At 75.0% G+C, this 55,775-nt stretch carries 48 protein-coding genes and 1 pseudogene (1 of these 49 running past the window's edge); 20 read left to right on the top strand and 29 right to left on the bottom strand.

Annotated elements, in window-relative coordinates:
• Positions 1–1,579 carry the 3' portion of an ATP-binding cassette domain-containing protein gene (locus ACFY60_RS22025; RefSeq protein WP_388613424.1) on the top strand. The gene continues 416 nt to the left of window position 1, outside the view, so 1,579 of the gene's 1,995 nt are visible here — the last part of the coding sequence; its start codon lies beyond the left edge, outside the window; it ends in the stop codon at positions 1,577–1,579.
• A 50-nt stretch (positions 1,580–1,629) separates the two neighbouring features.
• Here the strand turns inward: ACFY60_RS22025 and ACFY60_RS22020 are convergent, their stop codons facing one another.
• The 3 genes from ACFY60_RS22020 to ACFY60_RS22010 form a co-directional block, all read right to left on the bottom strand.
• Positions 1,630–1,950 (bottom strand): hypothetical protein, encoded by a 321-nt coding sequence (locus ACFY60_RS22020; protein WP_388613426.1) that lies wholly within the window; start codon positions 1,948–1,950, stop codon positions 1,630–1,632.
• Positions 1,951–2,021: 71 nt separating this feature from the next.
• The gene (locus tag ACFY60_RS22015) at positions 2,022–2,564 is read right to left on the bottom strand and encodes a GNAT family N-acetyltransferase (protein ID WP_388613428.1); all 543 of its coding nucleotides are present in this window, start codon (positions 2,562–2,564) and stop codon (positions 2,022–2,024) included.
• A 55-nt stretch (positions 2,565–2,619) separates the two neighbouring features.
• On the bottom strand, positions 2,620–2,901 hold the full coding sequence (locus ACFY60_RS22010; RefSeq protein ID WP_388613430.1) for a hypothetical protein: 282 nt from the start codon (positions 2,899–2,901) through the stop codon (positions 2,620–2,622).
• 221 nt (positions 2,902–3,122) lie between these two features.
• Between ACFY60_RS22010 and ACFY60_RS22005 the strand changes: the two genes are divergently transcribed.
• Complete coding sequence (locus tag ACFY60_RS22005; RefSeq protein WP_345283087.1) at positions 3,123–3,560, top strand: OsmC family protein; 438 nt, start codon at positions 3,123–3,125, stop codon at positions 3,558–3,560.
• Positions 3,561–3,714: 154 nt separating this feature from the next.
• Complete coding sequence (locus ACFY60_RS22000) at positions 3,715–4,080, top strand: hypothetical protein (protein ID WP_388613432.1); 366 nt, start codon at positions 3,715–3,717, stop codon at positions 4,078–4,080.
• On the opposite strand, the gene ACFY60_RS21995 is transcribed toward ACFY60_RS22000, so the two are convergent.
• Positions 4,071–4,475, bottom strand: a complete 405-nt coding sequence (locus ACFY60_RS21995) for a DUF4440 domain-containing protein (protein WP_388613434.1) — start codon at positions 4,473–4,475, stop codon at positions 4,071–4,073. The genes ACFY60_RS22000 and ACFY60_RS21995 overlap by 10 nt on opposite strands.
• A gap of 160 nt (positions 4,476–4,635) precedes the next feature.
• Entirely contained in the window at positions 4,636–5,007 is a 372-nt protein-coding gene (locus ACFY60_RS21990; protein WP_388613435.1) for a cupin domain-containing protein, read from the bottom strand.
• A gap of 257 nt (positions 5,008–5,264) precedes the next feature.
• Here ACFY60_RS21990 and ACFY60_RS21985 point away from each other — a divergent pair, with 257 nt between their 5' ends.
• From ACFY60_RS21985 to ACFY60_RS21975, 3 genes are all read left to right on the top strand, one after another.
• Entirely contained in the window at positions 5,265–5,711 is a 447-nt protein-coding gene (locus ACFY60_RS21985; RefSeq protein WP_388613437.1) for an SPW repeat protein, read from the top strand.
• Between the two features lie 256 nt (positions 5,712–5,967).
• Positions 5,968–7,257 carry an ATP-binding protein gene (locus ACFY60_RS21980; protein WP_388613438.1) on the top strand — a complete coding sequence of 430 codons (1,290 nt, stop codon included), beginning with the start codon at positions 5,968–5,970 and terminating at the stop codon, positions 7,255–7,257.
• 73 nt (positions 7,258–7,330) lie between these two features.
• A complete protein-coding gene (locus ACFY60_RS21975; protein ID WP_388613440.1) occupies positions 7,331–7,930 on the top strand; it encodes a YdeI family protein in 600 nt (199 codons plus the stop codon).
• A 19-nt stretch (positions 7,931–7,949) separates the two neighbouring features.
• Here the strand turns inward: ACFY60_RS21975 and ACFY60_RS21970 are convergent, their stop codons facing one another.
• Entirely contained in the window at positions 7,950–8,477 is a 528-nt protein-coding gene (locus ACFY60_RS21970; RefSeq protein WP_388613441.1) for a GNAT family N-acetyltransferase, read from the bottom strand.
• Positions 8,478–8,657: 180 nt separating this feature from the next.
• On the opposite strand from ACFY60_RS21970, the gene ACFY60_RS21965 reads away from it, so the two are divergent.
• Positions 8,658–9,323 carry an NADPH-dependent F420 reductase gene (locus ACFY60_RS21965; protein ID WP_388613442.1) on the top strand — a complete coding sequence of 222 codons (666 nt, stop codon included), beginning with the start codon at positions 8,658–8,660 and terminating at the stop codon, positions 9,321–9,323.
• A 63-nt stretch (positions 9,324–9,386) separates the two neighbouring features.
• Here the strand turns inward: ACFY60_RS21965 and ACFY60_RS21960 are convergent, their stop codons facing one another.
• On the bottom strand, positions 9,387–11,579 hold the full coding sequence (locus ACFY60_RS21960) for a hypothetical protein (RefSeq protein ID WP_388613444.1): 2,193 nt from the start codon (positions 11,577–11,579) through the stop codon (positions 9,387–9,389).
• A gap of 175 nt (positions 11,580–11,754) precedes the next feature.
• Between ACFY60_RS21960 and ACFY60_RS21955 the strand changes: the two genes are divergently transcribed.
• Positions 11,755–13,272, top strand: a complete 1,518-nt coding sequence (locus tag ACFY60_RS21955; RefSeq protein ID WP_388613446.1) for a PP2C family protein-serine/threonine phosphatase — start codon at positions 11,755–11,757, stop codon at positions 13,270–13,272.
• A gap of 192 nt (positions 13,273–13,464) precedes the next feature.
• Here the strand turns inward: ACFY60_RS21955 and ACFY60_RS21950 are convergent, their stop codons facing one another.
• Positions 13,465–14,955, bottom strand: coding sequence for a hypothetical protein (locus ACFY60_RS21950; RefSeq protein WP_388613447.1), 1,491 nt, complete (start codon positions 14,953–14,955; stop codon positions 13,465–13,467).
• 234 nt (positions 14,956–15,189) lie between these two features.
• On the opposite strand from ACFY60_RS21950, the gene ACFY60_RS21945 reads away from it, so the two are divergent.
• The 3 genes from ACFY60_RS21945 (at position 15,190) to ACFY60_RS21935 (ending at position 20,905) form a co-directional block, all read left to right on the top strand.
• Positions 15,190–16,329 carry an aminoglycoside phosphotransferase family protein gene (locus ACFY60_RS21945; protein WP_388613449.1) on the top strand — a complete coding sequence of 380 codons (1,140 nt, stop codon included), beginning with the start codon at positions 15,190–15,192 and terminating at the stop codon, positions 16,327–16,329.
• A gap of 329 nt (positions 16,330–16,658) precedes the next feature.
• Positions 16,659–18,542: an N-acetylmuramoyl-L-alanine amidase gene (locus tag ACFY60_RS21940; protein WP_388613511.1), complete on the top strand. Its 1,884-nt coding sequence runs from the start codon at positions 16,659–16,661 to the stop codon at positions 18,540–18,542.
• A 161-nt stretch (positions 18,543–18,703) separates the two neighbouring features.
• The gene (locus ACFY60_RS21935) at positions 18,704–20,905 is read left to right on the top strand and encodes a germacradienol/geosmin synthase (RefSeq protein ID WP_388613451.1); all 2,202 of its coding nucleotides are present in this window, start codon (positions 18,704–18,706) and stop codon (positions 20,903–20,905) included.
• A gap of 61 nt (positions 20,906–20,966) precedes the next feature.
• On the opposite strand, the gene ACFY60_RS21930 is transcribed toward ACFY60_RS21935, so the two are convergent.
• The 7 genes from ACFY60_RS21930 to ACFY60_RS21900 form a co-directional block, all read right to left on the bottom strand.
• On the bottom strand, positions 20,967–21,332 hold the full coding sequence (locus ACFY60_RS21930) for an RNA-binding S4 domain-containing protein (RefSeq protein ID WP_309054114.1): 366 nt from the start codon (positions 21,330–21,332) through the stop codon (positions 20,967–20,969).
• Between the two features lie 17 nt (positions 21,333–21,349).
• Positions 21,350–21,850 carry a hypothetical protein gene (locus ACFY60_RS21925; RefSeq protein ID WP_309054113.1) on the bottom strand — a complete coding sequence of 167 codons (501 nt, stop codon included), beginning with the start codon at positions 21,848–21,850 and terminating at the stop codon, positions 21,350–21,352.
• Between the two features lie 169 nt (positions 21,851–22,019).
• On the bottom strand, positions 22,020–23,675 hold the full coding sequence (locus ACFY60_RS21920; protein ID WP_388613453.1) for an AAA family ATPase: 1,656 nt from the start codon (positions 23,673–23,675) through the stop codon (positions 22,020–22,022).
• Between the two features lie 110 nt (positions 23,676–23,785).
• Positions 23,786–24,265, bottom strand: coding sequence for an ACT domain-containing protein (locus ACFY60_RS21915; protein ID WP_388613455.1), 480 nt, complete (start codon positions 24,263–24,265; stop codon positions 23,786–23,788).
• Positions 24,262–24,390, bottom strand: coding sequence for a hypothetical protein (locus tag ACFY60_RS21910; RefSeq protein WP_388613456.1), 129 nt, complete (start codon positions 24,388–24,390; stop codon positions 24,262–24,264). Before ACFY60_RS21910 ends, ACFY60_RS21915 begins: the two co-directional genes overlap by 4 nt.
• A 125-nt stretch (positions 24,391–24,515) precedes the next feature.
• Positions 24,516–25,454, bottom strand: coding sequence for a poly-gamma-glutamate hydrolase family protein (locus ACFY60_RS21905; RefSeq protein WP_388613457.1), 939 nt, complete (start codon positions 25,452–25,454; stop codon positions 24,516–24,518).
• Between the two features lie 136 nt (positions 25,455–25,590).
• Positions 25,591–27,150, bottom strand: a complete 1,560-nt coding sequence (locus ACFY60_RS21900) for an alpha/beta fold hydrolase (protein ID WP_388613459.1) — start codon at positions 27,148–27,150, stop codon at positions 25,591–25,593.
• A gap of 104 nt (positions 27,151–27,254) precedes the next feature.
• Here ACFY60_RS21900 and ACFY60_RS21895 point away from each other — a divergent pair, with 104 nt between their 5' ends.
• Positions 27,255–28,073 (top strand): pentapeptide repeat-containing protein, encoded by an 819-nt coding sequence (locus ACFY60_RS21895; RefSeq protein ID WP_388613461.1) that lies wholly within the window; start codon positions 27,255–27,257, stop codon positions 28,071–28,073.
• 45 nt (positions 28,074–28,118) lie between these two features.
• On the opposite strand, the gene ACFY60_RS21890 is transcribed toward ACFY60_RS21895, so the two are convergent.
• From ACFY60_RS21890 to ACFY60_RS21870, 5 genes are all read right to left on the bottom strand, one after another.
• Complete coding sequence (locus tag ACFY60_RS21890; protein WP_388613462.1) at positions 28,119–28,940, bottom strand: GNAT family N-acetyltransferase; 822 nt, start codon at positions 28,938–28,940, stop codon at positions 28,119–28,121.
• 69 nt (positions 28,941–29,009) lie between these two features.
• Positions 29,010–30,218: a cytochrome P450 gene (locus ACFY60_RS21885; protein WP_388613464.1), complete on the bottom strand. Its 1,209-nt coding sequence runs from the start codon at positions 30,216–30,218 to the stop codon at positions 29,010–29,012.
• The gene (locus ACFY60_RS21880; protein ID WP_388613466.1) at positions 30,215–30,784 is read right to left on the bottom strand and encodes a cupin domain-containing protein; all 570 of its coding nucleotides are present in this window, start codon (positions 30,782–30,784) and stop codon (positions 30,215–30,217) included. The genes ACFY60_RS21885 and ACFY60_RS21880 overlap by 4 nt, the downstream gene beginning before the upstream one ends.
• Before the next feature lie 16 nt (positions 30,785–30,800).
• Positions 30,801–32,021, bottom strand: a complete 1,221-nt coding sequence (locus tag ACFY60_RS21875) for a cytochrome P450 (RefSeq protein ID WP_388613468.1) — start codon at positions 32,019–32,021, stop codon at positions 30,801–30,803.
• Positions 32,022–32,353: 332 nt separating this feature from the next.
• Positions 32,354–33,784, bottom strand: coding sequence for a family 2B encapsulin nanocompartment shell protein (locus ACFY60_RS21870; RefSeq protein WP_388613469.1), 1,431 nt, complete (start codon positions 33,782–33,784; stop codon positions 32,354–32,356).
• 305 nt (positions 33,785–34,089) lie between these two features.
• On the opposite strand from ACFY60_RS21870, the gene paaK reads away from it, so the two are divergent.
• Entirely contained in the window at positions 34,090–35,373 is a 1,284-nt protein-coding gene (gene paaK, locus ACFY60_RS21865; RefSeq protein WP_388613471.1) for a phenylacetate--CoA ligase PaaK, read from the top strand.
• A gap of 13 nt (positions 35,374–35,386) precedes the next feature.
• Here paaK and ACFY60_RS21860 read toward each other — a convergent pair whose 3' ends face one another.
• Together ACFY60_RS21860 and ACFY60_RS21855 are read right to left on the bottom strand one after the other, a co-directional pair.
• On the bottom strand, positions 35,387–36,904 hold the full coding sequence (locus ACFY60_RS21860) for a fatty acyl-CoA synthetase (RefSeq protein ID WP_388613472.1): 1,518 nt from the start codon (positions 36,902–36,904) through the stop codon (positions 35,387–35,389).
• A gap of 163 nt (positions 36,905–37,067) precedes the next feature.
• Positions 37,068–38,165, bottom strand: a complete 1,098-nt coding sequence (locus tag ACFY60_RS21855) for a calcium:proton antiporter (RefSeq protein ID WP_388613474.1) — start codon at positions 38,163–38,165, stop codon at positions 37,068–37,070.
• Positions 38,166–38,364: 199 nt separating this feature from the next.
• Between ACFY60_RS21855 and ACFY60_RS21850 the strand changes: the two genes are divergently transcribed.
• The gene (locus tag ACFY60_RS21850; RefSeq protein ID WP_388613476.1) at positions 38,365–40,152 is read left to right on the top strand and encodes a serine hydrolase; all 1,788 of its coding nucleotides are present in this window, start codon (positions 38,365–38,367) and stop codon (positions 40,150–40,152) included.
• 192 nt (positions 40,153–40,344) lie between these two features.
• On the top strand, positions 40,345–42,357 hold the full coding sequence (locus ACFY60_RS21845; protein ID WP_388613477.1) for an exo-alpha-sialidase: 2,013 nt from the start codon (positions 40,345–40,347) through the stop codon (positions 42,355–42,357).
• Positions 42,358–42,370: 13 nt separating this feature from the next.
• On the opposite strand, the gene ACFY60_RS21840 is transcribed toward ACFY60_RS21845, so the two are convergent.
• The 5 genes from ACFY60_RS21840 to ACFY60_RS21820 all read right to left on the bottom strand — a co-directional run bounded on the left by ACFY60_RS21840 (position 42,371) and on the right by ACFY60_RS21820 (position 49,904).
• Positions 42,371–43,279 carry a LysR family transcriptional regulator gene (locus ACFY60_RS21840; protein WP_388613479.1) on the bottom strand — a complete coding sequence of 303 codons (909 nt, stop codon included), beginning with the start codon at positions 43,277–43,279 and terminating at the stop codon, positions 42,371–42,373.
• Between the two features lie 61 nt (positions 43,280–43,340).
• The gene (locus ACFY60_RS21835) at positions 43,341–44,540 is read right to left on the bottom strand and encodes a glycine C-acetyltransferase (RefSeq protein ID WP_388613481.1); all 1,200 of its coding nucleotides are present in this window, start codon (positions 44,538–44,540) and stop codon (positions 43,341–43,343) included.
• Positions 44,541–44,543: 3 nt separating this feature from the next.
• Positions 44,544–45,578 carry an L-threonine 3-dehydrogenase gene (gene tdh, locus ACFY60_RS21830; protein WP_388613513.1) on the bottom strand — a complete coding sequence of 345 codons (1,035 nt, stop codon included), beginning with the start codon at positions 45,576–45,578 and terminating at the stop codon, positions 44,544–44,546.
• A 165-nt stretch (positions 45,579–45,743) separates the two neighbouring features.
• Positions 45,744–47,315, bottom strand: a complete 1,572-nt coding sequence (locus ACFY60_RS21825) for a phytoene desaturase family protein (RefSeq protein ID WP_388613482.1) — start codon at positions 47,313–47,315, stop codon at positions 45,744–45,746.
• Between the two features lie 351 nt (positions 47,316–47,666).
• Complete coding sequence (locus ACFY60_RS21820; RefSeq protein WP_388613484.1) at positions 47,667–49,904, bottom strand: tetratricopeptide repeat protein; 2,238 nt, start codon at positions 49,902–49,904, stop codon at positions 47,667–47,669.
• 244 nt (positions 49,905–50,148) lie between these two features.
• Between ACFY60_RS21820 and ACFY60_RS21815 the strand changes: the two genes are divergently transcribed.
• From ACFY60_RS21815 to modA, 4 genes are all read left to right on the top strand, one after another.
• A complete protein-coding gene (locus ACFY60_RS21815) occupies positions 50,149–50,631 on the top strand; it encodes a GreA/GreB family elongation factor (protein WP_388613485.1) in 483 nt (160 codons plus the stop codon).
• A gap of 6 nt (positions 50,632–50,637) precedes the next feature.
• A complete protein-coding gene (locus ACFY60_RS21810; protein WP_388613487.1) occupies positions 50,638–51,489 on the top strand; it encodes a hypothetical protein in 852 nt (283 codons plus the stop codon).
• A 348-nt stretch (positions 51,490–51,837) separates the two neighbouring features.
• Positions 51,838–51,966, top strand: coding sequence for a hypothetical protein (locus ACFY60_RS21805; protein ID WP_388613489.1), 129 nt, complete (start codon positions 51,838–51,840; stop codon positions 51,964–51,966).
• A 97-nt stretch (positions 51,967–52,063) separates the two neighbouring features.
• Complete coding sequence (modA, locus tag ACFY60_RS21800) at positions 52,064–52,855, top strand: molybdate ABC transporter substrate-binding protein (RefSeq protein WP_388613490.1); 792 nt, start codon at positions 52,064–52,066, stop codon at positions 52,853–52,855.
• Between the two features lie 80 nt (positions 52,856–52,935).
• Here modA and ACFY60_RS21795 read toward each other — a convergent pair whose 3' ends face one another.
• Positions 52,936–53,139 carry a hypothetical protein gene (locus tag ACFY60_RS21795; protein WP_345283182.1) on the bottom strand — a complete coding sequence of 68 codons (204 nt, stop codon included), beginning with the start codon at positions 53,137–53,139 and terminating at the stop codon, positions 52,936–52,938.
• Positions 53,140–53,328: 189 nt separating this feature from the next.
• Between ACFY60_RS21795 and ACFY60_RS21790 the strand changes: the two genes are divergently transcribed.
• Positions 53,329–54,216 (top strand): siderophore-interacting protein, encoded by an 888-nt coding sequence (locus ACFY60_RS21790; protein WP_388613492.1) that lies wholly within the window; start codon positions 53,329–53,331, stop codon positions 54,214–54,216.
• A gap of 20 nt (positions 54,217–54,236) precedes the next feature.
• Here the strand turns inward: ACFY60_RS21790 and ACFY60_RS21785 are convergent.
• Positions 54,237–55,775 (bottom strand): annotated as a pseudogene (locus ACFY60_RS21785) (AfsR family transcriptional regulator); the annotation flags it as partial.

Below are 55,775 nucleotides of genomic sequence, written 5' to 3'. Positions count from 1 at the left end.
CATCCTGGAGCCCAAGGCGCAGCGCGTGGCGACCGAGCGGTACCTGGAGCTGGTGGCGCGGGTGGAGCTGGAGGCCATCGAGGACGACGCCTTCCACAAGCTGATGGACTCGGCCCAGTGGGGCGCCGACTCCGCCCGTCGGATGGTCGGTTACTGCACCTCCGTGGTGACCTCGGCGATCTCCCTCGTCGCGGCGGCCGGTGTGCTCACCGTCCTGCACCCCGTCCTCCTGCCGCTCCTGATGCTCATGGCGCTGCCGAACGCGTGGGGTTCGCTCACGATGGCCCGGCACCGGTACATCAGCTGGCACCGCTTCGTCCAGCACGTGCGGGCGGCCAAGCTGATCAGCCAGCTCCTCATCAACCAGCAGGCCGCGGCGGAGATCCGCGTCCACGGTGTGGCGCCGTTCCTGCTGCGGCACTTCCGGCGGATGGCGGAGACCAGCGAACGGGAGCAGACCCGGCTCTCGTGGACCGGCGCCCGTACCCATGTGGTCGCGGACGCGGCGCGCGGCGCGGCGACCCTGGCCACGTACGGCGCCCTGGGGCTGCTGCTGTGGGACGGGCGGATGGGGCTCGCCGTGGCCGGCACGGCGGTCCTCGCGATCCGCAGCGGGGCGGCGAGCATCACCGACCTCGTGCTGCGTGTCACCGACGTGCAGGAGGAGGCGCTGTTCGTCGCCGATCTGCAGACGCTGTGCGAGGAGGCCGCGCGGCGCGCCATCCCCACCGGAGGACGGGACCTGCCGGAGACGGTGGACGAGATCAGGTTCGAGAAGGTGTGCTTCACCTATCCCGGAGCGGACACACCGTCGCTGCACGAGGTGGATCTCGTCATCCCCCGTGGCCGGACCGTGGCCGTGGTCGGCAGGAACGGCTCGGGCAAGTCGACGCTCGTCCGCCTGCTGAGCGGGGTCCGGCTCCCCGACTCGGGCCGGGTGCTGTGGGGCGGGGTGAGCACCGCGGAGGCCGACCGGGCCCAGATCTTCGACCGGGTGGCGATGGTCGCCCAGGACTTCTACCGCTGGCCCTTCACCGCCCGGGTCAACATCGGCATCGGCCGCAGCGGCGTCCCCATGGACGACGCGAGCATCACGGCCGCGGCGGCCTACGCCGGTGCCGACGAGGTGGTCGGGAAGCTGCCGCGCGGTCTGGACAGCCTGCTCGCCCGGGGTTACAAGGGCGGACAGGAGATCTCCGGCGGCCAGTGGCAGAAGATCGGCCTCGCCCGCGCCCGCCACCGCGGGGGCGCCCTGTTGATCGTGGACGAGCCCACGAGCGCGCTCGACCCGGCCGCCGAACAGCGCGTGTTCGACCAGATCCACCGGCTGGCCGGCTCCGGCCGGACGACGGTCCTGATCACCCACCGTCTGCACAGCGTCCGGAACGCCGATCTCGTCTACGTCCTCGACGGTGGCCGCGTGGTCGAGCACGGCACCTTCGACGCGCTCATGGATCCGGTCACCGGGACCGGTGTGTTCCGTGAGATGTACGAGCTGCAGGCCCGCCAGTTCCTGCGGTCCGGCGTACCGGCGCAGGCCTCGCCCTTCGACGCGGCCGGCGAGGAGCGGTCGCCGTGACGCCACCCGTCGGGGCCGCCTCATGGGGCGGCCCCGGCGGGAAGGGGGCCTCAGCCCCCGGAGGGCGCAGTGTCCGCCACGAGGCGGGCGAGGTCCCGCAGACGACGCCAGTACGCGGGGTCGTCCGCCGCGGCGAGCTCCGGCAGGACGCGGTCCAGTCTGTCGACGCAGCGCAGGAGGATGCCGTGACCGCGGGCGTCGAGGGAGCCGCCGTTCTTGAGCCAGGTGTGCGCGCAGCCGGCGGTGTCGGCGTCGAGCGTCACCATGTCGATGCCGGCCCGGTCCGCGCCGCGCAGGCCGCGCGGGTACGGCGCGCGCATGTGGTCCTCGTACAGGCGGCCGACGGTGTCGAGCGGATGATGCGCGGTCAACGCGTTCCCTTCGTGGTGGGCAGGTGTCGTCGGAGCGGGGAGAAGGAACGGCGGGAGGAGACGGGAGGGGCTCAGGCCCGCGCCGCCGGCTGCCACTCCTCCGCGAGGAGCCCGAGCAGCACCTCGTCCGCGAACTCGCCCAGCACCCATGCCGAGGAGCGCAGGACGCCTTCGCGGACGAACCCGTTGTTCTCGGCGGCCCGCAGCATCGCGGTGTTGTCCGCGAGGGTGTCGATCTGCAGCCGGTGCAGGCCGCGCACGACGAAACCGTAGTGGCACAGCACCGCGACCACGTCGGTGCCGTACCCGGACCCCCGGGCGGACGGCAGGAGGCCCAGACCGATGTGGGCGGCGCGGTGGTGGGTGTCGATGCCCCACAGCGTCGCGGTGCCGATCAGCGAACCGCCGTCCAGTTCGACCACCGAGAAGGCGACGCGTCCCTGTTCGGTGTCGTCCACCACGAGTCGCGGGTCCCTGGATCCGGGAGTGATCGGCCGCCACGGCGAGCCTTCGGCCCGCGAGCCGGTCACCACGTCGTCGTAGAGCTCGGTCCGCAGGACCGGGATGTCCTCCTCGTGCCGGGCGCGGAGCCCGACCTTCGTGCCTCGAAGCATGGGGTCTTCCTATCCGGCCGGTCCGGGCGGCCGCAAACAAATATCCGCCGGGCGGTCAGGAGTTCGCGCCGGACCGCGCGCCGCCCCTCCGGCGGACGGGGCGCGCGCGGCGGGCCCGCTCGACCGCCCGGCCGCCGCAGGAGCGCAGCTGGGCACGGCAGATGTGGGCGCGCCGGCCTCCGGAGGTGATGAGCGCGTTGACCGTGACGGTGGGGTCGCCGCCCACCGATCGGGCCAGCAGCGCGCCGACGACCAGCGGGGCCAGCGCGACGGCGAGGGCGGAGCCGGTGGCGGTGACGTGCCGCAGGGGGCGGGGGCGCGGGGTGTCGGCGTTCATGATCCCAGTTCAGCAGGGGCGTCCCCAGGGCGGCATCGGTCGGCGTACTCAGGGGCGTGGCCGCGGGTACTCAGACGGTACGGGTGTCGGCGGGTACGGGTGGGGGATCGCGGCGGCGGCGCGTCCGTTTGGCGCGGACGGGGGCGGTGGGGTTGCGTGGGCGGGACGGGCCGTACCGTACGAGCGCGACCGCCCACCGACGACGAAGGAGCACCGCCGCCATGGCCGACTACCGGATCGAGACCGTCCGCACCGGGTACCGGAACTGGACCGCCCGCAACGACCGGGGCGCGGAGGTGCGGATGGCCGCGGCGGACGACGCCGACGCGCAGCCGTCGTTCACCCCGGTCGAGTTGCTGCTCGCCGCGATGGGCGGCTGTGGCGGTCTGGTGATCGACCGGACGGCGCGGGCCGTGGACCACGACGACCTGCGCATCGTGGTGGAGTCGGTCTCCGGACCGGAGGACGACGGCCGGATCGGACGCATCCGCGTCAGCTACGAGTTCGACCTCCCCGACACCAACCCGCGCGCCGCGGAGGTGTTCGCGCGGGGTGTGCGCCTGACGCACGAGAAGTTCTGCACGGTGAGCCGCACCGTCGAACACGGCGCCCGCGTCGAGGCCGTCCTCCCGGACGGCTCGACCGGCTTCGAGGGCTGACCCCGCCGCACACCGGGGCTGTCCGCCCGGGCCGGGGCGCGCGGGCCCTGCGGCATCGCGCGAGGGGACACCGGTGCTCGCAGACGGACCCCGGGCACGCGATGACACCCCCTAGACTCTGGCCGTCCGGAGGAACGGGGGAAGGCGGCGGGCCGTGCGGTGGAGCGTCGACGGGGTGCTGGGGGCGCTCGTCGTCATGGTGGGCGTCGGGCTCGTGGCGGCCGGGGTGCTGTGGAAGGGGCGCGGGGTGCGGCCGTTCGCCGCGTCGCGGGCGCGGGCGGCGGAGCACCGCGCGTACATGCGGGCGCTGCTGCGGGCGGCGGACCAGGCGATCGCGGCGGCCCGCGGGGCGGCGGGGGACGGTGAGCCGGCGCTCGTGACGGTGGACGCCGTGGAGCGGCTCGTCCGGGAGCGGTACGGCTACGCGGAGGTGGAGCGCCGGCACGCGGCGGCGGCGCTCCGGCGCCGGTACGAGCGGGGCCGGTGCGCCGTCGACTGCGTGACCGACGCCTACGGGTGAGGCCGCGCCTCGGGGACGGGTGTTCCCTGGTGGTAGTACATGCGCAGGGGCCCGGCGAGCGGGTTCTCGGGGTCGCGGCGCCAGAGGGAGCTGCGGCGCACGCGGAGGCCGTCGAGCGTGGTCTCGTACCGGAGGTGGACGACGCCGGGCGCGAGCAGGGTGCCGGTGAAGCCGGTCGCCTGGATATGGGGACCGTCCTCGGTGGCGCCCGTCATTTCCGGGAGGGAGGCGATCATCTCCTCGTACGTCCACCGGCGCCCGGAGGCACCGACCTCGGTGAACTCCGGGTCCAGAAATGCGGCGGCCTCGGCCCGGGAGGCGCGGACGGCGGGCTCCAGGAGGGCGCGTTCCCCCGCGAGGGCCTCGGCGATGTCGGGGTGCTGGGCGTCGTTCACCGCGTCACCCCCATGAGGGCGGCGCGGTGCACGGCGACGGTCCGTCGTTCATGGATCATGACGGCATTGTGCCTTGCGGCGGCGTCCACGGGCACGGGAATTCCGCCCGGAGCCCGGCCGCCGTGGGGGCACGGGGCCGGTCCCGGCCCCCTGCCGGGGGTCAGCCCGATTCGCGTACCGCGTAGTCCCCGAAGCCGACCCAGTCCAGGGCCACGCAGGGCTCGTCGCCCACGACCCAGGCATCGTGGCCGGGCGCGACCTGCATGAGGTCACCGGGTCCGATCTCGCTCTCCTCGCCGTCGTTCATGACGACCTTGAGCCGGCCGCTGACGATGTAGCCGAAGTGCGCCGCCTCGCAGCTGTCGGTGCCGGCGATCGGCTTGACGTGCTGGGACCACCGCCAGCCGGGTTCGAACGTCGCGCGGCCGATGGGGCCGCGGTCCGTGGTGAGCAGGTCGAGCCTGCCCTTGCCGTCCTCGAAGGGACGGGTCTCGTCCGCGCTGTCGAAGCTCTTTCTCACGATGCCGGTCATCGTCGTCCGCCTCCCGGCGGTGGGACGTGGGCCCCCGAGTCCTCTTCCAGGCTACGCCCGGACGCACCGCCCGGTTCCGGTGGCGACCCGGCCGACGCGGCGGGACGGAACCGCTCCCCGTACCCGCTCCGCTCCCGGCTTCTCCGCACCTTCCGAGGGATAGACCTACACATAAAGGGCATATAAGAGCACAATGAAAGCGCGGCACCCGCCGCACATTCGGTCGGACGAGCAAGACGCCGAAGGAGGCGAGTCGTATGGCCGACGTCTCTCACCGTCCCGGTGATATCCGGGGGCACCCCGACGCTCCGGAGATGCGGGACCGTTACGCCCGCATGCTGCAGACCCGAGGGGTCGCCGCCGTCGAGGAACTCGTGATCCTCGCCGGAATCTGGGCCGCGGTCTCCGCGTGGACGGTTCACTTCGCGGCCGCCCGTCCCGAACTCGCCATCACCAACCTGGTCGTCGGCATCGCCCTCGCGGTGCTCGGCCTGTGCATGTCGATGGCCCCGGAACGGTCCGCGGACCTGAACTTCGTCGTGCTGCTCATGGGCGCGTGGCTGATCGTCGCGCCATGGGTGGTGTCGAGGAACCCCGACACGGGCCCGATCCTCAGCAATGTCATCACGGGCGCGTGCGTCTGCCTCTTCGCCCTCACGGCCGGCGGCCTGCTGATGACCAAGAGAAAGGCTGCGACGCACTGACCGGATCACCGACCGGTCCACGCATCCCTCACCGAACGGCGGCGCCTTCCAGGTGCCGCCGTTCCCGTGCGGGATCCCGCTCCTCCCCGCCCCGACGATGCCCCCGGCAGCCCGCCCCCCTGCGTGCACGGCCCGCTCCGGCCAGTGACGGATCGGCGCGTTCGGCGGGCCGCGCTTGTGCAGGATGGCGCAGGACCGCTCCACCGGGCCGCCCCTAGCCTCGCCGCAACGGCACGAACGAGGGGCGGTACCACCGGTGAACTGGCACATCCACGACTACCGCGAGAGCGATCTCGCCGCGGTCGTCCACCTGATCGACACCACGGCCGAACTCGGCCAGGAGTCCGTCTTCTCCCTCGCCGAGTGCATCGGCGCCCTCACCACCCGCCAGCCGGCCGTGGTCGCCGTCCACCAGGGCACGCCCATCGGCGCGGCACTCGCCTGCGTGGCCGGTGAGCGCGCCTGGGTCATGCGGGTCGCGATCTCGCCGGCGTGGCGTGGCCGGGGACTGGCGAGCGCGCTCCTCGTGGAGCTGGAGCGCCGTCTCGTGGCCGCCCGGGTGGGACGGATCGCGTACGTCCTGCCGGAGGAGGAACTGCTCGGCGAGGGACTGCTCAACGCCGGGTACACGCGCCAGCCCGCGGTGGCGTACTTCGAGAAGATCGAGCCGCTGCACGGCCCGGCCGCCGGTCTCCTCGACGACCTCGGCGGCCGGCTGCTCCCCGGCGACCTGTGGGCCAAAGTGGCCGGTATGGAACGGGAGAAGGACCTCATCGAGCGGCGGGTCGTGCTGCCGCTCGCCGAGCCGGAGCGGGCGACCCGGCACGGGGTGCGGCCGCCGCGCGCGGTCTGTCTCTTCGGTCCGCCCGGCACCGGCAAGACCACGTTCGCACGCGGGATCGCGTCCCGGCTCGGCTGGCCCTTCGTGGAGATCCTGCCGTCCCGGCTCGCCGACGAGGGCAACCTCGCCGCAGCACTGCGCTCGGCCTTCGCCCGGATCGCCGAACTGGAGCGGGTCCTCGTCTTCATCGACGAGGTGGAGGAGATCGCCCCGGTCCGCTCGGAGCCCGCCCAGCCGGGTGGCATGCACGGGGTGACCAACGAACTCCTCAAGCTGATCCCCGGGTTCAGGGAGCGCGACGAGCGGTTGCTGGTCTGCGCCACCAACTCCATCCGCTCCCTCGACCCGGCCTTCCTCCGGCCCGGCCGCTTCGACTACCTCATTCCGATCGGTACGCCGGACAAGGCGGCCCGCGCCGCGATCTGGGCCCGCTACACCGACGGCCGCCCGGAGGTCGACATCGACGAACTCGTCCTCGCCAGCGAGCTGTTCACGCCCGCGGACATCGAGCACGCGGCGCGCATCGCCGCCCAGGCCTCCTTCGAGCGGGACCTGGTGGCGGTCGGCGGCCGGGAGGCCGACGCTCCGGCGCCGGGGGCGAGCACGGCCGACTACCTGGAGGCCATCGCCCAGTGCCGGCCGACGGTCACGCCGGACATGGTCGAGCAGTTCGCCTCGGACATCACCACGCACGCCCGCGTCTGAGGCCCGTCCCGCGCCCGCCACCGGGGCCCTGACACCATGGAGGGGACACGGGCCCTCGGGGGGCGCGGAAGGGATGGTTCGGGTGGAAACGTTCGGTACGGACGAAGGGCTCGCCGTCCTGGCCTTCGACGGCGGCGGTACGGAGCTGGAGGCCTGGCTGGAGGAGCACCACGGGGACACGCCCGGCATCTGGCTGCTGCTCGGCCGCAAGGACGCGGGCGTGCCCTCGCCGACCGCCGAGGAGATCCTCGACGCCACGCTGGCGTACGGCTGGATCACCGGCAAGCGCAAGGCCCGCGACTCCCGCACCTATCTTCAGAAGATCACCCCGCGCCGGAAGCGGAGCCTGTGGTCCCAGGTCAACGTGCGGCAGGTGGAGGCACTGACGGCGGCGGGGCGGATGCGCGAGCCGGGCCTCGCCGAGGTGCGGGCGGCGCAGGCGGACGGACGCTGGGAGAACGCCTACCCCTCTCAGCGGGACGCCACCGTGCCGGACGACCTCGCGGCGGCCCTTGCCGCGGACCCGCGCGCCTCGGCGGCGTTCGACGCCCTCGGCAGGACCGACCGCTACCTGGTGATCCTCGGCCTGTGGCAGGCACGGACCCCCGGGACCCGGGCCGCCCGCCTGGACCGCGCGGTCGCGGCCCTGCGGGCCGGCGCGAACGGAGGCTAGGTCACGGCGGGGGCGGGTCTCAGGCGCGGCGCCGGTAGAGCACCTGGTGGGCGTCCCACTCCACGAAGGAGTCGGCGTGCTCCAGTCCGACCGCCTCAAGGAGGCGGCGCGAGCGGTGGTTGGCCTCCTGCGTGACGGCGACGACGCTGGGGGCGTCCTCCAGGACCCGCGCGACGGCGGCGGCCACCGCCTCGCGCGCGTAGCCGTGTCCCCAGTGCTCGGGCAGGAACTGGTACGAGACCTCCGTCTCGCCGTTCCGGCCGCCCGGGTCCACCGTGACGAGGCCCACGACCGTCCCGTCCTCGGCGCGGACCACCGCGTGACAGCCGGGCGCGCCGACGATCCGCCGCCGGCGGATGCGGATGACCGGCTCGGTCACCGGTCCGCCGAGGTGCTCCCGTACCCGGGGGTCCGTCCACAGCCGCGTCACTGCGGGCAGGTCGGCCCTCCGGACGGGCCGCAGCACCAGCCGGTCGGTGGTGAGCGGCACGGAGGGTGCGGGTCCCGCGGGCGGTGTGGGGGGTGCGGGCGTCGGGACGGCGGTCATGCCCCCGATCATCTCAGCCCGCCGGGCGCGCCGGGAGCCGCCCTCACGCCCGCCACCGTGGCGGTACCGGGACGCGGGGGGCCGGGGGCGGTCCGACGTGCGGCGTAGGTCCAGGGGACCGGGCGACCACGGTCCACCGCCCGAGGCGCGGACGGCTCGGTACCCGACAGCATGATCCCCATGCGCATCGGAATCCTTGGTACAGGTCATGTGGGACAGGCCCTCGCAGGAGCCTGGGCCCGAGCGGGTCATGAGGTCGTTCTCGGTTCACGGCGGCCCGGGGACCCGGAACTTCTCACCACACTGGAGGCACTCGGAGCGGCCGGGGTACGCGTCGACACCCCGGCGGGCGCCGTCGGCGGCGCCGACGTCGTGGTGAACGCGACGCCGGGCACCGCCTCGGTCGCCCTCCTCGGCTCGATCGGGGCCCCGGCGCTCGCCGGGAAGGTCGTCCTGGACGTCGGCGTGGGCTTCTTGGAGGACGGCTCCCTCTCGCACCCGGGGGTCAGCCTCGGCGAGGAGATCCAGTCGGCCTTCCCGGAGACCCGCGTGGTCAAGAGCCTCGCGACGGTCGACCGCGAGCTGATGGTGGCCCCGGACTCCCTGGAGGGGCCGGCCACGATCTTCCTCTCCGGCGAGGACGCGGAGGCGAAGCGCGTGGTGAGCGGTCTCCTCCGTGATCTCGGCTGGCCCGCGGAGTCCCTGCTCGACCTGGGCGGTATCGAGACGGCCCGGGGGCAGGAGCACTACGCCCTGCTGTTCGTCGCGATCGCCCGGTCCACCGGTGACCACGGCTTCGGCATCCGCGTCGTCCCCCGTGCGAAGGGCGCGGGCAGCACGTCGTAGAACGCGGGACGGGGTCCCCGGCTCCCCGGCGCAGGGCACCGAACCCTCCGCCGGGGGCCGTCGTCATCGGTCCATACGGCGCCGCAGGGCCTCCAGCGCTCCCGGCTTGCGGCCCGGCACCCGCTGCCGCAGCGCCAGGAGCGCGGGTCCGAGGGAGCGGGCCCGCGCCGGGTCACCGATCTGCTCCCACTGGTGGTGGGCGCGGTCCACGGCGCCCTCGACCTCCGGGTCGTCGGGGCGCCGGTCCCACGCGAGGAGGGCGTCGGCGACGGCGAGCCACAGCTCACAGCTCCGGGCCGGCTCCCCCGCGAGCCGCGCGAGATCCGCCCGCACCTCGAGCCAGTGCAGCGCCTCCCGCGAGCGCGGGCCGAACCGGCGCAGCGCCTCGCTCTCCCAGGCGGCGGCCACCGCCGCCGCCTCCCCGTGCCGCCCCGCCATGGCGGCGGCGAGGATCGCGGGGTGCGGATCCTCCACCCCCGCGGTGACACCACCCGACCGCACCGTTGCCGATGCGGCGTCAGCTTCCCTGTCGGGCCGTGTGGCTGATGAGCCGTCAGCTCCGTTTCGGACCTCCGGCCGGTCCGCGCCCTCCCCACCGGCGACGGGCCGGTCGGAGGGTGACGTCTCGGACCGTGCCGGCTGCGCCGGTGCGGGGACGCCCGGCAGAGGCGGCGACGCGGGCACCGGCCTGCCGGTCGGCGGGGCCCCGGGCGCCGCCGGAACCACCGAGGCGGGCACGGACTCCACCGGCGGGACCTTGGGCGCGGCGGGAATCGCGGCGGCGAGAACGGGCGGGGCGGCCACCGGGGCCTCCGGCGCCACATCGGGCTGCTCGCGCCGCGCGGCCTCGGGCAGGGCCGGTACCGTCGGCGCCGGCCGGGCGGACGGCACCGGCGGCGACGCGGCCACGGACCCCACCGGCGACGCCGGGCTGCCGGCCTGCGGGACCTCGGGCACCGCCGGAACCACCGAGGCAGGCACGGGCCCCACCGGCGCCGGTCGGTCGGCCGGCGAGGCCTCGGGGCCGGCGGGCCTCGCGGCGGGCTGTTCGCGTCGCGCGGCCGCCGGCGCCGCCGGAACCACCGACGCGGGCACGGACTCCGCCGTCGCGGACACCGGTGGAACCGCCACCGGCCGGTCGGGCGGCGAGGTCCCGAGCGCCGCCGGGGCCAGCGGTGCGGTCCCGGGTTCCCCCGCCCCCGGCACCGGCGGGCCGGTCCGAACCGGGTTCTCCGGCCCCTTGTCCCCCGTGCCCTGCGAGGCCGGGGCCTCGGGCCGTGCCGCCGGTACGGCTTCGCCGGGGGCGGCCGTCCCGGTCCCGGTAGCGGCACCGGGACCGGTCGGCGCGGGTGTCGGCACCGGGCCCGGCCCGGCAGGTGCGGCTCCGTTCGCGGGCGCGGGCAGTCCCGGCCCGGGCGCCTCACCGTCCCGCCGGACGGCGCCGGGCGCGGCGAAGCGGACGGTCGGATTCGTCAGGTCGTCCTCCCGGCCGGCGGGCACGAACGTTCCGCCCGGCGCCGGCGGCGGGGTGTACGGCGTGCCGGCGGGGGGCTGCGGCGGGGTGAGAAGCCGGCTCCCGGCCATCGGGGAGCGGGCGGCCGCCTCCGCGTGCAGGGTCCAGACGCTCGGGCGGGCGCCCGTACGCCAGAGGTCGGCCCAGGCGCGGAGGTAGTCGGGGGTGACGGGTTCGCCGCGCCGGGGAGCCGGGACGATCCGGCCGAACAGGGGTGTGTCGGGGCCGAGTCGGAGCAGGCCGTGGTCGGTGGCGAGCCGTTCGAGGACGGCCGCGTCCGCCGCCAGGTCGGCGACGACCGTCGTCGTCCCCGGGGGCCGGACGGCGAGTTCGGCGGTGAGCCAGTGCCACGGCAGGGCGGTGTACCGCAGCGTCGCCGGGGTCGTACGGGCGAGCGCGAGGTGGGGCAGCTGCTGGCGGCGGTCGAGGTGCAACTGCCCGGCGAGGTAGAGCGCGAGGGGGCCGGGGGCGGCCGCGGCGGCGCGCAGGCGGGTGAGGACGGTCTGCGGGTCGAGGGGGTCGGCGAGTTCGACGACCGTCGCGGTCACGGTGCCGGTCAGGACCCCCGGCGGGACCGCCGCCAGCGCGGGCAGGACGGACGCGGCGTCCATGGCCCTGCCCCTTCCCGCGGGCGCGGCGGCGAGCAGGACCGCCGTGCCGAGCTGGTGCGTCGGGTGTTCGCCCGCCGTGCGCGTGTCCACCCGGTGCGGGTCCCTCGTGCCGATTCCCTCGTCGTTCACCACCCGAGCACCGTAACGCGTCGGGGCGTGACCGAAACTCGCCGGGCCTCGGGCATATGCCGGAGTCACCACCGGATCGAGTGTTGCCAAATGGCTTACGAGGGGTCCGTGGCTGTGCCACAGTCGTATCGGGCCGCCTTCTCACACCGGCCGCGCCGCGCCTGTATCGGAGTACGACATGCCGTCCCCTCTGTTCGCGGACCGCCCCGTCCAGCCGCCGGAGCCGGGCACGGTGGACGCGCTGATCTCGCAGACCCGCCGTCTGCGTGGTGAGGTCGATGCCGTCCGCCGGGACGCCGTGACGAACGACGACGATCCGCGGCAGCGATGGCAGCGGGCCCTGTGCGATCTGGCCGTCCATCAACTGGACGATTTAGGAGCGCACCTGGGGCAGCTGCGGGCCGGTGTCCCGGTCCAGCCCGCGGGGGACTCCGCGGCCGGGACCCCGGAGGAGTACGAGGCGTACGGGGACGCGCCGGAGGACTTCGCGGCGTTCTCCGACGGGACGCCCGACGGCCCCCCCGGCGCCGCCTACGGAGCGCCCGCCCCGCCCCGTACCGGCTCGCTCCTCTCCCGCGTCGGCAGCGCCGAGTGGAACCTGCTCACCGACGAGGTGAGCTGGTCGGAGGAGCTGTTCCAGATCTTCGGCCGGTCCCGTGAGAGCGGGCCGATGTCGCTGGACGAGATGCCGTCGATGGTCTTCGCGGAGGACCAGCCGCTGCTCCAGGCGATGGTGACGGACTGTCTGATCGACGGGAAGCCGATCGACGGCGAGTTCCGGATCGTCCGCTCCGACGCCGCCGTGCGCACGGTGCACATGACGGGCGAGCCCGTCCTCGACGCCGACGGCTGCACGGCCTCCATGTGGGCCGTCATCCGGGACGTCAGCGAACTGCGCCGCAGCGAGCGGGCCGTCCGCGAGAGCCGGGACAGCCTGGAGCGCAGCCGTCAGCGGGAGCGGACGGAGCGCCAGGTGGCCGTCGAGCTCCAGGAGGCGGTGCTCCCGCCGTGGCGCGGCTCGCTCAGCTTCGCCCACGACGGGCCGGCCCCCCTCGACGTGGCGGGTCACTACCTGCCGGCGGCGAGCACCGGGCTGATCGGCGGTGACTGGTACGACGCTCTCACGCTTCCCGACGGCGACGCGCTGCTCACCGTCGGGGACCTGACGGGACACGGGGTCGCCGCGACCTCCTCCATGGCGATGCTCCTGGGCGCGCTGCGCGGCATGGCGGTCGCCGGAATCCGCCCCGCCGACCTGATGGGTCATCTCAACCAGCTCCTCGAAGCCTCCGGCCAGCCCGCCCTGGGCAGCGCGATGTGCTGCCGGTACGACCCGGTCGCACGGACCCTGACCTGGGCGCAGGCCGGACACCCCGCGCCGCTGCTGTTCCGCGGGGGGACGGGGCGTGCCCTGCGGCGACCCGAGGGGGTGCTCCTCGGAGCGACGACCGGTGCGGCGTACGAGGAGGCCGAGACACGGCTCCTGCCCGGTGACCTCCTGGTGCTGCACACGGACGGGCTCACCCGGGGCGATCACGCCGAGGACGACAGGGGTACCCGGCGGCTCCTCGCCCTCGGCTCCCGCCTGGCCGGGGCCCGGGACGCGCGGGACTGTCTGCGGCTGGTCCTGGAGGAGTTCGGTCAGGAGACGCGCGAGGACGACGCCTGTGTGATGGTGGTCCGCGTCGGTGGGTGAGCCGGAGCCGGTCGGCGGCAGGCCCTGACCCGCCCCTCCCGTCCCGGTGTCCGTCCGCCTCCGACGCACGGCGGCCGCACGGAGGGCGTACCGGTCGCCCGCCGGTGTGCCGTGTCCGTGTGTACGGGACCGTGCCCGGGCCCCCGTAGGGGGAGCGGTCGGTGCGCGGGTCCCTCATGCGGCCCCTGCTCCTCAGGCCTGGCCGGTGCGGGGCCGGTTCACGGGCGAGCGGGGCAGCGCCAGCTCGATCTCCTCCCGCAGGTCCTCGATCTTCGAGTAGCCCGCGTACTGGCCGGTCAGCCGGTACATCTCGCGCAGCCGGTCCCAGGTCCGGTGGGACGAGGTCTCCCCCATCGACATCAGGGCCAGCCGGGCGTAGCGGTCGGCCTGTTCGGGATCGTCCGCGATGAAGCAGGCCGAGGCGAGCGAGATGTGATCGAAGAGGTTCGACCGGTCGTGGCCCTTGTGGCGCAGTTCGATCGCGAGCTTCGCGTGGCGCTGCGCGGGCACGGCGGCACCCGGGTCGTGCTCGGCGAGCGTGCGGTAGGCGAGCGCCTGCATGCCGTGCAGGTCGGCCTCGTCGAAGTTCTGCATCCAGCTCGGCGCTTCGCCCTCGCGGTCGGAGACGAAGAGTTCCTCCGCCTCGCCAAGGGTGCGGCGCATGGCCTGGCCGCGTCCCATCGAGGCCTGGGCCCAGGCCTCGATGGTGTGGAACATGGCCTGGGTCCGGGGCAGGACCTCCTCGCCCGCGCCGGACCGGGCGAGCTTCATCAGGTCCAGGGCGTCGTCCGGCCGGCCGATGTGCACCATCTGGCGGGCGGCCCGGGAGAGCGCCTCCCCCGCGCGGGGCCGGTCGCCGCCCTCCCGGGCCGCGTGGGCGGCGATCACGAAGTACTTCTGGGCCGTCGGTTCGAGGCCGACGTCGTGCGACATCCAGCCCGCGAGGACCGCCAGATTGGCGGCGACGCCCCACAGGCGCCGCTGGAGGTGGTCGGCGTGCCGGTAGGCGAGCATGCCGCCCACCTCGTTGAGCTGGCCCACCACGGCCTTGCGCTGGAGTCCGCCGCCGCGCGAGGCGTCCCAGGCGCGGAACACCTCCACCGAGTGCTCCAGGGCCTCGATCTCCTCCGACCCGATGGGGGCGGCCTCGTAGCGGTCGAACCCGGCGGGGTCGGCGTGGAGGGGGTCGGTGGCCCGGGGGACGGTGCCCGTCCGGGCGGGGTCGGTCTGCAGCCAGTCGTGCATGGCGCTGCTGAGTACGGAGCCGGCGGCGAGCACGGCACCCGCGCTCACCAGGCCGCGTCGGTTGAGCATGAGGTCCATTCCCGTGAATTCGGTGAGGACCGCCGCCGTACGATCGGGGGGCCAGGGCAGCCCGTCAGGGTTGTCCGTCTTCCTGACGTCCTGCCGTTTGCCGGCACGCCCGTGTCGTACGAACCCGAGGTCCTCGATGGTCACGACACGGCCGAGTCGCTCGGTGAACAGAGCCGCCAGCACCCTGGGCACGGGATCGCGCGGGGTCTCCCCCTTGTCGATCCAGCGCCGCACCCGCGAGGTGTCCGTCGCCAGCTGGGGGTGGCCCATGGCCGCCGCCTGCCGGTTGACGAGCCTCGCGAGTTCGCCCTTGGACCAGCCGGCCAGGCCGAACAGGTCCGCGAGGCGGGTGTTGGATTCTCCGGTCACGTGTAAGCCCCCAGGTTCTCGGCTGAGTTGACACTAACCCCCTGTCATAGGGCTGGCGACTATTCGCCAGGGTTCGCCAGGGTGCGCCCGATGTTCCGCCACCCGCGCGCGGGTGTCAGGTAGGTATGCGCCACCCCGCCCCGCCGACCGGCCCTCATTCCCCAGGGTGCGGACCGGGGGCGGGCGGGGCGACGCACGCGACATCGTCGGCACACGAAGGGATCTGTCACCTCCATGTACACAGCATCGTCCTCCGTGTCCGCCCCGCCCCGGCCGCAGCACCGCATCGTCCCCGCCGGCACCGGGCCTTACCTCGCACCCGCTCCGCAGGCCGTGCGGCCGCGGCGCTGGGTGGGGGGCACCGGCACGAGCACCGGCACGCAGCCGGTCAGTGGGAGGATCGATCTGTCCGGCCCCCAGGGGGCCCAGCTGAGGATGGCGATCGCCTCCGTGCACCGGATCTGCCCGGAGTTCCGTCCGGTACAGGTCCTGCGGCGCAGCGGTCGTTCCGTACTGATCGTCGGTACGACGGGACGGGCCACGGCCGTGGCCAAGGTTTTACTGGACCACTCCCCCGCCTGGGCCGAGCGGTTCCGGCACGAAATAGCTGCTTATCGCTCCTTCGTCCGCCACCGTCCGCCGGTGCGGGCGCCGCGGCTGATCGCCGCGGACCCGGAGAACTGCACGCTGGTGATCGAGCGGATGCCCGGGCGGCCGGCGGCGCTCTCGCGGCATCCCGTGGAGGCCCCGCCCCGGGCCGACGTGCGGGCGGTGCTCGGCGCGGTGGCCCGGCTCAACGCCTGGCGGCCGCCGGCCGGGACCTTCGACGCGCCGCTGGACTACGGCGCCCGGATCGCCCGCTACCACGAGCTCGGTCTCTTCACCGACCGGGACCGTGACGACCTGCAGAAGCTGCTGCACGGGCTGGCGCACGCGGGCGGCCGCCAGGGCATGGGGCAGTTCTGCCACGGGGACGCGCTGCTCTCCAACATCCTGCTGTCCCCCGCCGGGCCGGTCCTCGTGGACTGGGAGCACGCGGGGTGGTACCTGCCGGGGTACGACCTGGCGACCCTGTGGGCGGTGCTCGGGGAGGCGCCGGCCGCGCGACGGCAGATCAGCCAGCTCGCCCAGCAGGCGGGTCCGGCCTCCCGGGACGCCTTCCTGGTGAACCTGATGATCGTCCTGACGCGGGAGATCCGGACGTACGAGACGGCGGTGCAGCGCACCATCAAGGAGGCCCCGCCGGCCGGTTCCGTGCCGGTGCCGTCGGGGGCGCTCGCGCCCGGCGAGGAACAGCGGCTGCTGCTCAGGCGGCTGCACGACGACTGCGCCATGGCACGGCGGGCCGTGCGCGCGGCGGTCGGGACGCGCTGAGGCGCTGTCCGGACGCGACACGGGGGTGGTGCGCCGCGCACCCGGTGCCGACACACCGGGGGCGCGGCGCTTCGTCGTGTCCCGGCGCCGCCCGCACGGTCATTGGTCCACGCCACTGACGCGCCGCAGGCCCGGGCACCGCCGCCGCGAAACCGTTCCGACGTGCGAAAACCGGGGCATGAAGGGGTGATTGACGGACGGTCCGGAAGCCGATACCCCTGAACGGGTCCGGCCCCGCACGTCCCCCGTGTCACCCCCGGTCCCTGGAGGCTGCCGTGCTCCGTTCCCCGTTCCTCCGCCGTGCCGCGCCCGCCGTCCTGCTCCTACCGATGCTCGCGGGCGCGCCGCCCGCCACCGCCGACACGCCGGTGACGGGCTCGTTGCAGCGGCAGTTCGCGGTGGCCGCCGAGCGTCACGGCGTGCCGGAGAGCGTGCTGCTCGCCGTCTCGTACCTCCAGTCGCGGTGGGACACCCACGGCGGGGCGCCGAGCGTCGGCGGCGGGTACGGTCCCCTGCACCTCACGGACGTGGCGACGGCGCTCGCCCGGTCCGCGCCGCACCACTCCCACGGTGAGGAGGACGCCCGGGGCGACACCTCGCGGGCGGTACGCACCGGGGCGGAGGTTCCGCCGCCGGCACCGGAGCAGTTGCCGGAGCGGTTGCGCACCCTGGAGCGGGCGTCGGCCCTCTCCGGCATCCCGGCGGAGGAGCTGCGGACCCGTACGGCGGCGAACATCGAGGGCGGTGCCGCGCTGCTGGCGGCGGCGCAGCGGGAGGCGGGGCAGGCGCCGAGCCCCGACCCGGCCGACTGGTTCGGGGCGGTGGCGCGCTACTCGGGCGCCGAGGACGCGGCCGCGGCGGCGTCCTACGCGAACGAGGTCTTCGCCGTGATCCGGAGCGGGGCGGAGCGGACGACCGACAGCGGGCAGGTGGTGCGCCTGCCGGCGGATCCGGAGGTCGCCCCGGAGACCGGGCAGGTGGACGCCCTCGGCCTGCGGCGCCCGGCGGCGGGCCCCGTGGAGTGCCCGCGGACGGTGGCCTGTTCGTGGATCCCGGCGCCGTACGAGGAGTTCGGGGACGGCGACTACGGCAACCATGACAAGGCGGACCGGCCGGAGTCGCAGTCGATCGACTACATCGTCATCCACGACACCGAGGCGACCTGGGACGTGACCCTGAAGCTGGTGCAGGATCCGGCGTACGTGTCGTGGCAGTACTCGCTGCGCTCCTCGGACGGGCACATCGCCCAGCACCTGCCGCTGAAGGACGTCGGCTGGCACGCGGGGAACTGGTACGTGAACGCCAAGTCGGTGGGCCTGGAGCACGAGGGCTTCCTCACGGCGCCGGACGCCTGGTACACGGAGGCGATGTACCGGACGTCGGCACGGCTGGTACGGCACCTGGCGCAGCGGTACGGCATCCCGCTGGACCGGCAGCACATCCTCGGCCACGACAACGTGCCGGGGACGGTGACCTCCGCGATCCGGGGCATGCACACGGACCCGGGCCCGTACTGGGACTGGGCGCACTACTTCCGGCTGCTGGGCCGTCCGCTGACGCCGAGCGCGGGCCCGGACGCCGCGGTGGTGACGATCCGGCCGGACTACGCGTCCCACCGCCCCCTCTACACGGGCTGCGGGACGGCGGGCGGGGTGTGCGCGCCGCACGGGAGCGGGGCGGTGCGCCTCCACACCGCGCCGAGCGCCGACGCGCCTCTGGTGAAGGACATCGGGCTGCGTCCGGGCGGGCAGCCCTCGACCACGGGCGTGAACGACACCGGGGCGCGGGCCTCCACCGGCCAGAGCTACGCGGTGGCGGAGCGCCGGGGTGACTGGACGGCGGTCTGGTACCTGGGGCAGAAGGCGTGGTTCCACAATCCGGCCGGGCAGCCGACCGCGGTGAACGCGCGGGGCGTGGTCCTCACCCCCCGGGAGGGGCTGGCGGAGGTGCCCGTGTACGGGCGTGCCTATCCGGAGGCGGCGGCGTACCCGGCGGGCGTTCCGGTGCAGGCGGTGTCCCCGCTGCCGTACCGGCTGCTCGCGGGACAGCGGTACGTGGTGGGTGACCGGATGCCGGGCGAGTACTACTTCGCGCCGGTGTTCGACACGAGCGGGCACCGGGTGGTCCGGGGGCAGGAGACGTACTACCAGATCCAGTTCGGCCATCGGGTCGCGTTCGTGAAGGCCTCCGACGTGCGGGTCTCCCGGGCCTGAGGGAGCGTGGCCGAGAACGGCGGGAGTGGGGTGGTGCGGGGGGCGCTCCGCACCACCCCACTCCCGCTCATATGACTATTTCGGAGATCGCGTGCGCGTGGTCACCGCCGGGTAAGGCTGGCCCGGACATGTCCGTGTCCACCGAAAGGCACCCGACGGAAATGCCCCAACCCTTCGTCATGCCGGATTTCTACGTCCCGTATCCGGCCCGGCTCAATCCCCATGTGGACGCCGCCCGCGCGCACACCCGTGACTGGGCGCGCGCCATGGGGATGCTGGAGGGCTCCGGCATCTGGGAGGTGCGTGACCTCGACGCGCACGACTACGCGCTGCTGTGCGCGTACACCCATCCGGACTGCGACGAGGAGGCCCTGAACCTCGTCACCGACTGGTACACCTGGGTGTTCTTCTTCGACGACCACTTCCTGGAGACGTTCAAGCGGAATCCGGACCGGGCGGGCGGCAAGGCGTATCTGGACCGGCTGCCGGGCTTCATGCCGGCGGACCCGTCGCAGGGCATGCCCGAGCCCGGGAACCCGGTCGAGGCCGGTCTCGCCGACCTGTGGCGGCGGACCGTCCCGTCGATGTCGGACGGCTGGCGGGTGCGGTTCGCGGAGGCGACCGAGCACCTGCTGTACGAGTCCCTGTGGGAGCTCGACAACATCGACGAGGGGCGGATCGCCAACCCCGTCGAGTACATCGAGATGCGCCGCAAGGTGGGCGGCGCCCCCTGGTCGGCGGGGCTCGTCGAGTACGCGGCCGGGGCGGAGGTTCCGGACCGGGTGGCCGCCTCGCGCCCCCTGCGGGTGCTCAGGGACGCCTTCTCGGACGCCGTCCACCTGCGCAACGACCTCTTCTCGTACCAGCGCGAGGTGGAGGACGAGGGCGAGAACAGCAACGGCGTGCTGGTCCTGGAGAAGTTCCTCGGCTGTACGACGCAGGAGGCGGCGGACGCGGTCAACGACCTGCTGACCTCCCGGCTCCAGCAGTTCGAGAACACCGCCCTCACCGAGGTGCCGCAGCTGGCCGTCGAGCACCGCCTGAGCCCCGCGGAGTGCGCGGCGGTGGCGGCGTACACGAAGGGGTTGCAGGACTGGCAGTCCGGCGGTCACGAGTGGCACATGCGCTCCAGCCGCTACATGAACGAGGGGATGGTCTCCGGTCCGTCGCGGTTCGAGGGGGTCATCGGGACCTCGGCCCTCGACATCAGGACGCTGTTCGGCCGGCCGGCCGCCGCCCGGCTGCGCTCCCTCACCCATGTGCCGCACCAGCACGTGGGGCCCTCGCTGCTGCCCGACTTCGACCTGCCGTACCCGCTGAGCCTCAACCCGCACCACCAGGAGGCCAAGCGGCGCTCGGTCGACTGGACCGAGCGGATGGGGCTTCTCGACGACATCTGGGACCGGGAGATGTGCGAGGGCTTCGACCTCGCGCTGTGCGCGGCGGGGCTCGACCCGGACGCCACCCTGGAGGAACTGGAGCTCAGCGCCGGGTGGCTGACCTGGGGGACGTACGCGGACGACTACTACCCGATCGTCTTCGGCCGTTCCGGGAACCTGGCGGCCGCCAAGGAGCAGACCGAGCGCCTGAAGGCCCTGCTGGCCGAGGACGCCTCCGCGGTCGGCACGGCGTCCCTGCCCGCGCCTCCGCTCGAACGGTCCTTCGCGGACCTGTGGGCGCGGACGGCGGGTCCGATGCCGGCCGCGTCCCGGGCCCAGCTGCGGCACGCCCTGGAGGCCATGCTCGACAGCTGGCTCTGGGAACTGCACAACCAGGCGCAGCGCCGTGTGCCGGACCCGGTGGACTACATCGAGATGCGCCGGGCCACCTTCGGTTCCGACCTGACGATGATGCTCTGCCGGCTGCGCCGTGCCGGGACGCTGCCGCCCGAGATCTTCGCGAGCGGTACGGTGACCGCCCTGGAGAACGCGGTGGCCGACTACGCCACGCTCCTCAACGACCTCTTCTCCTACCAGAAGGAGATCGAGGTGGAGGGCGAGGTGCACAACGGCGTCCTCGTCCTGCAGACCTTCTTCGGCTGTGACTACCCGACCGCCATGGCGATGGTCGACGACCTGATGCGCGGCCGGCTGCGCCAGTACGAGCACCTGAAGCTGCGTGAAGTGCCGTTGCTCTGCGAGGACTTCGGGCTCGACCGGGAGGCGCGGGCCGCCTTCGCCTCGTATCTGCGGGAGTTGGAGGACTGGCTGGCGGGGATCCTCAACTGGCACCGGGGTGTGCGGCGTTACCGTGCCGAGGACGTCCACCGGGGCGCCGGGACGGCCTTCGCCCGGCGGGGGCCGACGGGGCTCGGGACGGCCGCCGCGCGGGTGGACGAGGTGTTCGCCCCGGCGGCGCGCTGACGTACGCCGAACGGCCCCCGGACGAACTGTCCGGGGGCCGTTCGGAGCCTTGCGGCGACGGTCAGGGGCGGCGGCCGCGGAGTTCGTCGAGCTCGCGGCGTTCGCGCTTGGTGGGGCGGCCGGCGCCCCGGTCGCGTACGGCGGCGAGGGCGACGTGTTCGCGCGGCGGCGGGGGCGGGCTGTTGTCCACGTACGCCTCGGCGGCCACCGGCGGTCCGACCCGCTTGGTGTGGAGTTCCTTCACCTCGACGATCCGCTCGCGGCCGCCGTGGAAGATCCGCACCTCGTCGCCCGGCTTCACCGCCTGGGCGGGTTTGGCCCGGTCGCCGTTCACCTTGACGTGGCCGGCCCGGCAGGCCGCGGCGGCCTGGGAGCGGGTCTTGGTCAGACGGACCGCCCAGATCCAGCTGTCGACGCGCGCGCTCATCGGCCCCCGCTCCCCCGTCAGCCCTGCTGGAACAGCTCGGCGGGAAGGGGCTTGAGGAGCGCGTACAGGTCGTCGGTGATCGGCCGGTCCCAACTGGCGATCGTCACGAGGACGTTGTCGCTGCGGTCGAACTGGACGCAGGAGATGCGGCTCTCGGAGAGCTTGAGGCGGCGCACGATGAGCAGGTTGTCGCCCTGCATCACGGGGACGTCCTCGGTGTCGAGCACCTCGACCGGTTCGTCGTTCTCCAGGGCCGCGAGGAGCTGGGCGACCTCGAAGGGGATCTGGCCCTCCGCGAGCTCGCGCGCCGGGGAGCCCTCCGGCAGGTTGCCGATGATCATCGCGGGTCCGCGGCCGCCGAAGAGGTCGTAGCGCAGGAAGACGCCCTGGCAGGAACCGTCGGGTGCGGGCAGCAGACCGGCGCCGAGATTGCCGGGCCAGTCCCCCGGGTCCATGGCCAGGACGTCGAAGTCCGGGCCCGCGGGTGTGGCGGCGCTGCGGCGGCGGAGGAAGGACATACGGCCATGGTACGTGCACGGGCACGCGGGGCGACGCGCCGGGTTGCCCTGCCGGGGCCCGGTGCCGCCTGGCGCCGGGTGTCCGTCCGTCCCGTGGGGCGGCCGGCTGTACGCGGCGGGCGGGCCGGGGCCGGTGCGCCCCGGCTCGGCCGTTCGGGGGGGCGGGGGCTCAGGGGCCGATGTCGCCGGAGCCGTCCCTTGGAGGCGCTGCGGGCCGGGCCTTGCGGGCGAGCAGGTCGGCGGCGCGGGCGAGGCGGTCGCGGTCGGCGAGCACCGGGGACGGGCGGTGCCCGGCGTCCCGCTGCGCTGCCGGGTCCGGCCCGGTTCCGCCGTCCGTGCCGGCCACGGCCCGGGCCAGGCGGGTGGCCCGGTCGAGTTCGGCGAGGACGTCGTCGCGTTCTTCGGCGGCGGGCGGTTCGCGCAGGGCGCGGGCGAGGCTGCGGGCGGCCGCCTCGGGGGCGCCGTCGCGCAGGTGCTCGCGAGCGGCGGCGCGCAGGTGGCCGACGACCCACGGGTCGCCCTCGGGATGGGTCTCCAGGAGGTGCCGGGCCGTCGCGGTGGAGCCGAGACCGGCCTCGGCGACGCACCAGGCCGCCTGGCCGTGCAGGGCGACGCGGGTGGCGGCGGGGATGGCAGCGTAGACGGTCGCGGCGAGGAGGGGGTGGCCGAACGCGAGGGGGGCGTCGGGCTCGTCCGCCTCGGCGAGCACTCTCGCCTCGCGCAGGCGCCGGGCGCACGCGGCGACCGTCTCGCCGCCCAGTCCCGCGACGGCCCCGGCGAGGCGCGAAGGCGCCTCGGTGCCGAGGACGGCACAGGCCCAGGCGAGGCGGACGGCGGTGGGGCCGAGGCTTTCGAGGCGGACGGCCAGGCCGGTGGCGGTGACCTCGGCGGCGAGGTCACGCAGCGCGCGGGTGCTGTCGGCGGTGGGGTCGAGGCCGTGGTCGCGGACGGCGGCGGCGAGGGCGGCGGCCTCGGCGGGGTTGCCGCCGGTGAGGGCCTGGAAGGCCTGGCAGAAGGCGTCGTCCGCGTGGGTGCCGACGCGTTCGCGGACGAGCCGGGCGAGGGCGGCGGGGCCGAGCGGGCCGAGCCGGTGGGCCGGGTGGCCGGTGAGGCCCGCGGCGGCCTCGGGGAGCGCGCCGGCGCGGTGGGCGAGGACGATCAGGACGGGCAGTTCCCCGGCGCGCTCGGCGCAGGCCGTGAGCCAGCGGAGGGACTCGGGGTCGGCGGCGTGGGCGTCGTCCAGGACGAGCACGAGGGGCCGGTGGCCGGCGAGCCGGGCGAGGCTCCGGTCGAGCCGCTCCCGCGCCGCCCGGGAGCTGTCCTCGGGTGTACCGGCGTCCGGCGCGGTCAGCAGGAGGCGGCGGGCGGTCCCGTAGGGGAGGCTTCCGGCGGATCCGGTGCCCCGGGCGGCCAGGACGACGCATCCCCGGGCCACGGCCCGGCGGCGTATCTCGGCGAGCAGCGCCGTCCTGCCGAGACCGGGGGCCGCCTCGTACCGCAGGACTCCGCCCCGCGGGCGGGGCTCCGGGGCGGGCCCGGGGCGGGCGCCGGGGGCGGTCGGGTCGGGCAGGGGCCCGGGCCGGGGCCCCGGTGCGGGGGCACCGCCGGGGCGGCCCTCGGCCGGAGGGCGGGGGGTGCGGGGGCGGGCGCCGCCGCGGTGGACGACCAGGTGGGAGGCGCGGCCCGCGGTGCGCGGTGCGGGGACCCGGTCGGGACGTGCGCGGCCGGCCAGCCGGTCGAGGGCCTCCTCGGCCGCGGCGAGGGCCGACTCGCGTTCGAGCAGGCCGAAGCCGCGCTGTACGGGCCGGCCGTCCTGACGTCCCACGCGTTCACCACCCCCACCCTGGGGGCGCACGCCCCGGCGCATGAGGGGGCGCGCCGGGGGCCGTCGCCCCACGTGGGCCCCAGAGTACGACGCGGACGGCGCGGCGTCCCTCACCGGTCCCGGTCGTGATCGCTTCCGCCGCCGGAGCGGTCGGCGAGGGCCCGCAGCAGGCCCAACACCTCGTCGGCGCGGTCGTGTTCGACGAAGAGGTGGTCGTGGTGGAAGCCGGCCACCACGTTGCAGCTCAGGCCGGCGGCGGCGAGTTCGCGGGCGACGGCGGCCGTCAGGCCCACCGCGTCGAGGGCGGAGTGCACGCGCAGGGTGATCCAGGCGGCCACGTAGTCGTAGGCGAGCCCCGCCGCGTCGGCCTCCTCCCGTCGCACGACGAGGGTGCGGCCCTCCGCCTCGGCGACCGTGACGACGGGGGCGAGGCCCGCCGGGGCGGGGCCGTCGACCGTGGTGAAGACGTAGGCCCCGGGGTTCCGCAGGGGCCGCAGGCCGGCGAGGAGCCGGCCGAGATCGCGTTCGGGGTGCGGGGGCGCCGGGGTGGCCGGGGGCCGCCCACCGGGCCCGGTGCCGGGGCGGGTCACCGGCGGGGAAGGACGACGGCCGAGGTGCGCGCCGACCGGGACGGAGCGGCATCCGGGTCGACGGGGGCCGGCACCGCCGGGACGGCGGCGAGCCGGGGCGGGGCCATGAGGGCGACGAGGTGCATGGCTCCCAGTATGCGTGCCCGCGGCCTCCCGGGCCGGTGGTGGCCGGATGCGTCGACCGGGGCACCGTACGGACCTGCCCCGGCCGGGCCGTGGAACCCCCGCGCCGGGGTCCCACGGCCTCTGCTCAGGCGGCCAGGCCCCGCTCGTGACGGTCGACGGCCTCGCGCACGGCGCCGACGAAGGCGTTCCAGAAGTGGGCGGGTTCGGTGCCCGAGCCGGCCGTACGGCGGCGGGCCGGGGCGCCGCTGAAGTCGCCGAACATGGCCCGGCGCAGGGCGGTGGAGATCTCGAGCTGGGCGCCCGCGCCGGTGGCGGTGCGGTTGACGATGTTGGCCGGGTCGTCGCCGTTCAGAGCGCTGTTCGCGCCCGCGACGGTCACCGCCACCCTCCGGGCGGGGTCCGTCTGTTGGGCGGTGAGGCCGTGGGCGGCGAAGGAGGCCTCCAGGTTCCGCATGAGCCGCTGGTCGCGGCCGCCGATGAGGATCTGCTTGTCCGAGACGGCCGATTCGGGGCTGTCGGGCTTGGGCGCGAAACCGTGGAGGGAGACGGCGTACAGGTTGCGGGCGCAGACGGCGAGGGCGGCCGGGTCGTCGCAGTGGGTCGAGGTGACGTGCAGCTCGCTCGACGAGGCCAGGCCCTCGAACATCCAGTAGTCGCGCTGCGGCACGCCGGGCACCGTGGTCTGCTCGGGGGGCACGGTGCCGGCCTCGTCCTCGGCGAGGAGGGCGTAGCCGGCGATGGCCAGGCAGAGTTCGCTGGTGCCGGCCTCGATGCCGCCGCCGTGCGGGGCGAGGACCGCCGTGCTGCGGACGGGGGCGGTGGAGTGGCGCAGATTGTCGGCGAGTTCGGGCCGCGGGTGGGTGCGGAACCGGCGCATCCAGTGGACGCCCTCCTGGTACTCGGCCTTGCTGTAGAGCACCGCGTTGGAGGCGGGTTCGGTGGTGGTGGCCGCCGCGGCGGCGGGGGCGTTCCCGGCGAGGTCGCCGATGAGGGGCAGGCCGGCCGCGGCGGCGGCCACGGAGGTCAGGAGCGTGCGTCGGCTGGTGCCGCTGGTGAAGGTCATCCGGTGATGATCGCGGACGCCCGGGAGGGCTCCGGAAGCGGGGGCGGCCGAAGCCGGTTCCGCCCGGTGGGAAGGGGGCGGTGGCCGCGCCGGTCCGTCAGGTCGCGGCCAGGCCGCGCGGCCCGTGGCGGAACCGTCACGGCTCCTCCGCACCGCCCGCGTCCGGGGCCGCCGGGCCGAGGCCGAACTCCCGGAGGGCGGCGAGGAAGCCGGCCGGGTCCTCCGTGTGGATGAGGTGCCCCGCGTCGCCGGTCCACAGGCGCGCTCCCGGGATCCGGTCGGCGAGCCGGCGGAGCTGGTCCTGCGGGAGGTGGCTGCGTTCTCCGCCGGCGAGGATCAGCGTCGGCACGGTGAGCGCCGAGTGGCCCGTGCGCCAGGCCGGGTCGGGGTCGTTCAGCTGGGCGTCGGTGCCGGGGACGACGGCCCAGTCGAAGGGGAGCGGCCCGGCGGGGCGTTCGGCGGGTCCGCGCGGCGGGTCGAGCGGGACGAACCCCGGCGGTTCCTCCAGCACGAGCCGTCCGACGAGGGCGGGCTCGCTCCGGGCGAGGAGGAGGGCGGCGCCACCGCCCATCGAGTGGGCGACGACGGTGGCGCCGGTCAGACCGAGTGCCTTCAGGAAGCCGCCGAGTTCGTCGCGGAAGACGTCGAAGCCGTAGTGCCCGGGATGGTCGCTGAGGCCGTGGCCGCGCAGGTCGGGGGCGTACACACGGTGGTCTGCCGCGAGGGAGGCGGCGATCTCGTCCCAGGTGGTGCCGTTCTCGCCGCGGCCGTGGACGAGGACGACGGGCGGGGCGTCCTCGGGCCCCCGGACGCGGTAGGCGAGGCGGACGCCGTCGACGGTGACCGTCCGGACGGCGGGGTCGAGGAAGGCGGCGACCGCGCGGACGAAGGCACCGGCGTCGTCGATCCAGGGGTGGTGGGCCGCGCCCGCCTGGACGTGGAGCTCGCCGTGCGGGAGGAGGGCGGCGGTCTCGGCCGCCCGGGCGGGGGTGGGACCGGCGTCGTACTCCCCCGCGAGGACGAGGACGGGAGCGGTGAGGGTGGCGAGCGCGCGGCGGGTCGCCTCCGGGGTGTAGGCGCCGTCGGCGTGGTAGCGGGCGGCGGCCCCGGGACGGACCTGGTGGCGGTCGGCCGCGGCATGGGCACGGGCGGCCTCGTCCCAGCGGCCGTACCCGAAGGGGGCGACGGCTTCCCGGACCCTCTCCGGGGGCGTGTCGGGGCCGAGGGCGTCCAGAGCGGCCCGCGCCGCCGGGTACCAGGGCCGGTCGGCGAAGATCTCGACGGCCGCGTCCCACTCCTCGTCCGTGACCTCCTGGCCGAGGGCGCGGGCCAGTGAGGTGACGAGGACGAGCGAGCGGACGCGCTCGGGGTGCGCGGCGGCGTACAGGAGGGCGAGGTTGCCGCCGGCGGAGTGGCCGAGGAGGTCGATCCGGTCGAGCCCGAGGTGGGCCCGGAGCGCCTCGACGTCGGGGACCTGCCGGTCGCAGCGGTAGGTGGCGGGGTCGGCGGGTTCCGCGCTCGCGCCGGTGCCCCGGGCGTCGAGGAGGACGAGGGTCCGGTGGGCGGTGAGGCCCCCAAGGTCGCCGAGGTACGCGGCGTCGCGGAGGGGACCTCCCGCGAGGCAGACGAGGGGGTCGCCCACGCCCTCCAGCCGGTAGGCGAGTTCGGTTCCGTCGTAGGTCGTGAACGTCGGCATGGGCGCGAGCCTCCCCCGGTCGTGGTGATCTTGGCAAGGGAGTTCCGGACGGGGCGCGATACGGTGGGTGGATCCGTCACCCCCACGCGAAGGACCGTTTCACCGTGCCCGAGACCCGGGAGACCGCGCTGCGCGGCGACTGCGCCAGCTGCTTCGGCCTGTGCTGCGTGGCCCTGCCCTTCGCCCGGTCGGCCGACTTCGCCGTCGACAAACCCTCCGGAGACCCCTGCCGGAACCTGCGGGACGACTTCCGTTGCGGCATCCACACGAAACTGCGCCCGAACGGATTCCAGGGGTGCACGGTGTACGACTGCTTCGGCGCCGGCCAGCACGTCTCCCAGGTCACCTTCGGCGGCGTCTCCTGGCGGGCGGCGCCGGAGACGGCGCGGCAGATGTACGAGGTGTTTCCGGTGGTGCGCCAGCTCCACGAGCTGCTCCGCTATCTCACCGAGGCCCTCGGGCGGCGGGCCGCGCGTCCCCTGCACGGCGAGCTGGGCGCGGCGCTGGCGCGGGTGGAGGAGCTGACGGCGCTGGACGCCGACGCCCTGGAGAAGCTGGACGTGGCGTCCGTACGCGGGGAGGTGAACCCGCTGCTGCTGCGGACGAGCGAGCTGGTGCGGGCGGAGGCCGGGGGCCGGCCGCCGAGGAGCCGGCGCGGGGCGGACCTGATCGGCAAGCGGCTCCGGGGGGCGCGGCTGCGGGGCGCGGACCTGCGCGGGGCACTGCTCATCGCGGCCGATCTGACGGGCGCCGACCTGTCGCTCGCCGACCTGATCGGCGCGGACCTGCGGGACGCGCAGCTGGCGGGGGCGGATCTGACGGGAGCCCTGTTCCTGACGCAGCCGCAGCTGAACGCGGCGCGCGGGGACGCCGCGACCCGCCTCCCGGAGGGTTTCGAGCGCCCCGCGCACTGGGCTTCCTGAGGCCCGGCCGCCTGCGGGGGCCGAGCGCCCCAGGTCTTTCCGCTCTCAGCCGCCCTGCCCCTGCGCACGGTGCGCCGAGCGCGGGTCGTACGTGTACGGGGTCGTGGTGGTGAGTGTCAGGAAGCCCAGGCGGGCGAGGATCGGGCGGCTGGTGTCGGCCGCGTCGACCTGGACGTAACGGTGGCCGCGTTCCGCCGCGACGCGGGCCCGGTGGGCGACGAGCGCGCGGTAGAGGCCCCGTCCGCGCCAGCCCTCGACCGTGCCGCCGCCCCACAGGCCGGCGAAGTCGGTGCCGGGGTACAGCTCCATGCGGGCGGCGCTGACCGGCTCCCCGCCGGCGAGGGCGACGACGGCGGTGACGGTCTCCGGGTCGGCGGCGAGCCGGTCGAGCAGCTGCCGGCCGAGGGCGGAGCTGTCGGTCCCGAAGGCGCGTTCGTGCACCTCCACGACCTGGCGTACACCGGCCGCGTCGGTGACGGCGTGCAGGGTGACGCCCTCGGGCAGCGGTACGTCCCCGGGCAGGGCGGCGGCCTGAGCGGCCATCAGGGTCTCGGGGTCCTCGGCGGTGAACCCGGCCGCGAGGAGGCGTTCCCCGAGCCGGGCGGGGGTGTCGTGCCCGTACAGCTTCCACTCGAAGGGCGTCCCGGCGGCACGGTAGTGGCCGATCTGCGCGGCGATCACGGCGTCGACCTCGGCGTCCTGGGCGTCCGCCCCGAGCCCCGACCAGAGGACGCCGTTCCAGGCGTGGGCGGGGCCGGTGGCACGGACGACGGGGCCTGCCCGTTCGACGCGGCACCCGGGCCCGTCCGGGCGCGCCCCGAGACGCAGTTGGCGGTCGTACAGGTCACGCAGATGCTGGGGTTCCATCCGGCCACCTCAGCACCCGGGGACGGTGGCCGCAACGCGTTTACCCCGCGGCGCGCGCCTCGGGAGCGCTCACCACGTCACGGGAAGGGCGACCGGGCCGCGGTTGACGGTCCCGCGCCGCCACGCGAGGCGTTCGGGCGGGACGGCGAGGGTGAGCGCGGGGAAACGGGCGAGGAGGGTGGAGAGCATCACCTCGGCCTCCATGCGGGCGAGGGCCGCGCCCGCGCAGTAGTGGAGGCCGTGGCCGAAGGCGAGGTGCGGGGCCTCGTCCCGTTCGAGGTCGAGCCGGTCGGGGTCGGTGAAGACGGCGGGGTCCCGGTTGGCCGCGGGGTAGAAGACGTGCACGGCCTCCCCCGCGCGGACGGTGACGCCGCCGACCTCGATGTCGGCGGTGGCGATGCGGGGCATGCCGACGCCGTTGCGCTGCGGGACGTAGCGCAGGAGTTCCTCCACGGCCCGGGGTAGGCGGGACGGCTGCGCGCGCAGCTTCGCGGTCTGGTCGGGGTGGACGAGGAGCACGTACACCATGGTGGACACGATGTTCCGCACGGCGTCGAGGCCGTTGAGGGTGAGCATGACGGCGGTGGAGACGAGTTCCGGGGTGCTGAGCCCGCCGGCGGCGCGGGCGGCGGCGAGTTCACCGATGAGGTCGTCGGCCGGGTGCTCGGCGCGGTGCCGGGCGAGACCGGCGACGTAGGCGGCGATCTCGCCCTTGACGGACTCCGCCTCCGCCTCGGTGGTGTCGTGCCGCAGGACCGCCTCGCGCCAGGCGTGGACCCGGTCGAGGTCGGCGGCGGGCACGCCGAGGAGTGCGGCGACGACGGAGGCGGACAGGGGGCCGATGAAGGTCTCGGCGAGGTCGGCGGGCGGGCCCGCGTCCTCGAGCCGCGTGGCGAGGTCCCCGGCCCGTTCCTCGATGTGCGCGCGGAGCGCCCGCATGCGGCGGCGGGTGAAGGTGGGGGCGATCAGTTTGCGCAGGCGGGTGTGGTCGGGCGGGTCGGCACGGCCGACGCCGCCGGCCGGGGCGAGGGTGTGGGGGGTGGAGCTGGGGAGCGGCCGGCCGGCGGTGAGCGCGCGGCTCGTGCGCGGGTCGGCGGTGATCCGCCGGACGTCCTCGTAGCGGGTGACGAGCCAGGCGTGGCCCTCCCCGTACGGGAGGCGGACCCGGGCGACGGGCTCCTCGCGGAGCAGCCGGCGGGGCAGCGGGTCGGGTTCCGTGGCGGGCAGGGGTACCACGGCCCAGTCGTGGACGGGGCCGTGGTTCTCGGGTGCGGTCATGGGGCGGGGGTGGTCTCCTGCCTGCCTCCGGCGTCGTGCCGGAGGGGGGTGATCTGTTCGATGTCGTAGCGGACGCGGAGCCGTTCGACGGCCTCGTGGTCGACCTCGCCGCCGGAGCCGAGGATGTCCATGAGCTCCTCGAAGTACCGCTCGTGGTCGGGCGGGGGCGAGGCCTGGAACAGCATGCGGACCGGTTCGCCGGTGGGGTTGGCGAAGGCGTGCGGGCAGCCGGGCGGGACGAGGATCAGGGTGCCGGGGGTGGCGCGGACGGCGCGCTGTCCGGAGGCGGACTCCCACTCGCGCCAGCTGTCGGGGGTGCGGACGAGCGGTTCGAAGGCGAGGACGTCGAGTTCGCCCTCCAGGACGTAGAAGAGTTCCTCGCTGTGGCCGTGGGCGTGCGCGCCGACGTCGAAGCCGGGCGGGACGACGACCTCGAAGGTGGAGGCGGTACGGCTGTGCTCGCCGGTCACCTTGAAGGTGACGTGCTGGGCGGCGGTGGTCAGGGTCTTGCCGTGGCCGGGCGGGACGACGAGTCCGCCGGCCGGTCCGATGGCCGTGGCTGTCACGGGGTTCCGGTTCCTCTCACCAGGTGACGGGCAGGGTCTCGGGGCCCCGGATGAGGGCGCCGCGCTGCCAGCGGAGCTCCTTCTCGGGGACGGCGAGCCGCAGGTCGGGGAAGCGGGTCCACAGGGAGTCGAGGAGGATCTCGGACTCGATGCGGGCCAGGGCGGAGCCGGGGCAGTAGTGGGGGCCGTGGCCGAAGGCGACGTGCGGGTTGTAGGCGCGGTCGAAGTCGAGCCGGTCGGGGTCGGGGAAGACGTCCGGGTCGCGGTTGGCGGTCAGGTAGGAGACGTAGACGGGGTCCCCGGCGGGGATGGTGACCCCGCCGACCTCGACGTCCTCCATGGCGATCCGGGAGAGGCCGACGGCGTTGCGGTGCGGGATGTAGCGCAGGAGTTCGTCGACCGCCTGGGGCAGCAGCTCGGGTTCGGCGCGCAGCCGGGCGAGGTGGTCGGGGTGGGTGAGCAGCGCGAAGACCATGTTGGCGCTGTTGTTGCGGACGGCGTGGGCGCCGCCGATCTGGATGAGGACGGCGAGGCCGACGGCCTCGTGTTCGGTGAGCGTCTCGTCGTCGACGGCGTCGGCGAGGACGGCGGCGAGCGTCTCGCGGCCGGTTCCGTGGCTGCGGCCGATGAGCTCGGTGAAGTAGCGGCCCATGTCCGCCTTGGCCCGTTCGCTGGCCTCCCGGCCCGCGCCGGCGGAGATGATGGTGTCGGACCAGCGGGCCATCAGCGGCCGGTCGCCTTCGGGGACGCCCATGAGTTCGCTGACCATGGCGAGCGGGAAGGGCCGGTTGACCAGTTCCATGAGGTCGGCGGGGGCGCCGTGCTCCTCCACCTTGTCGAGGAGCCGGTCCATGACGGTCTGGGCGTGGTCGCGCAGCGAGCGCAGGGCGCGCGCGCTGAAGGCGCGGGCGACGACGCGGCGCATGCGGGTGTGGTCGGGCGGGTCGGCGAAGCCGACGGCGCCCTCCATGGGGATGAAGTGGGGCGCGAGCCGGGTGATGGAGCGGCCCCAGACGGCCTGGCGGCTGAAGCGCGGGTCGACCGAGACGAACTTGACGTCCTCGTAGCGGGTGACGAGCCAGGCGTGGCCCTCGCCGTTGGGCAGCCGGACGCGGGTGACCGGGTCCTCGTGCAGCAGGCGGGCGAGGAAGGGGTCGAACTCGAGCCCGGTGAGATCGGGAACGGCCCAGAAGTGGACCTGGGGGGTGTCGGCGGTGCCGGGGGCGGTGGTGGTCACGCGGCCGCCTCCCGGGGGGCGGGAGCGGCGGGGCGGCACAGGTGGGACATGGCGTTCGCTTTCCTTCGGGCAGCCGGGAGGACCCGCCCGTCGGGGGACCGGAGGCGGGGACCCGGGGCCGGGCGGCCCCGCTGGCTCCAGCCTTGCCCCCGCCGGGGCCCCCTTCCAGCCGAAGGGCGTAAAACCCACCCCAAGGTGTGATAGCGGGATGAATTCTTCGTCTGAAGGGGGCTCCGCCGGAAGCCGGGTCGCGCGGGGGCGGGGTTCGGCGCCGTCGGGTCGGAGCCGGCCGGCGACGGTCATGGGCCGGGCGGCGGGTCCGGCCGCCGCTCTCAGGCGCGCGGGCGGACCTCGACGTTCTCCAGGATGCCGACGGCGTCCGGGACGAGGATCGCGGCGGAGTAGTAGGTGGAGACGAGGTAGGAGATGATCGCCTTGTCGTCGATCCCCATGAAGCGGCAGTTCAGCCCGGGTTCGACCTCGTCGGGCAGTCCGGTCTGGTGGAGGCCGATGACGCCCTCGTTGTGCTCGCCGGTACGGACGGCGATGATCGAGGAGCTCTGCCGGTCGGTGACGGGGATCTTGCCGCAGGGCAGGATCGGGACGCCGCGCCAGGCCGGAATGTGGTGGCCGTCGACGTCCACGGAGCTGAGGGCGAGGCCGCGCTTGTTGCACTCCTTGCCGAAGGCGGCGATGGCGCGGGGGTGGGCGAAGAGGTACTGCGTGCCGCGGCGCATGCTCAGCAGGTCGTCGAGGTCGTCCGGGGTGGGCGGGCCGGAGTGCGTCTGGATGCGCTGGTCGTAGTCGGTGTTGTGGAGCAGGCCGAACTCGGGGTTGTTGACGAGTTCGTGCTCCTGGCGCTCACGGAGCTCCTGGATGGTGAGCCGCAGCTGCTGCTCGGTCTGGTTCATCGGCTGGTTGTAGAGGTCCGCGACGCGGGTGTGGACCTTCAGGACGGTCTGGGCGACGCTCAGCTCGTACTCGCGCGGCTTGAGTTCGTAGTCGGCGTAGGCGCCCGGCAGCGGGACCTCGCCGACGTGACCGGCGCTCAGCTCGATGGCGGCCTCGCCCGCCTTGTTGACCGGGCGGCGGAAGCCGTTGGTGCCGAGGCCCTGGACGTGGTCGCGGAGGTTCTCGTACTGCTCGGCGACGGCCAGGTAGGCGGTGCGCGGCAGGGCGAGGATCGTGGCCGCCGTGGTCGCGCGGGCGGTGAACTCCCACTTCCCGTCCCCGGCGAGGACCTGGCCGCCGAAGGTGTCGCCGTCGCCGAGGCGGCCGAGGACGGCCTCGTCGCCGTAGGGGCCGGTGCCGATCTTCTCGATCTTCCCGTGGGCGATCAGGTACACGTGGTCGGCCTTCTTGCCGGCGCTCACGATGACCTGGCCCGGCTCGTACTCCTTCTGGACGAAGCGGTCCGCGAGGGCGCCGAGCGCGATGTGGTCGTCGAAGCCGCGCAGCAGGGGGAGTTCGGCCAGTTCGGCGGGGATGACCTCGACCTTGGAGCCGCTCTTGACGAAGGTGACACGGCCGTCGCCGACCACGTACGACAGACGGCGGTTGACGCGGTAGACGCCGCCGGGGGTGTGGACCCAGGGCAGGGTGCGCAGCAGCCATCGGGAGCTGATGCCCTGCATCTGGGGCTCGGACTTGGTCGTCGTCGCGAGGTTGCGCGCGGCGGCGGTGCTGAGGCTGAGCTGGATCTGGCGGATCTCGGCGGCGGGTACGGGGGCCGGGGTGGCCGCCCGCCCGGTGTCGACCGACATGGGGTCTCCGTTCTGGGGCATGAGGGATCACAGGAGCGCGATCGTCACTCTTCGCGTCCACATGTAACGCACCGCAGTCTCCGCCCTTCGGGTGCGGCGCGTCCGAGCCGTAGCACCGGACGGCGGCGACCGCCCCTCGCGCGCCCCCCTGCGCTCCGCCGTCCGTGCGGCCGTACGAGCCGGGAAAACTCCTCCTCCCCTCTTGCCAAGCCCCCGGGCCCGCCGGATTTACTGGCCGGAAGGATCAACCGAATGATCGGTCGTCCGAGGTCGGGTCGGGATTCTCCGAGGTGAGGGAGCGACGCATGACGGATCTGCTGGACAGCGGCGAAAGGCTCGGGCGCGCGGAGCTGGAGGCGTTGCAGCGGGAGCGGCTGCGGGCCACGCTGCGGCACGCGTACGAGAACGTGGACTTCTACCGGCGCTCCTTCGACGCGGCGGGGGTCGGCCCGGACGACTGCCGCTCCCTCGCCGACCTGGCCCGCTTCCCCTTCACCACCAAGGCGGACCTGCGGGAGAACTACCCCTTCGGCATGTTCGCGGTGGCCCCCGAGCGGATCCGGCGCGTCCACGCCTCCAGCGGCACCACCGGCCTGCCCACCGTCGTCGGCTACACGGACCGCGATCTGGACACCTGGGCGGACGTGGTGGCCCGCTCGCTGCGCGCGGCCGGTGTCCGGCCCGGCCACAAGGTCCACGTGGCCTACGGTTACGGGCTGTTCACCGGCGGCCTGGGAGCGCACTACGGGGCCGAGCGGCTGGGCTGCACGGTCATCCCGGCCTCGGGCGGGATGACCGCCCGGCAGGTGCGGCTGATCCAGGACTTCCGGCCGGAGGTCATCATGGTGACGCCCAGTTACATGCTGACGCTGCTCGACGAGTTCGAACGGCAGGGCGTGGATCCGCGCTCCACGTCGCTGAAGGTGGGGGTGTTCGGGGCGGAGCCGTGGACGGAGGCCATGCGGAAGGAGATCGAGGAGCGGTTCGCCCTCGACGCGGTCGACATCTACGGCCTGTCGGAGGTGATGGGCCCCGGGGTGGCCCAGGAGTGCGTGGAGACCAAGGACGGACTGCACATCTGGGAGGACCACTTCTACCCGGAGATCGTCGACCCCTTCACGGGCGAGATGCTGCCCGACGGGGAGGAGGGCGAGCTGGTCATCACCTCGCTCACCAGGGAGGCCATGCCCGTGATCCGCTACCGCACCCGGGACCTGACCCGGCTGCTGCCGGGCACGGCACGGGTCTTCCGACGGATGGAGAAGGTCACGGGCCGCAGCGACGACATGATCATCCTGCGCGGGGTGAACCTCTTCCCCACCCAGATCGAGGAGATCGTGCTCCGGACCCCGGCGGTGGCCCCCCACTTCCAGCTGCGGCTGACCCGCGAGGGCCGGCTGGACCGGCTGACCGTACGGGTGGAGGCGCGGCCGGCCGCCTCGTCCGGGGAGCGCGCCGAGGCGGCCCGCGCGGTCGCGGCGGCCGTGAAGGACGGGATCGGGGTCACGGTCGGGGTCGAGGTGGTCGACCCGGGGACGCTGGAGCGGTCGGTGGGCAAGATCCGGCGGATCGTGGACCTGCGGACCTGAGGCGGCGGGGAACTCAGGACAGGGCGGTGTCCGCGAAGCGGTCGCGCAGCTCCCGTTTGAGGATCTTGCCGCTCGCGTTGCGGGGCAGCTCGTCCACGAAGAGGATCCGCTTGGGCGCCTTGAAGGGGGCGAGCTTCTCGCGGGCGTGGGTGAGGAGTTCGGCCTCGGTGACCTCGCCGCGCGGGATGACGACGGCCGTGACCGCCTCGATCCACCGCTCGTGGGGCAGTCCGATGACGGCCGTCTCGGCGACGGCCGGGTGGGTGTAGAGGGCGTCCTCGACCTGGCGGGAGGCGACGAGGACCCCGCCGGAGTTGATGACGTCCTTCACCCGGTCGACGATCGTGTAGTAGCCCTCGGCGTCCCGTACGGCGAGGTCGCCGGAGTGGAACCAGCCGCCGCGGAACGCCTCCTTCGTCTCCTCGGGCTTGCCCCAGTACCCGGCGCAGAGCTGCGGGGAGCGGTAGACGATCTCCCCCGGGGTGCCGTCGGGCACGTCCGCGCCGTGCTCGTCCACGAGGCGGGCCTCGACGTGCCGGACGGGCCGGCCGCAGGAGTCCATCCGTCCCTCGTGCTCGTCGGGGCCGAGGACCGTGGCGAGGGGCCCGATCTCGGACTGGCCGAAGCAGTTGCGGAAGGCGAGGCCGGGCAGGCGGGCGCGCAGGCGTTCCAGGACGGGCACGGGCATGACCGAGGCGCCGTAGTAGGCCTTCCGCAGCGCGGACAGGTCACGGTCGGCGAACTCCGGGTGGTTGGCGAGGGCGATCCAGACGGTGGGCGGGGCGAAGAGGCTGTCCGCGCGGCCGGCCTCGATCAGATCGAACAGGACGGCCGGATCGGGGCCGTCGACGATGGTGTTGTCGGCGCCGACGGCGAGGTACGGCAGCAGGAAGACATGCGTCTGCGCCGAGTGGTGGAGCGGCAGCGCGTGCACCGGCCGGTCGTCCTCGTGCAGGTCGAGGGCCTCGATGGCGCTCGCGTACTCGTGGACGAGGGCGCGGTGGGTCATCATCGCGCCCTTGGGCAGGGCGGTGGTGCCGGAGGTGTAGAGCAGCTGGGCGAGGTCGCGGGCGTCGCGGTCGGTGTCGTACGGCTCCGGGTCGGCGAGCGCGTCGAGAAGGGAACCCGGCGCGTCGCGGAGGACCTTGACCGGGAAGCCCGCGGGGACGCGGTCCGCGAGCGCGGGGTCGGCGAGGACGAGGGAGCTGTCCGACTGCTCCAGGACGTACGCGAGGTCGTCACCGGTCAGGTGGTGGTCGACCGGCACATGGATCAGGCCGGCGCGGGCGCAGGCGAGGAACGCGATGAGGTACGCGTCGGAGTTGTGGCCGTACGCGGCGACCCGGGCGTACTGCGGCAGACCGATGCCGTGGTGCGCCTCGCGCAGGACGGCGGCGGCGGTGGTCACGGCCGCGTCCAGCTCGGCGTACGTCCACGCGCGGCCGGCGTACCGGACGGCGGTGCGGTCGGGGACGCGCTGGGCGCTCATGCGCAGGACGCCGTCGACGGTCCGGCTGAGGAGTCGATCCATGCGGTGATCCTGGGCGGGGCCCGGCGGGAGGTCAAGTACCCGTCGGCGGAGCCGCGGTGGACGGTGGCGAGCGGGTGCGGGCGCCGGATGATCATTCCCGGCGCCGGCGAGCGCGGGATGTCCTTCTTGGGCGCCGGGGACCGAGCGGCCGGAGCGGGAAAGGTCAGGGACTGAAGGAGAGGAAGACGAAGGCGGCGAAGATCGCGAGGTGGACGCCGCCCTGGAGCAGCGTGGCCCGTCCGGGCACCACGGTCAGGGCGCTCACCGCGCCGGTGAGGACCAGCAGCACCAGGTGGAGCGGGCCGAGCCCGAGCACGAGGGGGCCGGACAGCCAGATCGAGGCGAGCGCGATCGCCGGGATCGTCAGGCCGATGCTGGCGATGGCGGAGCCGTAGGCGAGGTTGAGGCTGGTCTGGAAGCGGTCGCGGCGGGCGGCGCGGACGGCGGCGAGGGTCTCGGGGAGGAGGACCATCAGGGCGATGACGACGCCGACGACGGCCTTGGGCAGGCCGGCGGACTGGACGCCGTCCTCGATGGTGGGCGAGATCAGCTTGGCGTTGCCGACGACGGCGACGAGGGCGAGCAGGAGCAGGCCGACGCTGAACCAGGTCTCGCGGGTGCCCGGCGGGGCGGCGTGGTCGTCGCCCGAGTCGTGGCCGGGGCGGGGGACGGGGAGGAAGTAGTCGCGGTGCCGGACGGTCTGGACGCCGACGAACACCCCGTACAGGCAGAGGGAGGCGACCGCGGCGAAGGCCAGCTGCGGGCCGGAGAACTCGGGGCCGGAGTGGCTGGTGGTGAAGGCGGGGAGGACCAGCGTCATGGTCGCCAGGGTGCAGACGGTGGCGAGCGCGCCGCCGGAGCCCTCGGCGTTGAAGACGGCGACCCGGTTGCGCAGGGCGGCGACGAGGAGGGAGAGGCCGACGATGCCGTTGCACGTGATCATGACGGCGGCGAAGACGGTGTCGCGGGCGTAGGTGGAGGTCTTCTCGCCGCCCCCGGCCATCAGGGTGACGATGAGCCCCACCTCGATGACGGTCACGGCCACGGCGAGGACGAGCGAGCCGAAGGGCTCTCCGACGCGGTGGGCGACGACCTCGGCATGGTGGACCGCGGAGAGGACGGCGGCGATCAGGCAGACGGCGACGAGTCCGACGGCGAGGCCCGGTAGGTCCCGCCCCCAGGCGAGGCCGAGGGCAAGCGCGGCCACCACCGGCCCCCAGGTCGTCCACTGCCGGGTCAGCGCCGTCGTACTCGAACTCATGATCCGCATCTTGCCATATACGGCTTTTCGCCGGTTCGTTCCACGACAGGCCGCGCCGGACCGAGCGGGTCCCGACGGTTCGTCAGATTCTGGGGCGTGCCGCGTCCTTCCCCGCCCGGGCCCGCTCCGGTAGAAAGTTTCAGATCTTCCCTGAGTGACCGGAGTTTTCTTTCAACTGGGCAGTGGGAGAGGGTGGACGATGACGGAGGAGTCCAGGACAGGCCGGGGCCCGAGCCGCCGCGCCTTCGGCGGCGGGGTGCTCGCCCTGGGAGGTGCGCTGATGATCGGTGCGATTCCGGGGGCCGCGGCCGCCCCGGGACCGGGGCCGGGCCCGGCCCGGCGGACCACCCTGCGGCACGGCGGCGCCGAGCGTGCCGGTCTCCTGCGGGAGCACCTGGACCGGCTCGTCGCCGACGCCGAATCCTTCCTGCGGCCTTCGCCCCGGCGTCCCTGGTACGCGGGGGCCGTGCTGCTCGCCGGACGGGGCGGGACCGTGGCCCTCCACCGGCCCCTCGGGAAGGCCCTGCGGTACGCGCGCTACGACGAGACGACGGACACCGGGGTGGAACTGCCCCCGGAGGAGCAGATCCCGATGACCGCGGAAACGGTCTTCGACCTGGCCTCGGTCTCCAAGCTGTTCACCTCGATCCTGGCGGTGCAGCAGATCGAGCGCGGGGCGCTGCGCCTGGAGGAACGGGTCACCGCGTACCTGCCGGAGTTCGGCGGCGGCGGGAAGCAGGACGTCACGGTACGTCAGCTGCTGACGCACACCTCGGGCTTCCGGGCGTGGCTGCCGCTCTACAAGGAACCCACCCGCGAGGGGCGGCTGCGGCTCCTGTGGCAGGAGGTCCCGGCCCACCCGCCGGGTTCCGCGTACCTCTACTCCGACCTCAACCTGATCACGCTCCAGCTCGTCCTGGAGGAGATCACCGGCCGCGGCCTGGACGCGCTGCTCCACGACGAGATCACCGGACCGCTCGGCATGCGCCGCACGCGTTTCAACCCCCCGCCCTCCTGGCGGCCGGGGATCGCCGCCACCGAGGACGCCCGGCGTCCCTGGTCCGGGCTCGACCGGGGCCTGGTGTGGGGCGAGGTCCACGACGAGAACGCCCACGCCTTCGGCGGGATCGCCGGCCACGCGGGTGTCTTCTCCGACGCCTGGGACCTCGCCGTCCTGGCCCGCACCCTGCTCAACGGCGGGGCGTACGGCCGGGCCCGCGTCCTCACCCCCGCCTCGGTGGAGCTGATGTTCACCGACTTCAACACCGCCTTCCCCGGCGACGAGCACGGGCTCGGCTTCGAACTCCACCAGCACTGGTACATGGGCGCCATGGCGACGCCCCGCACGGCCGGACACACCGGTTTCACCGGGACGAGTCTCGTCCTGGACCCGACCACCGACGCCTTCCTGATCGTGCTGGGCAACTCCGTGCACCCGGTGCGGTCCTGGCGCTCGGGGTCCGCCCCGCGCGTCGCCGCCGCGAACGCCCTGGCCCGGGCGGTCCCGGTGCGCCCCGCCCGGGGCCGTACCGCCTGGTTCTCCGGCATGCGCGGGCCCGCGACCGCGCTCCTCACCCTCCCGCCGGTGCCCGGCGGGGCCCGGCTCGCGTGCGCCCTGTGGTGGGACACCGAGCCGGGGGCCGACCGGGCGGTCCTGGAGGCCTCGGCGGACGGCGGGGCGACCTGGACACCGGTGCCCTTCACGGCGGTACGGGCCGGGGAGCCGCCGCGCCCGTACCCCTCGGGCACGGTGAGCGGCTGGTCGGGGCGGGTCTGGTACGACGTGACCGCCGACCTCCCGGACGGGGCCCCCGGCCCCCAGCGGCTCCGCTGGCGGTACACGACGGACCGGCTGTACGTGGGCCGGGGCGTGTACGTGGACGGGCTGCGGGTCCTGGACGCCTCGGGCCGCCCTCTCTTCGACGAGGCCCGCCCGGCCGACGGGTCGCGGATCGAGACGGACGGCTGGACGCGCTCGGCCGACTGACGGGCCGGCAGGCGGCGACCGGGGCGGGCGGTCCGGTGGAACCGGCGCTCCCCCCGGCAGGTCCCACCGGGTCGAGGGAGCGGGCCGCACTACGATGCGCGGGACCGCCGGCGCCGGCCGGCTCGCGCGGGGTGCCCCGCACCCTCCGCCCCGCCCTCCGTCGCCTCCGTCCGCGTCCCGAGGTGTGCCTCCGTGCTGTCCTTCCTCCCGTGGCGCCCGCGTGGCGGGCGCCGCTCCGCACCGTCCGTCCCGCCGTACGCGCTCGCCCTGACGCTCCTGGCCGCCGCCCTGGCGCCGGTGGTGACGCCACCCGCACCGGCGGCGGCGGTCACCGCGCCCCCGACGGTCACCCCGTCGACGTCCACCACCCCCTTCAAGGCGCGCGAGCACTACTTCTGCACGCGGGTCCCGGCGCTCGTCACGACACCCGCCGGGGTCCTCCTCGCGTTCGCCGAGGGCCGGGACCGGGACCCGGCGACCGGCTGTCACGACGTCGGTGACACCGATCTCGTCCTCAAGCGGTCCCTGGACGGCGGGAGGACCTGGGACGCGGAGCCCACGATCGTCGTCGGGGCCGGCGACGAACTGGCCCACGGCAATCCCGCGCCGGTCGTGGACGCGGTGACCGGCCGGATCACCCTGCTCCACTCCAGCGGCGACTGGAACCGCGACCGGGCCGCGCCGCGGCGCGCCGGTTTCGACCGCACGGTGTTCGCCGTCCACAGCATGGACGGCGGTCTGACCTGGGGACCCCGCACGCACCAGCCGCAGCTCGACCGCCCCCACTGGTCCTGGGTCTCGACCGGCCCCGGCCACGGCATCCAGCTGGTCCGGGGGAAGCACCGCGGCCGGCTGGTGGTGGCCGGTGACCACCACGGCGGCGGGAAGGCCGGCGGCCAGCTCTACCTGAGCGACGACGGCGGGCTCACCTGGGCGCTCGGCGCCGTCTCCGACGTGGCCGACACGGGCTCGTACCCCGGCGAACCGGCGATCGCCGAGACCACCGACGGGAACATCCTCGTCAACGCCCGCAACTCCGAGCCCACGCGCTGCCTGACGGACGCTCACCGGGTGGGCACCACCGCCACCGGCGGCGGAGCCGCCTTCGCGGCGCCCTTCGCGCCGGTGGCGGACCTGGACACCTCCCCGGTCTTCGGTTCGCTGCTGCGGCTGCACGCCCGGGACCTCGACGGCAGGCCCGACCGGCTGCTGTTCTCCGCCGGTTCCCGGCTCGGCCCCCACACCCTGGAGGACCGCCGCGAGCTCGCCGTCCGCTCCTCCACCGACGAGGGGAGGACCTGGCGGACCGCGGGCACCCTGGTCTCGCCGGCCCGTACGGGCTACTCGGATCTCGCGCTCCTCCCGGACGGCTCCCTAGGCGTCCTGTACGAGACCGGTGCGCACATCCCGCACGGCAGCGTCGTCCACACCTCCTTCACCGAGAAGGCCATGGACGAGGCGCGGACCGAACTGCGCCTTCCGCGCACCTCCGACACCCGCGAGCGGCCCCCCGGCGAGCGCCCCCACCACGCGCTCGTCCACGGCGGGGCCCGGCTCGGGACACGCCTGGGCGGACGGGCCCTGGAGCTCGACGGACGCGACGACCACCTGCGGGTCGTCTGCTCGCCGCCCCTGCGGGTCGACGGGCCCGGCCGGGCCGGGGACTTCACCGTCACGGCCTGGTTCCGGCACACGGCCGGCACGGGCACCCTCCCGATCGTGTGGGCGTACGGCGCGCCGGTCCCCGGGGCGGCGCGGACGGTCCGGCACTTCTCGGTCCGGGCCGAACCCGGGACCGGTGTGCTGCGCGCCACGGCCGGGACGGACGCCGGCACGACGGAGGTGACGCTCCCCTCCGCGTACGGTGACGGCGCCTGGCACCATGTGGTGCTCACCCGGCGGGGCCTCACCCTGGGGCTCGCGGTGGACGGCGGGGCTCCGGCCGCGGCCGTGATGCCGGCGGGTCAGGAGCCGGACGACACCTGGGTGACGCCCGCCGGGCAGTTCAGCCTCCACATCGGGGCCCGGCCGGACTTCCCCGACCGGCCGCCGGGGGTGACGGAGCTGTTCCGGGGCGCCCTCGACGACGTCCGTCTCTTCGGGCGGGCGCTGAGTCCGCGGGAGGCGGCGCGGGTCAGGGCCGGCTCCCTGGACGTGGCCGTGGCCGAGGAGCGCCTTCGGCTCGGCTTCACCACGCTCTGGTAGCGGCCCCGCGGGCTCAGTCCCGGGGAGCCGCCGCCCGCTCCAGCGCCGCCAGGACCGGGCTGATCAGCGGGTGGTCCTCGGCGCCCCGGCGGACCGCGGCGAAGACGCGCCGCGTGGGGGCGACGCCGTCCACCGGCCGGATGTCGACGTCCGTGAGGTCCATGCCGCGCAGGGCCGAGCGCGGCACGAGCGCCACGCCGGCCGCCGCCGCGGCGAGCGCGACGACCGCCCGGAAGTCGTCCGAGACATGGTCGAAGCGCGGGGCGAAGCCGGCGTACTCGCAGGCGAGGACGGTCACGTCGTGGCAGGGGTTGCCGGCCGACTGGCCGATCCAGGGGTCCCCGGCGAGGTCGGCGAGCGCCACCCGCTCACCGCCCGCGAGCCGGTGGCCGGGCGGCAGGACCGCGTCGAAGGGCTCGGCGTAGAGCGGGACCCGGGTGAGCCGGTCGCCGCCCTCGCCGGGGGCGCCCCGGTACTCGACGGCGACCGCCACGTCGACCTGCCGGTCGAGGACCATGAGCAGGCTCTCGTCGCCTTCGGCGTCCCGTACCCGGACCCGGATGCCGGGCGAGGTGCGGGCGAGCGCCGCGATGGCCGGGGCCACGACGAGCCCGATGCCGGTGGCGAAGGCCGCCACCGTGACGGTGCCGGCCTCGCCGGAGCCGTACGCCGCGAGTTCGGCCTCGGCGCGTTCCAGCTGGGCGAGGACGGCATGGGCGTGTCCGAGCAGGATCTCGCCCGCCGGGGTGAGCCGGGCGCCTCGGGCGCTGCGGTCGACGAGCCGGTGTCCGGTCTCCTGCTCCAGGGCGGCGAGCTGCTGGGAGACGGCGGAGGGGGTGAGGTAGAGCGCGGCGGCCGCCGCCGTGACCGTGCGGTGGTCGGCCACCGCGCGGAGGATGTGCAACCGCCGTGCTTCGATCATGCCCCTAGTCTCGCAGGCCGCGCGGCCTGCTCCTTTCGCTGCGCCGGCTCCCCGGCGGCCGTCAGCCGCGCAGGGCGGCGCGGGCGGCGACGAAGGCGTCCACGGCCCGGTTCACGTCCTCGGTGGAGTGGGCGGCGGAGAGCTGGACGCGGATGCGGGCCTGGCCCTGCGGCACGACCGGGTACGAGAAGCCGATCACGTACACGCCGCGCTCCAGGAGCAGCTCGGCCATGCGGCCGGCCTCGGCGGCGTCGCCGATCATGACGGGGGCGATGGCGTGGTCGCCGGGGAGGATGTCGAAGCCCTCCTCGGTCATGCGGGAGCGGAACAGGGCGGTGTTGGCGTTCAGCCGCTCGCGCAGGTCGCCGGCGGACTCCAGGAGGTCGAGGACCTTGAGGGAGGCGGCGGCGATGACCGGGGCGAGGGTGTTGGAGAAGAGGTACGGGCGGGAGCGCTGGCGCAGCAGGGCGACGATCTCGGCGCGGGCTGCGACGTAGCCGCCGGAGGCTCCGCCGAGGGCCTTGCCGAGGGTGCCGGTGATGATGTCGACGCGGTCCATGACGCCGTGCAGCTCGGGGGTGCCGCGGCCGCCGGGGCCGACGAAGCCGACGGCGTGCGAGTCGTCGACCATGACCATGGCGTCGTGGCGCTCGGCCAGGTCGCAGATCTCGTCGAGCGGGGCGACGTACCCGTCCATGGAGAAGACGCCGTCGGTGACGATCAGCTTGCGGCGGGCGCCGCCCTCGGTGGCCTCCTTGAGCCGCTGCTCCAGCTCGGCCATGTCGCGGTTGGCGTAGCGGAAGCGGCGGGCCTTGGAGAGGCGGATGCCGTCGATGATCGAGGCGTGGTTGAGGGCGTCGGAGATGACGGCGTCCTCGGGGCCGAGGAGGGTCTCGAACACGCCGCCGTTGGCGTCGAAGCAGGAGGAGTAGAGGATCGTGTCCTCCTGGCCGAGGAAGGCCGAGAGGCGGGCCTCGAGCTCCTTGTGGACCTCCTGGGTGCCGCAGATGAAGCGGACGGAGGCCATGCCGTAGCCCCAGCGGTCGAGCGCCTCGTGGGCGGCGGCGATCACCTCGGGGTGGTCGGCGAGGCCGAGGTAGTTGTTGGCGCAGAAGTTCAGGACCTCGCCGGGGCGGCCGCCGGCCGTGACCGCGACGGTCGCGGACTGGGGGGTGCCGATGACCCGCTCGGGCTTGTGGAGTCCGGCCTGCTCGATCTCTTCGAGGGTGGCGCGGATGGAGTCGCGTACGGAATCGAACATGGGTCAGGCTCCCGCATTCCAGTCGAGGATGATCTTGCCGCTGCGGCCGGAGGCGGCGTCGTCGAAGGCCGCGTCGAAGTCGGTGTAGGAGTAACGGCCGGTGATGACCGGGGCGAGGTCGAGGCCGCCCTCCAGGAGGACCGACATCGCGTACCAGGTCTCGAACATCTCGCGGCCGTAGATGCCCTTGATCGTGATCATGGAGGTGACGATCTTGGCCCAGTCGACGGCGAAGTCCTCGCTCGGCAGGCCGAGCATGGCGATCCTGCCGCCGTTGGTCATGTTGGCGACCATGTCGCGCATCGCGTGCGGGTTCCCGGACATCTCCAGGCCGACGTCGAAGCCCTCCTTGAGGCCGAGGGTGCGCTGCCCCTCGGCGATGGACCGCTCGGCGACGTTGAGGGCGAGGGTGACGCCGGTCTTGCGGGCCAGGTCGAGGCGCTCCTCGCTGACGTCAGTGATGACGACGTTGCGGGCGCCGGCGTGCTTGGCGACGGCGGCGGCCATGATGCCGATGGGGCCGGCGCCGGTGACGAGGACGTCCTCGCCGACCAGCGGGAAGGAGAGGGCCGTGTGCACGGCGTTGCCGAAGGGGTCGAAGATCGCGGCGACGTCGAGGTCGACCGGGACGCGGTGCACCCACACGTTGGAGGCGGGCAGGGCCACGTACTCGGCGAAGGCGCCGTCGCGGCCGACGCCGAGGCCGACGGTGGCGCGGCAGAGGTGGCGGCGGCCGGCGAGGCAGTTGCGGCACTTGCCGCAGACGAGGTGGCCCTCGCCGCTGACCAGGTCGCCCACGGCGACGTCGGTGACGTCACGGCCGACGGAGACGACCTCGCCGACGAACTCGTGGCCGATCGTCAGCGGGGTGTCGATCGTCTTCCGGGCCCAGCCGTCCCAGGAGCGGATGTGGAGGTCGGTGCCGCAGATACCGGTCCGCTTGACCTTGATCAGGACGTCCGAGGGGCCCGTCTCCGGCTCGGGAACGTCCGTGAGCCAGAGTCCCGGCTCCGCCTTCAGCTTGACCAGTGCCTTCAATGCCACGGCTCCCGACGTGTGTGTCCTGTGATGTGCGGGGCGGGCACGGCAGCGCACCCTTGATCCCGGGAGGAAATCTTCCTCACCCGGGGCCGCGGGTCCATCGAGGTTTTCTTAAGCGCGCTCGCAGATCAGCTTCACGCCCCCGGTGGGAGGGATGCGGCGTCAACGTCCGAGGACCGCCATCGCCGCGTTGTGGCCGGGGATGCCGCTCACTCCGCCGCCCCGGACGGCGCCCGCCCCGCAGAGCAGGACGTTGGCGTGGCCGGTCCCGACGCCCCAGCGGCCGGCGCCCTCCCGCGCGTACGGGAAGGAGAGGTCGCGGTGGAAGATGTGGCCGCCGGGGAGGCGGAGTTCGCGTTCGAGGTCCAGGGGCGTCCTCGCCTCGACGCACGGCCGGCCGTCGGCGTCGCGCGCGAGGCAGTCGGCGAGCGGTTCGTCCAGGTGGGTGTCGAGCCGGCCGAGCGTCGCCGCGAGAAGGGCGGCGCGGGCGGCGTCGTGGTCGGCGGTGAACAGCCGGGCGGGGGTGTGGAGTCCGAAGAGGGTGAGGGTGTGGTGACCGCGGGCGGCCAGGTCCGGGGCGAGGATCGTGGGATCGGTCAGGGAGTGGCAGTAGATCTCGGACGGCGGGGCGGTGGGCAGGCGGCCGGCGGAGGCCTCGGCGTGGGCGGTGGCGAGCTGCTCGTACCCCTCGGCGACGTGGAAGGTGCCGGCGAAGGCCTCGCGCGGGTCGACGGAGCGGTCACGGAGCCGGGGCAGGCGGGTGAGCAGCATGTTGACCTTGAACTGGGCGCCTTCCGGGGACGGCGGGGGCGTCTCGCCGAGGAGTTCGGCGAGGTGCCGCGGTGAGGCGTTGACCAGGACGTGCCCGGCGGCCGCGGTGGCCTCCGTGCCGTCGGGGGTGCGGTACGTGACCTCGGCACGGCGGCCGTCGGTCTCGACGCGGGTGACCTCGTGGCCGGTGAGGATCGTGGCCCCGGCGGCGCGGGCCGCGTCGGCGAGGGCGTCGGTCAGGGCGCCCATGCCGCCGACGGGGACGTTCCAGTCGCCGGTGCCGCCGCCGATCACGTGGTAAAGGAAGCAGCGGTTCTGGCGGAGGGAGGGGTCGTGGGCGTGGGTGAAGGTGCCGATGAGGGCGTCGGTGAGGACGACCCCGCGCACCAGGTCGTCGGTGAAGGCGCGCTCGACGGCGACCCCGAGGGGTTCTTCGAACAGCGTCCGCCAGGCCTCGGGGTCGTCCAGCCGGGCCCGGAGCTCGGCGCGGGTGGGGAGCGGTTCGGTGAGGGTGGGGAAGATCCGGCGGGCGGCGCGCCCGGTCCGGCCGTAGAACTCCCGCCAGGCCTCGTAGGCGCGGTCGGATCCGGTGAGCGCGGCGAAGGAGGCGCGGGTCCGTTCCTCTCCCCCGCCGACGAGGAGGCCGCCGTCACCGTGGGGCGTGTACGAGGAGACGGGCCGTTTCCGGACGGCGAACCGCAGCCCCAGGTCACGGACGATCTTCTCCGGGAGGAGCGAGACGAGGTACGAGTACCGGGAGAGCCGCGCGTCCACCCCGGCGAACGGCCGGGTCGACACGGCGGCCCCGCCGGTGACGTCCAGCCGCTCCAGGACGAGGACCGTCCGCCCGGCGCGGGCCAGGTACGCGGCGGCGGTGAGGCCGTTGTGCCCTCCGCCGACGACGACGGCGTCATAGGCGCGGGATCCGGCGTGGCCGCCGGGGCGGGGTGCGCGGTCGGTCATGGCTCATGGTCACACGGGGCGGGTCGCGGCAGAAGGGGGCGGGGCGTCGTGCGGGCGCGTCTCCCCGGGGAGGCCGGGCCGCGGTCGCGTCGCGCGGCGCCGGGGTGCCGTTCCTCGTCGTCACGGACCTGGTCCGCCCCTCGGTGCCGGCTCCGGTCCTGTCGCGGTGGTGACCCCCTGCCGCGAACGGTGGTTCCGGGTGGCCCGTGGGAGCGGGGGGTCGGCCGGGCGGGAGCGGTCACCCTCCGGTGGCAGGTGCCACCGCCGGTTCCGCCCTGACAGCGGCGGTTCCTCGCGCCCTCGCCCGGGAGGCCGTACGGGGACGGCCCGTTCGTCCGGCGGCGGGGACCGTCATCCCGGTGGCGGGGTGGCCGCTCGGTGGAGGAGGGTGGCGGCTTCGGCGGGGCGGCCGAGGCGTTCCAGGCAGTGGGCCTCGTCGGCGAGGGCGGCGAGGGTGTCGGGGTGGGCGGGGCCCAGGACCCGGGTGCGGACCTCCGCGACCTCGTGGTGGGCCGTCAGGGCCTCGTCCCAGCGGCCGAGACGGCCGAGGGCGACCGCGATCTCACGACGGCTGAGGAGGGTTTCCGGGTGCTCGGCCCCGAGGGCGGCGGCGCGGGCCGTGTGGACCTCCCGGGAGGCGGCGAGCGCCTCCGTCCAGCGGCCGAGGCGGCCGAGGTTGACGGCGAGGACGTGGCGGGCGCGCAGGGTCTCGGGGTCGGCGGGGCCGTGGAGGCGGGTGCGCGCCTCGGCCACCTCGCGGCAGAGCGCCAGAGCGTCGGCGGCCTGTCCGAGGCGGCCGAGGCAGACACCGGTCTCGTAGCGGGCGGTGAGCGTGTCCGGGTGGTCCGGGCCCAGCGCCTCGGCGCGGGCTTCGGCCACCGCCCGGTAGTGGACGAGAGCCTCCTCCGCGCGGCCCAGCCGCGCGAGGGCGTACCCCACCTCCTGGCGGGACTTCAGGGTGTCGGGATGGCCGGCGCCGAGCAGCCGGGCCCGGGCCTCGGCGACCTCGGCGGCCGTGCGGTACGACTCCTCGGCGCGGCCGAGCCGGCCGAGGGTGACGGCCAGGTTGTGGCGGCAGCGCAGGGTGTCGGGGTGGTCGGCGCCCGCCGTGCGCTCGCGGGCGGCGAGGACCGCCGCGTACCGCTCGTGGGCCTCCGCGTGCCGGCCGAGGCGGCCCAGCGCGTACGCCCGCTCCTGGTGGGCGGCGAGGGTGTCCGGGTGGTCCTCACCGAGGACGCGGGCGCGGGCGGCGGCGACCCGGTCGAAGGCGGCGAGGGCGTCGGCCGGGCGGCCCAGGCGGGCGAGGGCGAACCCCACCTCGTACCGGCTCGCCAGGGTGTCGGGGTGGTCCTCGCCGAGGACGAGGGCGCGGTGGTCGGCGACGGAGCGGTGCACCTCCTCGGCCTCCTCCCAGCGGCCGAGGCGCCCGAGACCGATGCCGGCCCGGTACCGGCCGGCGAGTACGGCGAGCAGCTCCGCGGACGGGGCGGTGGCGGGACCGGCGGCCGGTGCCGGGCGGGGGCCGGCGGTGGTCCATGCGGTGGTGAGGACGGCGGCGGCCGCGTCGTGGGCGTCGGTGTGCCGGGCGGTGGCCTCGGCCGGCCGGTGACCGCCGGTCAGGTTCCGCGCCCAGGCGGGCACGCCGGCCCGGGGCGGGGCGGTGGCGGGGCGGGGCACGGTCGCCACCGCGGCGGGGGCCGGGTGCGGCGCCGGGACGGGGACCGGGTGCGGGCCCGGCACCGTACGGCCGATGACGATGCGGCGGCGCAGGTCGCCCGCGTCGGACGGCCGCTGCTCGGGGGCCTTGGCCAGCAGGTCGAGGACGATCCGGTCGAAGTAGTCGGGCAGTTCGGCCCGGTGCGTCCTCGGGGGGCGCGGCTCGGTGTCCCGGTGGCCGATGAGGATGGCCCACGAGTCCCCGAGGTCGAAGGGCGGGGCGCCGGTGGCCAGCTCGTACAGCACGCAGCCGAGCGAGTAGAGGTCGCTGCGGTGGTCGATCTCGCCGCCGCCGATCTGCTCCGGGGACATGTAGTGGGGTGTCCCCATGGCGATGCCGGTGCCGGTGAGCCGCGAGGTGAAGCCGAGGTCGGCGTCCAGGCGGGCGATGCCGAAGTCGCAGAGCTTCACCGTGCCGTCGCGCAGCCGCATGATGTTGGCGGGCTTGAGGTCGCGGTGCACGATGCCGTGGCGGTGGGTGTACGCGAGGGCGTCGGCCACCTGGTCCGCGATGTCCACGACGTCCTGGACGGGCAGCGGACTCTGCGCGTTGGCGGCGAGGAGCTGGCTGAGGTTGCGGCCCTCCAGGAGTTCCATGACGAGGTAGAGCACGCCCTCGGCCTCGCCGAAGTCGTGCACGACGGTGATGCCCCGGTGCTGGAGGGCGGCGGCGACCCGGGCCTCGCGGCGGAAGCGCTCCCGCACGACCCGGTGGATCTGCGGGTCCTGGTGCGGGGCGAGCGGTTTGAGGCACTTCACGGCGACCGAGCGCCCCAGTGCCTCGTCGGTGGCGCGCCACACCTCGCCCATGCCGCCGCGCCCGATGACCTCGTGCAGCCGGTACCGGCCCTGGATCAGCCTGCTGTCCCCCATCGCGTGCCGTCGCCCCCGTCGATTTCCGTGCACCTCCCCGGCCCGACCAGTATGGCCGCCGGTACGGACAGTGTGTACGGGGCGGGTGTCGGCCGTTCGGGTCGGGGGCGCCCGGCCGCCGTGCGGCCCGGGCGCGGCAGGCGGACGGCGCCCGCCGCGCCGGTCAACGCGGTCCGATGGCCCACCTTTGCACCTGTCTGTAACGTTTCGCCCGGAGTACGCCTTCGCGGAGACGGGAGCAGGAATGACCGGTGGACCCGAACCCATGAGTGCCGACGCCCGCCGGGCGTTCGAGAGTGAACTCGCCGATCTGCGGGCCGAGCGGGAGAAGGTGGCCGCCACCCTCAGGGACGGCGGGGGCGACGAGCCGGGCGACCGCGCCGACCAGGCGGACGAACTGCGGCGCGCCGACCTGCTCGACCGGATCGACGGCCGGATCACCGAGATCGGTGACCGGCTGCGCGAGGCGGCCGTGGCGGGGCCGCCGGACACGGACGCGGTGGGGGTGGGCAGCACCGTGACGGTGCGGTTCGCCGACGGCACGCGGAGCACCCTCCGGGTCGGCGAGGTGGCCGGGACCCCCGGCGCGGCGGCGGTCACCGCCGACAGCCCGCTCGGCCGCGCGCTCCTGGGCCGCAGGGCCGGTGACACCGTCTCGTACGACACCCCCGAGGGGCCCGGTTCTGCGGTCGTCGAGTCTCTGGGCGGCGCCCGCGGCGCCTCCTGACGCGCCGTGGGGGACGACACGGGCGCGGGGCGGCGGGTGGCCCCCGCCGGGGCGGAGGCGCGGCGGGCCGGGGAGGCCGACCGCAAGGGCGGCCCGGGGCACACCGTTCTCATGGCGTTGGCCGTCGCCGTGCCGGTCACCGAGGTGGCGTACACGGTCGGCGGCGGCGACGCGCTGCGCGACGTTCTCGTGGGCATGGAGCCGGGCAACTGGCCGGACGTCCTGATCGGCATGATCATCACGGATCCGCTCCTCGGATCGGTGCTCGCCGTCGTGGTGTCGCGGGTGGTGTTCGCGCTGTTCGCCGCCCGGGGCGCGGTGCCGGTGGGCCGGGGCCCCGGGCGGACCCTGCGACGGGCGGCCCTCACGGTGGTCAACCCGCTGGCGGTGGGCGTGATCGACGCCTGCTTCTTCGGCCCGTGGTGGGGGCTCGCCACGGGGCTCGTCGCGTACGCCCTGCGGCAGGGCGTCGTCGTGGAGTACCGGACCGGGCGGCGGCATCCGCACCGCCCCGGTGCCGGCTCCGGCGGGCCCCACGGCTTCCGGGGCGACTACCGGCCGCCGCTCTGGCTGCGGCGGGCCGCCGGGGTCGAGTGGTGGGTGGCGCTCTGCCTGAGCGTCGTGGTCCTGCCCGTCCTGGCCTTCGCGTCGGCGCTGGACGGACAGGCGTGGACGTCGATCGTGGAGTGCCGGGTCACCGCGGGCACCCGGACCGGGAGCGCCCGCCTGATCGAACTCGGCCGCAAGGGCGACGGAGTCGTCGGCTGGAACCTGGACGACCGGGAGATCTCCAACGGCCAGGCGTGCACGGCCACGGAGAGCCGCACCGTCCGCGCGCCCTGGTGGCGCTCCGGCTGAGACTCCGGGCGCCGCCGCCGGTCGTCCACAGCCGCCGTGAACCCGCTCCCCGCGCCGCGCCGTCATCGCGGCGGCGGCACCGCTTCGTACAGCCCCGGATCGCCCCCGTCCGCGGCACGCCTTCCGCCCCGCCGCGGACGGGGTGGGGCTCGACACGGCCGGTCCGCTGTCGCGTCGGGCACCCGCACCACGGGGCGCAGGGAACCGGACCGGTCTCCACCGGCTCCCCGGACCGTGGCCGCCCCCCGACCACACGATCGGCCCTTCCTCCAACGCGGCCCGCATCCGCCATGGATACTCCGACAAGAACATTGCAGATCCGAGCCTCACAGCCCTACGGTGTCGCACATGCAGCCTCCCATCCCGGGGCGGGCCGTCGGCCTGCCGGGTGTCCGCGCCCGACCGGCGCGCCACCCGGCGGACGCGGACAGGCACACGGTCCACCGCGGCGCGAGCGAGCCGCGCGACCGCGCCTGACCACCTTCACGCCGTACCGGGAGGTGGCGGCCGTCGGCGCGACCGGCTCGCCTCCCCCCCTTTCTTTCCGCCGCCTCCTCAAGGAGTTCCGACCCTCATGTCCCGTCCCCTCACCCGAGGCCGTACCGCCGCCGTACTCGTCGCCGCCCTGCTCGCGCCGCTCACGGCCTGTGGCGGCGACGGCGCCGGGAAGGCCGCGGGCGGTGCCACCGGCTCCGCGCCCGCCGCGCAGCTGACGGTCCTCGCCGCCGCCTCCCTCACCGACGTCTTCGAGACGGCCGGCGCCGCGTACGAGAAGTCGCGTCCGGGCACGAAGCTGACGTTCTCCTTCGCCGGCTCCCAGGAACTGGTCGCCCAGGTCTCCCAGGGCTCCCCCGCCGACGTCCTCGTCACCGCCGACACCAAGAGCATGGACAAGGTGCGCGCGGACACCGGCACGCCCACGGTCATCGCGAAGAACCGCCTGGTCATCGCCACCGCCGAGGGCAATCCGCACCGGATCGGCGGTCTCGGGGACCTCGCGGCCCCCCGGCTCAAGGTGGTCCTCGCCGCACCCGAGGTCCCGGCCGGCAAGTACAGCGAGAAGATCCTGAAGGCGCAGGGGATCACGGTGAAGCCGGTCTCCCAGGAGCCCAACGTGCGGGCGGTGCTGAGCAAGGTGGAACTCGGCGAGGCGGACGCGGGCCTCGTCTACCGCACCGACGCGGCCGGAGCCGCCGACAAGGTCGACGCGGTGGAGATTCCCGACGGGCAGAACGCGGTGGCGCAGTATCCGGCCGCCGCTCTGAAGGGCTCGCGGAACGGCGAGGCGGCCGCCGCCTTCGTCGCCTGGCTGGCCTCTCCGGCAGGTCAGAAGATCCTCCAGGAGGCGGGCTTCCAGAAGCCCTGACCGCACGCCCCTTCCGGGGGCGGGCGGTCAAGCCCCGGGCACGGCCCGGGGCTTCGCTGACAAGAACCGGGGAACGGCCCTCAGGGCAGGAGTTCGTCCATGGAGGCGCGCCGCCCCTTCTCGGCCATGCGGCGCTCCGCCCACGCGAGGTTCTTGGGCGTCACGTCACGGCCGGAGGCGAGGACCAGGTCCTCCGCCGTGAAGTCGCCCTCGGAACCGGCGTGCAGCAGCCGGTCGGGCGTCGGGCTGTCCCCCGCCGTCGTCTTGTCGGGCTCTGCGTTCATGCCGCCTCCTCCGTAGTAGTCCGGCACTGGCCATTGTCGGCTCCGGCCCCCGGGACCGCATCCGGGACCGGTGGCGGCCGTACCCGGCCGCGTCGGCGGCGTGTCGGCACGGTGTCGGCGGCCCCGGGGAGAGTCGCGGTGTGCCCCGGATCCCCCGGGGCACCGCGACCCCCGACCCCGAGGAGCCCCATGTCCACGCCCGCCTCTCCCTCCCCGTCCCCGGCCGGGGAGTCCTCCCTGCCGCTCCGACGGCTGCGCGTCACCGGTGTCACGCGCCCGACCCCGCGCACCGTGCGTCTCACCCTCGCCGGACCCGGCCTGGACCGGCTCGTGCTCGCCGGACCGGACCAGCAGGTGAAGCTGTTCCTCCCCAAGGAGGGCCAGGCCGAGCCGGTGCTGCCCGAGCCCGGTCCCGACGGCGACGTCATGCGCTGGTACGCGGCCTACGCGGCGCTCCCCGAGGCCCAACGGCCCTGGATGCGGAGCTACACCCTGAGCGCTCACGACCCGGCGGCGGGCACGGTCGACGTCGAGTTCTTCCTGCACGGCGGGGAGGAGGGGCCCGCCACCCGCTGGGCCCGGCGGGCACGGCCCGGCGACGTGCTCGGCATGTTCGGCCCTTCGGCGGACTTCGCGGTGCCCTTCGACACCGGGGCGGGCGACTGGACGCTGCTGTACGCCGACGCCTGCGCGCTGCCCGCGCTGACCACCGTGGTCGCCGCGCTCCCGGCCGGCCGGACCGCCCTCGCCCTCGTCCAGGTGCCGGACGCCGCCGAGGAGCGGCCGCTCCCGTCGCCCGCGCGGCTCACCGTGCGCCCGCTGCGGGACGGCGACTCCCCCGTGGAGGCCCTCCGGGCCGCCGCGCTGCCGCCGGGCCGGCCGCACGCCTGGCTGGCCGGTGAGGCCTCGGTGGTGCGGGACCTGCGCCGCCACCTCGTACGGGAGCGGGGGGTCGACCGGCGCGCCGTCCACTTCACCGGGTACTGGCGGCGCAGCCTCGCCCAGGACGCGGCGCCGACCCCGGAGGACCTGGCCGAGGCCCGGGAGCGCCTGGCCGACGCGCGCGAGGGGGCCTGAGCCGGGCGGGCCCGTTCCGCTCAGACGGCGGCGGTCCATCGCCTGAGCAGCTGGACCGCCTCCGGGACGGTGAGGGCCGCGCCCTCCTCGTGGAGGGCCGTGTACGTCTCCGGCGGCAGCGCGGCGCGCACGGCCTCCTCGGCCCTGGCCCTGATCGCCGTCTCCGTCCGCGTGGTGAAGGGGCGGAACCCGCCCGCGCCCGGGTCGCCGCCGTGCGCGTCGTACGCCCCGAGGAGCCGCGCCCCGTCCTCGGCGCCGCCCGGCAGACCGTGCCCCGCGCGTGCCCAGGCGGCGGTCGCGAACTGGGTGACGACCAGGTAGGGGGCGACCAGGTGGGCGAGGCTCTCCATGTCGTCCACGGCCCGCGCGAGCCGCTCCCCGGCCCGGCCGTAGGCCCCGTCCAGGCAGTCGAGCCACGCCCGCATGCCGCCGAGCAGACCCCGGACAAGTCCGGGGGTGAAGTCGCCGAGCTCGCCCTCGACCCGGGTGAGCTGGTCCTGGGCGAGGGCGGTCCGCCCGGTGTGGCCGTAGTGCTCGGCGAGCAGCATCCGGCCGGTCCCCGGGGCTTCCGCCCCCCGGGCGGCGGCCTCCTCGGCGGCCTCGGCGAGCATCCGTTCGGCGGCCTCGTCGCCGTCGGGCCGCAGCCGGAGCCGTACGGCCGCGAGGCGGGCGCGGAAGCCGGGCACCTGGGAGTGGGCGCCGGCGCGGGCGGCGGCGTGCACGGCCCGCTCGAAGTCGTCGGCGGCCTCCTGGAGCCGCCCGGCCCGCTCGTACGCCTCGCCGCGGGCCGCGAGGGACTCGGCGATCCCCCACGCGTCCCGGGCCTCCTCGAAGAGGGCGAGCGCCTCGCCGGCGTCCTCGGGGCCCCGGCCGAGGAGTTTGGCGCGCATGAGGAGGGCGAAACCCAGGTCCCAGTGCGGGGCGTGGGCGCGGCAGGCCTCGACGACGAGCCCCAGGGTCTCGTCGAGCGTCCGGAGCCCGCCGGTCATCAGCCGGGCGAAGTACCACATGGTGCCGGGCTGGCGGCAGGTCTGCGGCAGTCCGGGCGGGTAGGCGGCGACGACGGCGTCGAGCCGGGCGCGGTTGCCGGGGCTCTCCAGGGCGGTGGCGCCCTCCCCGCCCTGGACGGCGAGGGCGTAGAGGTGGGCGCCGCGCCGGGCCTCCCTGAGCCGTTCGCCGCTCCACGGGGGCGGTACGTCGGTGCACCGTCCGTCGACGGGGCGGGCGGTCCTGACGGGTTCGCGGAAGGGGTCGGGGCCGAGGCGGCAGGCGGCGGCCGCCCAGGTCCGGGACTCGGCCTGGTGGCTGCGCAGCTGCCAGAACCAGCTGAGCGCGTGGACCAGGCAGAGGGTCTCCTGCTCGTCGGCGAGGGCGACGGCCCGGCCGAGGGCGGTGCGCAGGTTGCCGTGCTCGCGCTCCAGCGTCCGCAGCAGGTCCGCCTGCCGGGGGCCGCGCAGCTCCGGCTCGGTGGTGCGGGCGAGTTCCCGGTAGTACGTCAGGTGACGCCGCTCCGTCGCGGACCGCTCCCCCGCCTCGTCCAGCCGCTCCCCCGCGTACTC

Origin of the sequence: Streptomyces sp. NPDC012827 (genome assembly GCF_042900905.1) — a bacterium.
In the GTDB taxonomy this organism is placed as follows: Bacteria; Actinomycetota; Actinomycetes; order Streptomycetales; family Streptomycetaceae; genus Streptomyces; species Streptomyces gulbargensis.
This window is presented reverse-complemented; position numbering and strand designations above follow the sequence as displayed.

What these genes read in the sequence shown, in the direction of transcription:
- ACFY60_RS22015 (WP_388613428.1), bottom strand. Translation starts at nt 2,564, where the DNA reads ATGCTTCGAGGCACGAAGGTCGGGCTCCGCGCCCGGCACGAGGAGGAC.
- ACFY60_RS22010 (WP_388613430.1), bottom strand. Translation starts at nt 2,901, where the DNA reads ATGAACGCCGACACCCCGCGCCCCCGCCCCCTGCGGCACGTCACCGCC.
- ACFY60_RS22005 (WP_345283087.1), top strand. Translation starts at nt 3,123, where the DNA reads ATGGCCGACTACCGGATCGAGACCGTCCGCACCGGGTACCGGAACTGG.
- ACFY60_RS21990 (WP_388613435.1), bottom strand. Translation starts at nt 5,007, where the DNA reads ATGACCGGCATCGTGAGAAAGAGCTTCGACAGCGCGGACGAGACCCGT.
- ACFY60_RS21985 (WP_388613437.1), top strand. Translation starts at nt 5,265, where the DNA reads ATGGCCGACGTCTCTCACCGTCCCGGTGATATCCGGGGGCACCCCGAC.
- ACFY60_RS21975 (WP_388613440.1), top strand. Translation starts at nt 7,331, where the DNA reads ATGGTTCGGGTGGAAACGTTCGGTACGGACGAAGGGCTCGCCGTCCTG.
- ACFY60_RS21970 (WP_388613441.1), bottom strand. Translation starts at nt 8,477, where the DNA reads ATGACCGCCGTCCCGACGCCCGCACCCCCCACACCGCCCGCGGGACCC.
- ACFY60_RS21965 (WP_388613442.1), top strand. Translation starts at nt 8,658, where the DNA reads ATGCGCATCGGAATCCTTGGTACAGGTCATGTGGGACAGGCCCTCGCA.
- ACFY60_RS21955 (WP_388613446.1), top strand. Translation starts at nt 11,755, where the DNA reads ATGCCGTCCCCTCTGTTCGCGGACCGCCCCGTCCAGCCGCCGGAGCCG.
- ACFY60_RS21945 (WP_388613449.1), top strand. Translation starts at nt 15,190, where the DNA reads ATGTACACAGCATCGTCCTCCGTGTCCGCCCCGCCCCGGCCGCAGCAC.
- ACFY60_RS21940 (WP_388613511.1), top strand. Translation starts at nt 16,659, where the DNA reads ATGCTCGCGGGCGCGCCGCCCGCCACCGCCGACACGCCGGTGACGGGC.
- ACFY60_RS21935 (WP_388613451.1), top strand. Translation starts at nt 18,704, where the DNA reads ATGCCCCAACCCTTCGTCATGCCGGATTTCTACGTCCCGTATCCGGCC.
- ACFY60_RS21930 (WP_309054114.1), bottom strand. Translation starts at nt 21,332, where the DNA reads ATGAGCGCGCGCGTCGACAGCTGGATCTGGGCGGTCCGTCTGACCAAG.
- ACFY60_RS21925 (WP_309054113.1), bottom strand. Translation starts at nt 21,850, where the DNA reads ATGTCCTTCCTCCGCCGCCGCAGCGCCGCCACACCCGCGGGCCCGGAC.
- ACFY60_RS21910 (WP_388613456.1), bottom strand. Translation starts at nt 24,390, where the DNA reads ATGCACCTCGTCGCCCTCATGGCCCCGCCCCGGCTCGCCGCCGTCCCG.
- ACFY60_RS21905 (WP_388613457.1), bottom strand. Translation starts at nt 25,454, where the DNA reads ATGACCTTCACCAGCGGCACCAGCCGACGCACGCTCCTGACCTCCGTG.
- ACFY60_RS21900 (WP_388613459.1), bottom strand. Translation starts at nt 27,150, where the DNA reads ATGCCGACGTTCACGACCTACGACGGAACCGAACTCGCCTACCGGCTG.
- ACFY60_RS21890 (WP_388613462.1), bottom strand. Translation starts at nt 28,940, where the DNA reads ATGGAACCCCAGCATCTGCGTGACCTGTACGACCGCCAACTGCGTCTC.
- ACFY60_RS21885 (WP_388613464.1), bottom strand. Translation starts at nt 30,218, where the DNA reads ATGACCGCACCCGAGAACCACGGCCCCGTCCACGACTGGGCCGTGGTA.
- ACFY60_RS21870 (WP_388613469.1), bottom strand. Translation starts at nt 33,784, where the DNA reads ATGTCGGTCGACACCGGGCGGGCGGCCACCCCGGCCCCCGTACCCGCC.
- paaK (WP_388613471.1), top strand. Translation starts at nt 34,090, where the DNA reads ATGACGGATCTGCTGGACAGCGGCGAAAGGCTCGGGCGCGCGGAGCTG.
- ACFY60_RS21860 (WP_388613472.1), bottom strand. Translation starts at nt 36,904, where the DNA reads ATGGATCGACTCCTCAGCCGGACCGTCGACGGCGTCCTGCGCATGAGC.
- ACFY60_RS21855 (WP_388613474.1), bottom strand. Translation starts at nt 38,165, where the DNA reads ATGAGTTCGAGTACGACGGCGCTGACCCGGCAGTGGACGACCTGGGGG.
- ACFY60_RS21850 (WP_388613476.1), top strand. Translation starts at nt 38,365, where the DNA reads ATGACGGAGGAGTCCAGGACAGGCCGGGGCCCGAGCCGCCGCGCCTTC.
- ACFY60_RS21840 (WP_388613479.1), bottom strand. Translation starts at nt 43,279, where the DNA reads ATGATCGAAGCACGGCGGTTGCACATCCTCCGCGCGGTGGCCGACCAC.
- ACFY60_RS21835 (WP_388613481.1), bottom strand. Translation starts at nt 44,540, where the DNA reads ATGTTCGATTCCGTACGCGACTCCATCCGCGCCACCCTCGAAGAGATC.
- ACFY60_RS21825 (WP_388613482.1), bottom strand. Translation starts at nt 47,315, where the DNA reads ATGACCGACCGCGCACCCCGCCCCGGCGGCCACGCCGGATCCCGCGCC.
- ACFY60_RS21820 (WP_388613484.1), bottom strand. Translation starts at nt 49,904, where the DNA reads ATGGGGGACAGCAGGCTGATCCAGGGCCGGTACCGGCTGCACGAGGTC.
- ACFY60_RS21815 (WP_388613485.1), top strand. Translation starts at nt 50,149, where the DNA reads ATGACCGGTGGACCCGAACCCATGAGTGCCGACGCCCGCCGGGCGTTC.
- ACFY60_RS21805 (WP_388613489.1), top strand. Translation starts at nt 51,838, where the DNA reads ATGCAGCCTCCCATCCCGGGGCGGGCCGTCGGCCTGCCGGGTGTCCGC.
- modA (WP_388613490.1), top strand. Translation starts at nt 52,064, where the DNA reads ATGTCCCGTCCCCTCACCCGAGGCCGTACCGCCGCCGTACTCGTCGCC.
- ACFY60_RS21795 (WP_345283182.1), bottom strand. Translation starts at nt 53,139, where the DNA reads ATGAACGCAGAGCCCGACAAGACGACGGCGGGGGACAGCCCGACGCCC.
- ACFY60_RS21790 (WP_388613492.1), top strand. Translation starts at nt 53,329, where the DNA reads ATGTCCACGCCCGCCTCTCCCTCCCCGTCCCCGGCCGGGGAGTCCTCC.